Annotated in this window: 29 protein-coding genes; 19 read left to right on the top strand and 10 right to left on the bottom strand. The window is 40.3% G+C overall.

Annotated elements, in window-relative coordinates; genetic code table 11:
• Nucleotides 1–106 precede the first annotated feature (106 nt).
• From V7K73_RS28155 to V7K73_RS28190, 8 genes are all read left to right on the top strand, one after another.
• Nucleotides 107–1,381, top strand: a complete 1,275-nt coding sequence (locus tag V7K73_RS28155; RefSeq protein WP_334885189.1) for a radical SAM family RiPP maturation amino acid epimerase — start codon at nt 107–109, stop codon at nt 1,379–1,381.
• A 138-nt stretch (nt 1,382–1,519) separates the two neighbouring features.
• Entirely contained in the window at nt 1,520–2,539 is a 1,020-nt protein-coding gene (locus V7K73_RS28160; protein WP_334885138.1) for an aldo/keto reductase, read from the top strand.
• On the top strand, nt 2,536–3,606 hold the full coding sequence (locus V7K73_RS28165) for a hypothetical protein (protein ID WP_334885140.1): 1,071 nt from the start codon (nt 2,536–2,538) through the stop codon (nt 3,604–3,606). Before V7K73_RS28160 ends, V7K73_RS28165 begins: the two co-directional genes overlap by 4 nt.
• Before the next feature lie 628 nt (nt 3,607–4,234).
• Nucleotides 4,235–4,576, top strand: coding sequence for an NHLP leader peptide family RiPP precursor (locus tag V7K73_RS28170; protein ID WP_334885142.1), 342 nt, complete (start codon nt 4,235–4,237; stop codon nt 4,574–4,576).
• Nucleotides 4,577–4,689: 113 nt separating this feature from the next.
• The gene (locus V7K73_RS28175) at nt 4,690–5,058 is read left to right on the top strand and encodes an NHLP leader peptide family RiPP precursor (protein WP_334885144.1); all 369 of its coding nucleotides are present in this window, start codon (nt 4,690–4,692) and stop codon (nt 5,056–5,058) included.
• 268 nt (nt 5,059–5,326) lie between these two features.
• On the top strand, nt 5,327–5,695 hold the full coding sequence (locus V7K73_RS28180; protein WP_334885144.1) for an NHLP leader peptide family RiPP precursor: 369 nt from the start codon (nt 5,327–5,329) through the stop codon (nt 5,693–5,695).
• Between the two features lie 384 nt (nt 5,696–6,079).
• Nucleotides 6,080–6,424 (top strand): NHLP leader peptide family RiPP precursor, encoded by a 345-nt coding sequence (locus V7K73_RS28185; protein ID WP_334885146.1) that lies wholly within the window; start codon nt 6,080–6,082, stop codon nt 6,422–6,424.
• Between the two features lie 392 nt (nt 6,425–6,816).
• Nucleotides 6,817–10,002 carry a type 2 lanthipeptide synthetase LanM family protein gene (locus V7K73_RS28190; protein ID WP_334885148.1) on the top strand — a complete coding sequence of 1,062 codons (3,186 nt, stop codon included), beginning with the start codon at nt 6,817–6,819 and terminating at the stop codon, nt 10,000–10,002.
• Between the two features lie 378 nt (nt 10,003–10,380).
• On the opposite strand, the gene aroA is transcribed toward V7K73_RS28190, so the two are convergent.
• Nucleotides 10,381–11,661 (bottom strand): 3-phosphoshikimate 1-carboxyvinyltransferase, encoded by a 1,281-nt coding sequence (gene aroA / locus V7K73_RS28195; protein WP_334885150.1) that lies wholly within the window; start codon nt 11,659–11,661, stop codon nt 10,381–10,383.
• 504 nt (nt 11,662–12,165) lie between these two features.
• Between aroA and V7K73_RS28200 the strand changes: the two genes are divergently transcribed.
• The 7 genes from V7K73_RS28200 to V7K73_RS28230 all read left to right on the top strand — a co-directional run bounded on the left by V7K73_RS28200 (nt 12,166) and on the right by V7K73_RS28230 (nt 23,086).
• Nucleotides 12,166–12,840, top strand: coding sequence for a carbonic anhydrase (locus V7K73_RS28200; protein ID WP_334885152.1), 675 nt, complete (start codon nt 12,166–12,168; stop codon nt 12,838–12,840).
• Nucleotides 12,841–13,132: 292 nt separating this feature from the next.
• Nucleotides 13,133–13,438 carry a hypothetical protein gene (locus V7K73_RS28205; RefSeq protein ID WP_334885154.1) on the top strand — a complete coding sequence of 102 codons (306 nt, stop codon included), beginning with the start codon at nt 13,133–13,135 and terminating at the stop codon, nt 13,436–13,438.
• 622 nt (nt 13,439–14,060) lie between these two features.
• Nucleotides 14,061–15,953, top strand: a complete 1,893-nt coding sequence (locus tag V7K73_RS28210; RefSeq protein ID WP_334885156.1) for a lipoxygenase family protein — start codon at nt 14,061–14,063, stop codon at nt 15,951–15,953.
• A gap of 208 nt (nt 15,954–16,161) precedes the next feature.
• Nucleotides 16,162–17,526, top strand: a complete 1,365-nt coding sequence (locus V7K73_RS28215) for a cytochrome P450 (RefSeq protein ID WP_334885158.1) — start codon at nt 16,162–16,164, stop codon at nt 17,524–17,526.
• A 362-nt stretch (nt 17,527–17,888) separates the two neighbouring features.
• Nucleotides 17,889–18,449 (top strand): hypothetical protein, encoded by a 561-nt coding sequence (locus V7K73_RS28220; protein WP_334885160.1) that lies wholly within the window; start codon nt 17,889–17,891, stop codon nt 18,447–18,449.
• A gap of 95 nt (nt 18,450–18,544) precedes the next feature.
• Nucleotides 18,545–20,221: an alpha/beta hydrolase gene (locus tag V7K73_RS28225; protein WP_334885162.1), complete on the top strand. Its 1,677-nt coding sequence runs from the start codon at nt 18,545–18,547 to the stop codon at nt 20,219–20,221.
• A 642-nt stretch (nt 20,222–20,863) separates the two neighbouring features.
• Entirely contained in the window at nt 20,864–23,086 is a 2,223-nt protein-coding gene (locus tag V7K73_RS28230) for an FdhF/YdeP family oxidoreductase (RefSeq protein ID WP_334885164.1), read from the top strand.
• Nucleotides 23,087–23,351: 265 nt separating this feature from the next.
• Here V7K73_RS28230 and V7K73_RS28235 read toward each other — a convergent pair whose 3' ends face one another.
• Complete coding sequence (locus V7K73_RS28235; protein ID WP_334885165.1) at nt 23,352–23,792, bottom strand: orange carotenoid protein N-terminal domain-containing protein; 441 nt, start codon at nt 23,790–23,792, stop codon at nt 23,352–23,354.
• A 351-nt stretch (nt 23,793–24,143) separates the two neighbouring features.
• Between V7K73_RS28235 and V7K73_RS28240 the strand changes: the two genes are divergently transcribed.
• Nucleotides 24,144–24,812: a Uma2 family endonuclease gene (locus V7K73_RS28240; RefSeq protein WP_334885167.1), complete on the top strand. Its 669-nt coding sequence runs from the start codon at nt 24,144–24,146 to the stop codon at nt 24,810–24,812.
• A gap of 90 nt (nt 24,813–24,902) precedes the next feature.
• On the opposite strand, the gene V7K73_RS28245 is transcribed toward V7K73_RS28240, so the two are convergent.
• Complete coding sequence (locus tag V7K73_RS28245) at nt 24,903–26,084, bottom strand: serine hydrolase domain-containing protein (protein ID WP_334885169.1); 1,182 nt, start codon at nt 26,082–26,084, stop codon at nt 24,903–24,905.
• Between the two features lie 279 nt (nt 26,085–26,363).
• On the opposite strand from V7K73_RS28245, the gene fdhD reads away from it, so the two are divergent.
• Together fdhD and V7K73_RS28255 are read left to right on the top strand one after the other, a co-directional pair.
• Nucleotides 26,364–27,203 carry a formate dehydrogenase accessory sulfurtransferase FdhD gene (fdhD, locus tag V7K73_RS28250; RefSeq protein ID WP_334885171.1) on the top strand — a complete coding sequence of 280 codons (840 nt, stop codon included), beginning with the start codon at nt 26,364–26,366 and terminating at the stop codon, nt 27,201–27,203.
• Between the two features lie 577 nt (nt 27,204–27,780).
• Nucleotides 27,781–28,650 carry a hypothetical protein gene (locus V7K73_RS28255; RefSeq protein ID WP_334885173.1) on the top strand — a complete coding sequence of 290 codons (870 nt, stop codon included), beginning with the start codon at nt 27,781–27,783 and terminating at the stop codon, nt 28,648–28,650.
• Between the two features lie 81 nt (nt 28,651–28,731).
• On the opposite strand, the gene V7K73_RS28260 is transcribed toward V7K73_RS28255, so the two are convergent.
• Complete coding sequence (locus V7K73_RS28260) at nt 28,732–29,763, bottom strand: VOC family protein (RefSeq protein WP_334885175.1); 1,032 nt, start codon at nt 29,761–29,763, stop codon at nt 28,732–28,734.
• 435 nt (nt 29,764–30,198) lie between these two features.
• Nucleotides 30,199–30,819 carry an rRNA large subunit pseudouridine synthase E gene (locus tag V7K73_RS28265; RefSeq protein WP_334885177.1) on the bottom strand — a complete coding sequence of 207 codons (621 nt, stop codon included), beginning with the start codon at nt 30,817–30,819 and terminating at the stop codon, nt 30,199–30,201.
• A gap of 323 nt (nt 30,820–31,142) precedes the next feature.
• On the opposite strand from V7K73_RS28265, the gene hisC reads away from it, so the two are divergent.
• Nucleotides 31,143–32,231 carry a histidinol-phosphate transaminase gene (gene hisC / locus V7K73_RS28270; RefSeq protein ID WP_334885179.1) on the top strand — a complete coding sequence of 363 codons (1,089 nt, stop codon included), beginning with the start codon at nt 31,143–31,145 and terminating at the stop codon, nt 32,229–32,231.
• A 207-nt stretch (nt 32,232–32,438) separates the two neighbouring features.
• Here hisC and V7K73_RS28275 read toward each other — a convergent pair whose 3' ends face one another.
• From V7K73_RS28275 to aqpZ, 5 genes are all read right to left on the bottom strand, one after another.
• Nucleotides 32,439–37,862, bottom strand: coding sequence for a trifunctional serine/threonine-protein kinase/ATP-binding protein/sensor histidine kinase (locus V7K73_RS28275; protein WP_334885181.1), 5,424 nt, complete (start codon nt 37,860–37,862; stop codon nt 32,439–32,441).
• Nucleotides 37,863–38,189: 327 nt separating this feature from the next.
• Nucleotides 38,190–38,444: a DUF7219 family protein gene (locus V7K73_RS28280; RefSeq protein WP_334885183.1), complete on the bottom strand. Its 255-nt coding sequence runs from the start codon at nt 38,442–38,444 to the stop codon at nt 38,190–38,192.
• 191 nt (nt 38,445–38,635) lie between these two features.
• Nucleotides 38,636–39,826 carry an RNA-guided endonuclease InsQ/TnpB family protein gene (locus tag V7K73_RS28285; protein ID WP_334885185.1) on the bottom strand — a complete coding sequence of 397 codons (1,191 nt, stop codon included), beginning with the start codon at nt 39,824–39,826 and terminating at the stop codon, nt 38,636–38,638.
• Between the two features lie 175 nt (nt 39,827–40,001).
• Nucleotides 40,002–42,527, bottom strand: a complete 2,526-nt coding sequence (locus tag V7K73_RS28290; protein ID WP_334885191.1) for a sigma 54-interacting transcriptional regulator — start codon at nt 42,525–42,527, stop codon at nt 40,002–40,004.
• A gap of 154 nt (nt 42,528–42,681) precedes the next feature.
• Nucleotides 42,682–43,380: an aquaporin Z gene (gene aqpZ, locus V7K73_RS28295; RefSeq protein WP_334885187.1), complete on the bottom strand. Its 699-nt coding sequence runs from the start codon at nt 43,378–43,380 to the stop codon at nt 42,682–42,684.
• Nucleotides 43,381–43,563 lie beyond the last annotated feature (183 nt).

A 43,563-nucleotide genomic window follows, 5' to 3' on the forward strand; every position in this document is an offset into this window, starting at 1 on the left:
TCACTCAGTCCTTCAAAACGTCCAGCCATAAACTGATACACTCTTCTCAGATGGAAAGTAGATTATCACATTTTCATATTAGTGGGATAGGTTCAAGCAACTTGCTATAGACCCCTATGGTGCTTGTGTGCGCTACGGTTTGAAGGTAAACCCAGAAGACATCAGACCCAAATGGGACAAAAATTTTGCTAGCAGTTCTGAAGAACAAATTGCAGAAGAGTTTCCACTGTTGAAGCTGTTTGACCAGTTCTACGAGCAGTATCTGGAGAGAGCAGTAGATGTTGGAATACCTATTTCTTCTTCTGCTAATTCCCATTTTTGGGCTTGGCGAGAACGCCAAATTGCACGTGTTGGCAGTCAAGTTAAAGCTTACGTGCATCGTGAAATTAGCCATTTTACTAATGCTTTTGAACTGAGCAAAGGTTGTTCAGTTGGCTGCCGATTTTGCGGCGTTGCAGCACCCCGCCTGAATGACATCTTTATCTATAATCCAGGCAATGCTAAGTTATGGCGTGAAGTCCTTGAGAACATGACAAGTATCTTAGGCTCTGCATTCCAGGGAAGCTTTTGCTATTGGGCAACCGATCCTTTTGATAACCCAGATTATGAAAAGTTTTGTGGTGATTATTATGCCATTACAAAAGTTTTCCCTCAAACCACAACGGCTCAAGCTCTAAAAAACCCAGAACGGACTCGTGCCTTCTTAGAATTCTCAAGAAAGAAAAACTGCTTGTTCAATCGCTTTTCGATTCTGTCTTTAAAAATGTTAGAGCAAATTCATCAGGAATTTAGCCCTGAGGAGTTAATAAGTATAAAACTCGTTTTATTGAATGACGAAGCAGAAGATATTAAAGCCCATGCAGGACGGCAGCGAGAACGCAATCTCCAGCAAGGTATAGCAGACAAAGAGCTTCCTGACCAAGGAACAATCGCTTGCGTCTCAGGATTTTTATTCAATATGGTTGAGCGCAGTGTTAAGCTCATTAGTCCTTGTAATGCAAATGAACGTTGGCCACTAGGTTACATTATTTACGATCAAGGAACTTTTACTAATGGGGATGAACTTAATACTTTGATCCAGCGCATGATTAGAGATCACATGCCACTGACAGTACGACCTTACGATTTAATGCGCTTCCGTGAAGATTTGAAATACGAAAATCTTTCAGATGGTTTCCAGCTTTCTAATAAAGTTAAAACCTTCAAGTTTGTCAACGATCCTTATTGGAGGGATCTGGGCAAGATGATTCACGAAGGTAATAAAACAGCAGAACAGATAACTCAATTCTTGGCTGCACAAGGAGTGTTATCGGAGCAAACATCTTACTATCTCAATGTTTTGTTTGAACGAGGACTGTTAGACTCTGAGCCTAAACCATAGAAAACAAACGTGATTGGGAGTGGTTTGTATCCTGATTATGAGGGGTTGAGAAAGTTCGTAGTAAATCCTCAAGTTAAAGAGCGCTTAAGCGTTGACTACGAACCCCATAAAATAAATGATACAGATTGAGGGATTTGGATGAGTCACTTTAATCTAGCAGTTAAATCCGAAGATAGTCTATCTAGCAAGAAAGATTTTTATATGCCAGAACTATCTCTACCATTTTATCGTCCATTAGGGCGAACGAACTTAACAGTCAGTTGCTTAGGACTAGGTGGTGGAGGAAAAATTTCAAGTGAAGATACGCTCTATGCTTTCGAGCAAGGAATTAATTTCTTTTTTTATTCCAGCGATCTCCACCATTTCATATATCGTCATATGGCAGATGGGCTACATCAACTTTGTGGACGTGGTTCCTCAAATCGAGAAAAAGTAGTTCTTGCAACTGTCACCTACATTAAGAATCCAGAAGTTATATTCGGTATTCTCTTAGATCAATTTGGAGAATTGGGAATTGATTATATTGATGTGTTGTTCTGGGGTTGGATTGGTGATAGTGACGGTCTAGCCCTGAAAAATTGCTTGGATATATCGCCAACGTTGCGCGGTTCAAATACAGTGTACCAAAAATTTGTGGAACAAGTATTCGGTGCATCTGAGCGTCTAAAAAAGATGGGTGCTGTTCGTTATGTTGGCGCATCATTTCATAATCTCAACCATGCCCAAGAGTGGCTCCACAGTCCTCTTTTAGATGTGGTAATGGTTAGACATAACCCTGCTCATCGTTTAGCACAGGAAAAAGTTTTTGGAGATTTAGATCCACAAGATCCACAGCGTCAAGGAATTCTCACCTTCAAATCAACGAACTCTGAGCTAGGTGCTCTCTGGAATCCTCCTCCGACTTTGCCTCAGTCATGTTGGCAACCTTCAATACCAGATTTTTACCGCTATTCTTTATCGCAGAATTGTGTAGATGTATGCTTAACTGGATTAGAGAGACGAGAACAAATTGATGCCGCGATCGCCGCAGTACAAAAAGGAAAACTTTCTCCCGCAGAAATTGACTATTTAAATATATACGGCGATCTGATCCGTCAAAAAATAAATATTAATGAGATATCTCCTGAGCGGTTACTTCAAAAAGCTCAAACATTATGAATCACACTCTGGAAAATTATCTTGAGGTTGTTGCACCTCACCTTTCGCATAAGCTAGTTTCTTCCCAAGCTTTGTCTTATATTCAAACAATAACAAAGATTCTCCCACCTTTGCCAGAAGTTTTATTGGAGTGCCGCTTGGCTGATAATAATCCCAACGTGGACTTTTCAGTTCTAGCTAAGGCATCAGATGGCAGTCGGGATATTTTAGCAGGGTTAAGTTCTACTAATGCGCTGCCAAATGTAATTTTTACAAACCCTGTGTGGAGTCGTATCCGAGATTTTTGTCTTTATTGGCATCAGCCAAACTCTCTCTTAGCTAATAATATAGACCACATTTGGTTAGAATTTGATGTTGACGATCAACCGCAAAATATACCGATACCTAGCTTTTTCTTCCATTTTCAATATCATTCTAAATTTAGCCGAAAAAAATTTAACTCATTTGCTGAACAAAAACAGACGATAGCAACTGGTTTAAGTCTGTTGTTAGAACATTCTCTTACACCTCAAATCAAGCAAAATTTAGCTATTTGCTGCGATTCGTTACCTCCTGAATCTCAGGTGCTTTACATTGGTGCTATGCTCTCCCGACCATTAAATGCTGTGAGGCTTAATATTATTGATATTCCTGAAGATAAACTGGAAAACTACCTTACAAAAATTGGTTGGACATACCCGATTAAAAAACTTCAAGAACTTATCAAAGTCATTAGCAGTTTTGTAGATATTATAATTCTAAATTTTGATGTAGGAAATACTATTTTACCTAAGGTAGGGATAGAATGTGAATTACTGAAAAAAAGCCCACGGCTTGAACCTAGATGGCAATTATTTTTAGATTATCTGGTTAAAACAGGTTTATGTACACCTGACAAAAGAGATGCTTTTCTGAGTTGGCATGGACACTCTTATCAAGAGTCTAATGCAGAAGTATGGCCAAGCAATGTGAGCAGAGTATCAAGTATCCTTTTTAGAAGGTTGAATCATATTAAAATAGTTTATTATCCCAATAGTTATCCAGAGGCAAAAGGATATTTATCATTCAGTCATAAATGGATTGATTAATGTTAAAAGTAAGATTGACTGCTGATAATATATTCTATATCAATACGATTCGGATAATATGGTTTGTTTAGGTTTAAACAAACTAGAGATATTGCAGTGCAATGTATCTAGACGCACAGATTTTTTGCTAATTACCCTTAACCAAACCGGATTATATTCTATATAACTTAATAAGGTTCACTTAAAGCTTTCATTTATCCCCCCCTAGCCCTGTTAAAAAAGGGAGCTAGGGGGCATTTTCAACGAGTGAAAACAATACGGTTTGGTTAAGTCCAAAAAATAAAAATCTGTAGGTTGGGGAGCCAAGGATTTCTACTTATATCGATTATCTGTAAGATTGCATAGAACAAGGGGCTTAATCTCCTTATTTTACGAAGCTTGTTTTTGTGCAGTTTCACAAATAATTGGTATTAGACTGATTTGTGTCATTATTATCTTTGTCAAGCAAACTTGATAATACTATTTATACACAAATTTTTAAATTAAATTTATAAAAATATATTCTCTTTATATTTTATAACTAAAAAAACATCATTATTTCCGAAAAATTGTAGATTAATAATTTTATTGATCAATACTAATATAAAAGTGTCACTAATTGGTTGACTAAAAACAACCTAAATCAAATATGACAAAAAATTCGCAAGCTTTTAACCCCCAAGAGTTTGAAAAGCGGATTATTGACAAAGCTCAAACAGATGCTACTTATAAACAGCGGTTGTTGAGTAATGCTAAAGCAGTTTTTGAAGAAGAATTAGGTCAAAAATTGCCAGCAGATTTAGAAGTTCAGGCTCTACAACAGAGTATGAAAAAGCTCTATCTGTTGCTACCAATGCAGGTTGATGAACTAGCTCGCAATCAAGTCCTCTCTGAGGAAGAACTAGAGGCAGTTGCAGGGGGGGGTGCCCTTGGCACTCTCCTGAGGTTAGGTGCACTTGTAGGTTTTGGCATAACAGGTGTTAGTACCTGATGATTATTCAGACAAATGCACAGTCAATGCTGGCATAAGTAAGACATGTTTATCATCAGCTAAAACTGATAGTTTCATTTTCGGCGATTATATCTATATAGGAGACGAAAATCATGACCACGAATTCACAATCATTTAACCCCGAAGATTTGAAAAAGCGGATTATTGACAAAGCTCAAGCAGATCCTAGTTATAAACAGCGCTTGTTGAGTAATGCTAAAGCAGTTTTTGAAGAAGAATTAGGTCAAAAATTGCCAGCAGATTTGGAAATTCAGGCTCTACAACAGAGTATGAAAAAAATCTATCTGTTGCTACCAATAGAGCTTGATGAACTAGTTCGCAGTCAAGTGCTTTCTGAGGAACAATTAGAAGCAATTGCAGGAGGAGGAACGATATCAACTCTCCTCAGAGATTCCGGCTTTCAAAAAGGTGCCGCTGCTGGTTCAATCATCACAGTCGTTGGTAGTCTTGGTACTACGTGAGTGCTGCATTAGTAGGGCATGTTCATAACTTATCTAACACCCATTGATACGAGTTCAGATTGAATACTTTCTTGGGAGTCAAATTGAATCTCGTATCACATACTTTTCAAGGTTCTACATCTTGTTAGTCGTTACTAAGTTTTTCAGTTACTGAGGATTATTCAGAGAAATCTACAGTAACTGAAAAGCATAAAAAAGACATCTTCATCATCAGCTAACACTGATAGTTTCATTTTCGGCAATTACATCTATATAGGAGACGAAAATCATGACCACGAATTCACAATCATTTAACCCCGAAGATTTGAAAAAGCGGATTATTGACAAAGCTCAAGCAGATCCTAGTTATAAACAGCGCTTGTTGAGTAATGCTAAAGCAGTTTTTGAAGAAGAATTAGGTCAAAAATTGCCAGCAGATTTGGAAATTCAGGCTCTACAACAGAGTATGAAAAAAATCTATCTGTTGCTACCAATAGAGCTTGATGAACTAGTTCGCAGTCAAGTGCTTTCTGAGGAACAATTAGAAGCAATTGCAGGAGGAGGAACGATATCAACTCTCCTCAGAGATTCCGGCTTTCAAAAAGGTGCCGCTGCTGGTTCAATCATCACAGTCGTTGGTAGTCTTGGTACTACGTGAGTGCTGCATTAGTAGGGCATGTTCATAACTTATCTAACACCCATTGATACGAGTTCAGATTGAATACTTTCTTGGGAGTCAAATTGAATCTCGTATCACATATTTTTCAAGGTTCTACATCTTGTTAGTCGTTACTAGGTTAAAGCCTAGTAACGACTAAAAGTCATGTTTTTCATCGAAAAATCGTGTGTAGGCAGAGCCTCAACAGCGTAAATCTGACGTTTACAAGCGTGGGTTACTGACACTTATCTCTTATCCCCTTCTGAACAACTTGCATTCAATTAAGTAGGTGTGTGGCAAAATTTATCGTTGAGATAAGGTACGCTTTAGCTAACACTTATAGTTTCATTTTCGGCGATTATATCTATATAGGAGACGAAAATCATGACCACGAATTCACAATCATTTAACCCAGAAGAACTGAAAAAGCAGATTATTGACAAAGCTCAAGCAGATGCTACTTATAAACAGCGCTTGTTGAGTAATGCTAAAGCAGTTTTTGAAGAAAAAATCGGTGAGAAATTGGCAGCAGATTTGGAAATTCAGGCTCTACAACAGAGTATGAAAAAAATCTATCTGTTGCTACCAATAGAGCTTGATGAACTAGTTCGCAGTCAAGTCCTTTCTGAGGAACAATTAGAGGCAGTTGCAGGAGGAGAATTAATTCCCAATAATTCAACCTTTCCAAAAAGTGCCCCTGTCCCTAGTGGTATCACTCTTTATATCTGAATAAATTGCATTCATACCATTTCTATTTTGAACATCCGCCTATGGGACTTACCCAAAACTGCGCTGTAGGGGAAATTCATAAATTGCCCCTACGTGAATAAAGCGCAGCCTCACATAGAATTGGTATCACTTAAGTGAGTGGCAAAATTTATCGTTGGGATAAGGCACGCTTTGGTGGAGACACTTGAGCTGGAGGGAAGAGAGTTTTGACCCAGTTCATCTTTATTTACATAGTTGGGTTTTATTGTGCTTACCTATTTAGGTCAACATACACATTGATTCACTCCTAAAGTATCTTTTCAATTGGGAGTGTATGTATTGAATTGATTATGAATGATAGCAAAATAATTATTTTTTATAAAGATTGCTCGAATAATTTGAAATAGTAAATTATGGAATTTTCTCATGAACAACTGGTTAGAATCGTGGAAAGAGCCAGTACACTTCTTGAGCGTTTTAGCTCTCAATTTGTAGTAAATCATACATCAGAATTTGATAGTTCGATCAATTATAGAATTGAAAAATGGTGTAACTCCTGTGCCAAAGGAAACTATCAGCAGTTTGAAAAACGTCTCGCTTGGGATGGACTGACATGGGAAACCGTATGTTCTGCTCTGTCTGATGCAAACTTAGTTGACAAACTCAATTTACCTGCTTGGACAGATGTCTTGAATGAAAGTGTTAAAGCTGCTGCTATTGCTTCTAAAGAGCAGACAGAATATGGCTGTCTTTCTCTAAAAGAACCAATTGTTTTCGAGGAACTTTTCTTGCCTTTTGTCTATGTTGCTAGACAGAAATTAATCGCTCGGACAGGCAATAATTACCATCTTATTTCAGAACTAGCTCAAGCCAAGTTAGAGCGAGGTTTGCTCTTTTCACTAGCTCGTTTGAGTGAAAATCCTACAGAGTTAAAATTTTCTAGCTTCCGAGCAGCAAGAGAATCTCTATTTGCCTACGTTTTTAGGCAATCTCAAAACGTTGTCAGTCGGGTTAACTATGAGGCATTTATTAATACGATGCTGAATGAGGGTGGACTTATAGATTTCTATGAAGAATATCCTGTATTAGCTCGTTTAGTTGCGACTAGAACAAGTTTTTGGGTTAATGTGGTTGAGGAATTTATGTGGCGATTAGCCGCAGATTATGATGAAATTCAGCAAACATTTCAACAAGAAGCATTGGGTCAAGTTGTTGATATAAAATATCGTTGTTCTGATTTTCATAATAATCATCGTACTGTCATCATAGTCACCTTTGCATCTGGTTTAAAACTTGTCTATAAACCAAAAGATTTGGCTATAGATGAAGCATTATTTAATTTATTATCTTGGTTTAATCAACAAAATTTGTTTTTATCTTTTAAGTGCTTAAAGGTACTAAATCGTTCGACTTATGGATGGACTGAGTTTGTGCAGTCTTCACCTTGTGAAGATAAGCAAGCTATTGGGCGCTATTATCAACGAACTGGAATGTTATTAAGTGTAGTACATTTTTTGGGAACCACTGATTGTCATTATGAAAACTTGATTGCTTGTGGAGAATATCCAGTTATAGTAGATTTGGAAACTATTATGCAATCCCAATTCCTGGTAGAAGCAGATTCAAGTGAGCCTATAAACGCATTATTTTTAGCTTATCAATTACTTAATAAAGATTCTATATTGTCTACAAATTTCGTACCTCAGTGGTCTGGAGGAGTAGATGGAAAAGATATCTACGATCTCAGTGCCTTAGGAAACAGTCATGAACAAGAAATTAATGCTAGCCAGCCTAAATTCGTCAATATTAACACCGATAACATGTACATTAAGCAGGAGCGTATAAAGCTAAAAACTGCACAGAATCTTCCATTACTGAATAACTCTTTAATTGCACCTGATGATTATGTAGAGGATTTGATAGCAGGCTTCCAGCAAATGTATCATTTTTTGTTGAGTCACCAGGAAGCCCTTTTAGCTTCTAATAGTCTTTTATCACAATTTATTCATCGACGAACCCGGTTTATTTTTCGTGCAACTGAAATTTATTCCAATCTGCAAGCGAATGCCCTCCAACCTGAATATTTAAAGGATGGAGTTGAGTACAGTATTCAGCTTGAGGCTTTAAGCAGAAGTTTCCTTGTGACAGAAACTAAGCCATTATTTTGGTCATTACTGCATGAAGAACTACGCTCTATAGCTCAGATGGATGTTCCTTATTTTACAACATTCTCAGATAGTCATCAGTTATTTACTGGATTATCGAATATACCCCTTCTAAACTCACTTAAAAATAGCTACTTAGATGTTGTCAATCGATTACAACAACTTAGTGAAAAAGACTTAGTACGGCAGATTGAGATAATTCGGAGTTCCTTTTACGCCAAAACAATTAACAAATCAGATGGGATAGTGTCTGATATTGTTGAGCAGACTGGTCTAAGTCTGGAGGGGATTCCACTATTAAGTCAGGAACAATGTTTACAGCAGGCAATTGCGATCGCTACAGAAATTCAACTCCAAGCTATTCGTGCTGATGATGGAAGTGTTGCTTGGATTGGACTAAGCTATCTACCAAAAGCAGAGCGATTTCAGCTAAGTTCGTTGGGATATGGTTTATATGATGGTAGCTGTGGGATAGCTTTGTTTCTGGCAGCATTATGGTCAGTTACAAAAGATAATCAGTTTCGCAATTTGGCTCTAGAAGCTTTACTGCCACTGCGCCACGATCTTCAGTCTTTAGATCCAGATAATCGGCAAAGATTTACCAAGCTCATAAGCGCTGATATGGAATTAGGCTCAATTCTCTATGCCCTTGTCCGAATCAGTCAACTGTTAGAGGAACCAACTCTTTTGGAAAGTGCAAAACAGGGAGCTTGTTTCATCACATTAGACAAGAGCAAAAATACTCAAGAGTTGGATATGCTCTCAGAATTAGCAGGTGTGATTCTGGGGCTACTTGCGTTAAATATAGCTTGTGGAGATATCACTTATTTAGAGCAAGCCATTACCTACGGCTATTATATACTGAGCCATGAAATCACAAGTCACGTTGGACTTAAAAGGCCAACTACAGGAAAAAAACTTTGGATAAACTTTGCTCACGGAATAGATAGAATTGCTTATGCTCTGTTAAAGCTTTACGAGACAACTTTGGATGTTAATTTTCTCGTGGGTGTGAAAGAATTGATCGCCTATGAGGGCAGTCATGGTTTTTCTGGCAATGGTTTAGCTTACTTGAGCAGTTTTGCTGTGCTTGATACCGATGAAATTCGCCAACAGATTGAGAATACTCTCAATACAATACAGCAAGTCAGCTTTGACCGAGTTGATCGCCTTTGCTGTGGTAATTTTGGTATTATTGACATTCTAATCGAGGCATCTTATCAGCTTTCTCGACCAAGCTTGTTAACATCTGCACAACAACGAGCAGCATGGGTTGTAAACAGAGCAGAAGAAAATGGGTCATTTTGCCTATTTTCTACATCTGACAAGCATATCTACAATCCAAGTTTCTTCACTGGAACATCTGGAATTGGCTATGGGTTATTAAGACTGAGCTATCCAGATTTATTCCCCTCTATTTTACTATTCTGTTAAATTAAATATCAAACCTCACCCTACCTCCGGCTGACCCCGACAATAATAAGGAGAGGGATTGAGGGTGAGGTTTGCTCTTATATTTAATTACGCCTACCTACTTACTAGTACAGTACGGCGTAAATCAAGCGAGAGCATCCCAATTTTGGCTTAAATTTTTTCCCTCACCCCCAGCCCCTCTCCCACAAATGGGAGAGGGGAGACATAATTCTGGTTTTCCGAATCCCATATAAAGGGATTCGGGGTTAGGGGATGAGGGCTATCAAGGTTTTTGCACCTGACGGGATGCTCGCAATCAAGCTACCATTTTAAAACTTGCAAAAGCCTTGATATACAAAAAATTTTGACTTTTGACTTTTGGCTTGCGGTACTAGTCTTTTATTGTTCTAACATTTGGAAGAATCGGGTAAAGTAATCTGGAAAGGTTTTCGCTGTACAGCCAGGATCTTTAATTACAATCCCTGGAACCTTCAAGCCTGTGACAGCAAAAGCCATTGCCATGCGATGATCGTGATAAGTTTCAATTGCCGCCGGGGTAATGGGGCCAGGCTCAATTTTCAGTCTATCTGGAAATTCTTCAACCTTAACTCCTAAGCGACGCAACTCTGTTACCACAGCTTTAATCCTATCGGTTTCCTTATATCGAATATGTTCCACGTTCCGAATAGTAATCGGTGAACTGGCAAAAGGCGCGATCGCTCCTAATGTTTGCACCAAATCCGATATATCATTCATATCAATGTCGATGCCTTGCAATTGAAGAGGCCCAATCACTTCGGTGTAATCATCCGAATCTTTAATTTGGCAACCCATCTGTTCTAAAACATTCAGCCACAGAATATCACCCTGACAAGATTGTTTGGTCAAATGTTTGACGCGCACCCGTCCACCCGTAACGGCGGCGGCGGCAAAAAAGTAAGAAGCATTTGACGCATCGGGTTCCACTGTGTAATGCCGAGCTTGGTAACGTTGACCCGCTTTAATCTGAAATTGATTATCGCCGATTTGAATCACCTCTACACCAAAATCTGCCATTAAACGACAGGTCATTTTGACGTAAGATTGAGAAACTAATGTCCCCTCAACTTCAATGTGGGTATCTTGTTGAGCATAAGGCGCAATCATCAGCAATGCCGAAAGTTGCTGACTTGTTTGGTTAGCTTTCAACCGAAAATTCCCGCCAGCGAATCCCCGGCTGTAGACGGTATAGGGCATAAACCCGGAGTTTCCTTCAAAGTTAATGGTTGCTCCACCCGTTTGCAGCACCGTCAATAAGTCACCCATTGGCCGTTCTCGCATTCTGGGAACCCCATCTAGGCGATATTCGCCGTTACCCAATGCCACCAGCGCCGAGATAAACCGGGCTGCTGTACCTGCCAAACCCACAAATAAATCTGCCTGTTTAGCTGGAATGTCGCCTCCTCTTCCCGCGACTTGGATTTGTGCCAAATCAGGATTTAGCCTAATGGGAATACCCAATTGCTCTACGCATTTGGCAAAATATTCGCTATCTTCACTAAATAAAGCATTTTCTAAAACGGAGTCGCCTTGGGCTAAAGCAGCAACAAGTAACGCCCGATTGGTAAGACTTTTAGAACCGGGAATTTCTACCGTGGCATCCACTGGCCGATTTAGAGCAGGAATTGCAATGGTATCCACGTTAAACCTCTACGTAGGCAGTTAGCTACAACTTTATATATTGCCATATTCTGACCAAAAGGGGCAAAAGTGGTAAAAGCTATAAGACTTTTTCTCAAAAAATTTCAAGGACTATGTATTGTCTCTGATGCCAAATGGATTACACATTAAATAACTTTAATAAAGTTACTTTTGTCTGCTACTTACCGCTAACAAAATTCTGTGAGCCTAGCTTTCGCACTGGAGGCGAAAGCGGCAAAGATATAGCTACTGATGTAGGCAAAATATCTTTGATACAGCAAAGCAGCGCTCGTACACGGGGGTTTCACCACCATCGGTTGCCTGTGTTGATCGGATTAGCGAGTTTTCGAGTGTCTCTTCAAAGGGACAGGGCATTTTATTTCTTGGATCTTCCTAGAAGTAAGCCTTTATTATTCCATCTTAATCCCAGAAGGATGTGTACGTAAAATCACTGGATGATAGAGAAAATTTAAAGCTAAATATTTTAACGGGAAAAATTGAACTATGTCTATTACACGTATAATTGAAGGTCTAAATGAGTTTCATGACAACTATTTTCTTACACATCGTGAGTTGTTTGAACAACTATCTCAGGCTCAAAACCCGGAAGTATTATTCATTACTTGTTCTGACTCGCGCATCGATCCATGTTTAATTACTCAAAGTCAACCAGGAGAATTATTTGTTATCCGTAATATTGGTAATATAATTCCTGCCTATGGAACCTTGAATAACAGCGAAGGAGCGGGCATAGAATATGCTGTCCAAGCTTTAAATATTAAAGTTATTGTCATCTGTGGGCATTCAAACTGTGGAGCAATGAAAGGGCTATTACAAATAGGTAGCCTTGCAGGGCAAATGCCTTTAGTTTACGACTGGTTAAAGCATTACGGTGAAGCTACTCGCCGCCTTGTCTTTGACAACTATAAGGATTATCCCAGCGATCAACTATTAAAAATTGCAATTGAGCAAAATGTATTAACTCAGATAGAAAACCTAGAAACATACCCAATAATCCGCTCGAAAGTACATAGTAATAAACTTAGCCTTCATGCCTGGATTTATGAAATAGAAACTGGTGAAGTCTTTGCTTATGATGCAAGTGTAAGTAAGTTTAAAATTTTACAAAATCGCCCCTTTCCTGTACCTAATCTACTGACCAGATTACCATCAGAATGATGAATTTAGCTAAATTTAATCAATATTTCAACAAGCGTGGTTCTTGTTGCGGTGGGGTGTCACGTAGCTGTCTTTGTTTTGGATTAGCCGAGATTTTTTTAAAAAAGTAGCAATTGTTGCTGATACAAGCAGGCGATCGCGCTAAAATTTGGAACTTAAGCCAGATTCAACTCCAATAACTCTTTAATAATTCGTAATTCATAATTTATGATATGAAGCAACTAAGTTGAGTTATGGAGATAAAAATTATGATTTTTTCTAAAACTGACATTCAATTACATCCCAAGGACAAATGCCGAACGTAAACAAATTTCAAAGACTAGTAGAACTTGCAAACGATCATGGAATTATTTGCCAGCCTACACCAGAAGAATGCTTGATTGCATCCTTGCCTGGAGACGATGATTTTTTATTAGCTTTTACTTGGTCTGGTACAGTTGAGGGAGAGCCGCCAGAGCATGAATTAATTGCAATTAGTGTGCAGGATATTGTTAAAGAAGTTACCGTTGCAGCTTGGCAAATTCCTTTTTATTTATTTGGAAACGTTTTAAGACAGGCTCAGATGCTTGTCGCTGCCCACAAAGATTTTGTTAGCTAACAGACAAGGTATAGCTAAAAACTGCTATCCCTGTCAACTGTCTGTGGCAGGGATTTTTATAGTTAAAAATATTCTCTCTTGAAAGTAAAAAATAAACAATTAATCTTTTCTTTTATTAATTTTTTAACTACTTTAATTTTATTAACTGTTTTAACTTGAGGTTAAAATAAAATGGCGATCGCAGTCTTAGATTTGGCGATTTCAGTCCCCACTACAAACTGAGCATCATGTGACATGACTCCAAGGCTAAAGCCTTGGAGCAACTAAAGAATCGAACCACTCCAGACACAGAGGAATGAGGAGGAAAGAGTTTTTTCGTAAGTTTTTTATTTGTCAGTCCCTAACAACGCGTTGGCTGAAGACTTTAGTCGTTATTCGAGAAGTTTAGTACTTACTAGGAACTAATTTCAATATTTTTTACATTACTTAACTTACTTTGATTTGTTCTTGCCTACTTACTTACAATCCTCAGTGAGTAGAGTTCAGGAATTGATAAATTACATAAAATTTCTTTAGAAAAATCACAACTCTGATAAACTTGATTGCCATAATAAGTTTAGGGAATTCAAACCTTTTTATCGAAAACTGTTAAATTCCTGCGTACTAAACATAAGTAGAGTCAATGACTGCTTCATCACCAGATAATTCAATCAGTTCATCAAGTACTCATACTTTAGATATAGCTAGGCAAGAGTATCAATATAACTACGTCCATATTCCATCTATTGCGATGGTGGATCAGCTTTCTATTGCCGAAGAGTTCACCACTAACTGGTATTTTTTATTAGCCCAGCAGTTACGAGTTCTTTTTGTCAATACCTTGATTGTCAACAGAGGCAATCAAGATTCTAAATCGATTCGTGATGATGTCCAAAGGTTTATTTTAGAAGCCTTGCTTAAGGGAGCATTACCAGCCAGAATCAGCATTTTGGCAAGAATCCTGCAAATTATCCCTGAGCTTTTGCTCAAAGGCATATCTAAGGATGTTAGAGAACTCGACAAGCTTTTTTATTTTATCCTGAAAGAAAACGGACTTGTGATCCTCAGAGATGCTCTAAATAGGATAATTAACCTTCTATATGAAGGACAGCCTACAGGACATGCAACCAGTCTCAAGGACTACGAAAATTTGTTTGCGGTGATTGGTGTGCCAGCGATCGCCAAAACTTACCAGGAAGATGAAGTATTTGCCTACATGCGAGTAGCTGGTTACAATCCGGTGATGATCGAGCGAGTAACTAGTCTAGGCGATCGCTTAAGAGTCACAGAGGAACATTACCAAGCAGTGATGGGAAGTGATGATTCATTAGCAGCAGCAGGACTTGAAGGAAGGCTCTACTTAGCAGACTATAAAATTTTATCCGGCGCGATCAACGGTACATATCCACATGAGCAAAAATATGTCTACGCTCCCCTAGCACTGTTTGCCTTACCCAAAGGCTCAGATCCCACCCGGCTATTACGTCCGGTAGCTATTCAATGCGGGCAAACCCCAGGTCCAGATTATCCAATCGTTACCCCTAACTCTGGTAAATACGCTTGGCTTTTTGCCAAAACAGTTGTCCAAATAGCAGATGCCAACATGCACGAAGCTGTTACTCACCTAGCAAGAACTCACCTGTTTGTTGGTGTTTTTGCGATCGCAACTGCTCGACAACTCCCACTCACCCATCCCCTCAGAATTCTGCTGCGCCCGCATTTTGACAGCACTTTAGCAATTAACGATGCCGCCCAACGCATTCTCATTGCTCCTGGCGGTGGCGTAGATAGATTGCTCTCACCATCAATCGATAACTCTCGCGTTTTAGCAGTGCTGGGGTTGCAAAGCTATGGTTTTAATAGTGCCATCTTACCTAAGCAATTCCAACAGCGTGGTGTGGATGATCCCAATTTATTGCCTGTTTATCCTTACCGGGATGATGCATTATTAGTCTGGGATGTAATTCATCAATGGGTTTGCGACTACCTGAACCTTTACTACCCTAGTGATGAAAACATTCAAAAAGATATAGCCCTGCAAAGATGGGCAGCTGAAATCTCAGCTTACGATGGTGGTCGTATCCCCGATTTTGGCGAAGATGGGGGCATCAAAACGCTAAATTACCTGATCGATGCCACTACACTGATTATTTTCACTGCCAGCGCCCAACATGCAGCCGTTAACTTTCCGCAAAAAGATTTGATGGGCTACGCCGCAGCAATTCCAATGGCAGGTTATTTACCAGCCTCAACTCTCAAAAGAGAAGTTACCGAGCAAGACTACCTCAATTTGCTCCCCCCTTTAGATCAGGCACAACGGCAATATAACCTACTCAGCTTATTGGGGTCTGTATACTACAACAAGCTAGGCGAGTATCAGCAAGGATACTTCACAGACGAGAAAGTAAAACCATTGTTAGAGGCATTCCAAAGTCATCTTCAGCAGGTAGAAGATACTATCAAGCAGCGTAATTTGCACCGCCCACCCTATGAGTATCTGCTTCCTTCTAAAATTCCTCAAAGCATCAATATCTGAATTGGGAACTAAGGGAAAAATCAATTTAAAATTTAAAATTTAAAATTGTTGGCGCAGCCTCTAGGAAAAAATAAAAAGACTCAAGGAGATGAGGGAGAAGAATTAATGACAAATGACAAATGGGGAGCATCCCAATTTTCCTTAAATCTTTTCCCTCACCCCCAGCCCCTCTCCCTTCATATGGGAGAGGGCTCCCAACAAATGACAAATGACAGTAAATATTATGACACTTAAAGATAAAGTTCTCAAAGGTCATGCTCGCCAGCTTTGGCTTACACCTATACTAGCCAAAGTAGGTTATGACACTGCGATCGGCAAATTTCTGCGTTTGATTTTCTATTATACGGATGCCTTAATCATACTCAAAGCATGGCGGGACTTTCTCTACATTCGTAAGGACAATATTGGAGACAAGTATTTTGCAGTAGACCAAGCAATTATGCATTCCTCTCACTCCCAAGTGAGGGAACTAATGCAAACCCAACCACAACTGCGGGAAAATGATTTAGGCATCATCAGAATATTAGCTCCTAGCTACCTGCTCGATAATCCTCTCAGCTTGGGAACAAACGGTAACGAACACACAGGACTACGTACTGTGATCTTACAAGCCTTACCAGAACCATCTCAAAAGATAGACTTTTTAGGGAATCTAGTTGAGCAAAGCTTGTTAGAAGCTACTAAACAAGGCAAATTACATATTGGCAACGATTTGCCAAAAATCATCCTATCGATTTTGCATCAACTGGTTTTTCAGATATCTTTATCTGAGGAAGAAATCACAGCATCTGATAGTTACATTAAAGGTTTGGTTCTTGCATCTTTGCCTAATTTTATCAGCAAGTATCTGCTAGCAATATTAACAGCGCCAAAAATTCGGCATCGTCAATATTTAACCAAGCGATATAAACAATCGGTTTTATGGGCATCTTACCTTGAAACAGGCGCTCAGTATCAGTTGAACGAACACCAAATCGTTAATACCCTTTTCGATATGATTCATATTGCTGGTACTGCCGGTACGAGTGCGCTTTTGGGATCTGTTATTGGCGTTCTCTGCTTGGATAATACCCTCAGAAATGATGTAATCTCAGAAGTGAATGCAGTCTGGAATGGCAAGAAAAATTTAGATCCAGACGCTTTAGAACATTTAACACTTCTCAATCAAGTGATTCTAGAAACGGCTCGTCTCTATCCACCTGTACGATTTGTTAGCCAACTTACCACTGAAGCGGGTGAAGTCGAGATTGGAGAACAAAAATGTCCATTCCAAAAAGGTACTCGCTTGCTAGGCTCTATTTTTACGGCTAATCGGGATGCCAATAGATACCAAAATCCAGATGATTTTGACCTAACACGGAATTTTTCAGATATTTTATCTTGGAACGGCGAAGGGCATGAACGAGCTTGTCCTGGTAAATCCTTATCAATTGGTTTTATCAAAATTTTCTGTCTACATCTATTTCATAACTATCAATGGGACTCAATTACAGAAGTCAAGTGGAGTTTTGAAAAAGTGGCTGCTGTTACTCCTAATAATTTAGTACTACAAGGTTTTGCTCAACGAATGTGAATGATGAATTTAGCAGTCGGTAGCTTTAAGTTAGAGGGAAGCATCCCCTCAGGTGCAAAAACTTTGTGTTTGCCCTCATCCCCTAACCCCGAATCCCATATGAAGGGAGAAGGGGAACTAGGGTTAAGCTGTTCCACATTTAACTTGCATATATTGGGCGCTCGTGTCGCCCACCCCACAAGAAATGTACAATTTGAAATTATGCAAAATAGATGTGGTTTAGCTTAGTCTTCCCTCTCCCATCTTTGGGAGAGGGGCTAGGGGTGAGGGAAAAGATTTAAGCACTCATTGGGATGCTCCCAGTGAGAGGATGTTTAAGAAGTATTTTTTGGGTGTGTATTAATTAGGAATTACAAATTAGTATGACTGAATTAATTGAGAAAAAGCAACTCAATAATATTGCAACCTGGATGATTCCAATCAAACAAACAAACTTACCTTCTGTCCTTCAGGGTGTGTTTTTTATGGATGGCAATCCACTGCCAGATACTTGCATTACTATGTACAATTTGGAATGGGACACACAGAATAGAGCTTTAGTTTTGCCGCTCTTTGCCCCGTTACAGTGGACTTTTCATGACTCGATTGCGGGTTGGATATTACTACGTTTAATTCAATGGTTTAAAGTAACTTACAAAATTCAGTTTGAAGATGAAACTTTGCAAGAAGCTCAAATCACACCTGTTTTTCTGGGAATACCAATTTTAAGATCGATTGTAAGTTGTACAATGTCTCAAGACAAAAATTCTCTCAATGGAGATATTTGGCACAGAAAGAACGTTTGGTTTGGCGGGCTTTCTAGGGCTGGTGAGTATACCCTCCGTAAGGTTGTTGATAAAGATGGCCGTTATACTCCTGCTTTTAATGATATGCTTACCAGGGTTAAAAATGAGTGTTTAGCGATCGCACCCCACTCAAATTGACACGGCTTGTTTTTTTGGGTAGCACGTTTGCGCGTTTGTGTGTCAATGCTCTCTTAGAATATAGTAAACCTAAATTGTAAAAGGAAAGAAACCTGATGAACTCTCAGGCTAATCAGAATCTGCCAGACAATCAACCATATAAAATTTACGAATTTAAAAAAAGTAATCAGGAAACAATTTCTGGTTATTTAGTAGTTAGTACTGCAAAACTGAACGTTGAGACAGAAGAAAATAATTCCAATAGAGATTTATCATCAGTTGCTAATAAAAACTTTTTTAATATCAATGATGAACAAGCTGAACCTTCAGCCCAAGAGATGATTGAGAAAATTGCTAAAAGTTTACAATTAAGCCCCGAACCAGAAATTATTATAAATATTCATGGATATAGTTCTACACCATCAGATACAGAGATAGGCTGCAAAAAGATTTATGAATATGTTAATACGCATATTCAGCAACCAAATAAGTATATTTTTATCGGATATAGATGGCCATCGGAAAATCCCATAAAAAAGGATGAGTCTGGTGACTTTAGGCAAAAGCTAATCAACGCATTTTCTTCTCTACCAACTTTACTAGCTATCAATTTAGTTTTGGGACTAACAATTAGTATATGGTCTGCCATAGTTTTATTGTTCTTAAATATTTTGAATAATACCGCCGTTCACTTGTTCACAGCGATGTTAATTTTATCTGGCATTGTATCTTCACTTATTTTTACATTAATTATTCTCAGGCTCTCTACTTATTTTCGTGATATTTATAGAGCGAGTAATTATGGGGTTACAGATTTAGTTGAATTGATTAGACAGCTTGATTATACTGTAAAATTGCCCCCAAATCAACGGATTAAATTATCTTTTATTAGTCATAGTATGGGTTGTTTTGTAGTTACAGATGTAATTCGTATTCTCTCTGATGTTTTTGACATTAAATCTATTAATAAAAAACCAGATTCTGATATTGGCAATGTATTTAAATTAGGCAGACTTGTGCTAGTTGCACCTGATATTCCTGTAGAAAGTATCTTACCAGGACGTGCTAATTTTCTTCGTTCTTCTTTACGTCGCTGCGAAGAAGCTTATATATTTTGTAATGAGGGAGACTTAGCGTTACGATTTACCTCTACTGCTGCAAATTATTTTAGTTTCCCAGCGCGAACTCGGATTAGTGGCTACAGGCTTGGTAATATAACAGTTAAGCATTTTAACAATAAAAATGATTTAGTAGGTCACACACCCAAATATGGAGTTGTTAATTTACATAAACAAGACTCTGACAAAGGTTACAGTCTTGATAACCCTTATAAATATTTAGAAATTCGTTCTTCTAATAGAGAACATAGAAGACTTGAAGAAATAACTCAAATGTCAGAAGATTTGGTACAACCCGCAGATTTATTTACATATTTTGACTGCACAGATTATAAAGATGACCGGATGAATCAAATAGGACTTGTTAGTTCTGCCATCCAAAAGCCAGCGATAAATTTTGGGAATTATATTTTCCTAACCTTGGCATTTATTCGCAAGTCTATTAACAATAGAGATCCTCAAGGTGTTGATACCCACACGGGCTATTTTCAAGGTGGTTTTAGTCAGAAAGCTATCTACGAATTAGCTTTTTTAGGATTTCAAGGATTTTTGCAATCTTTGTCAATTGAAGGAGAGGAGTCCGAACAAATTAACGTTTTTTCTCAAAGATGCCACGAAAAGCAAATTCAAGTGATTATTGCGCCGCAAATTTATCAACAAAAGACTCAACTTTAGACAACCTGGCGACTATAAGTCGCGGCTATACAGACAAAACCCACCTCCGTGGGTTTGAAACCCTTGATTTTCTCTTACTCCACGGTGGTGGACGTTGCTTGTGTAGTAGCGAATTTTATTCACCCAATACTTTTCAAACATCCTCAGGACTTACTCTTTCAAGGCAGTGAAAGCCCTGATTTCCCGTAGGGGCAATTCATGAATTGCCCCTACATTTCGTACCTAATGCGTAAGTCCTAATCCTCTTACGCTACTCGCCACACTTTCGCTACCTAGTCCATCAGCGGTGGGATATCGCCTGATAAAGTCGCGCTGTGGATTGGGGATACCGTCGAAACGGTATTAGGGATTTCCAAGAAATAAATTATCGAAATAAACGAACCACAGAGACAAGGCAGCGCGGTCTTGGGGGTTTCCCCCATGAGCGACTGCCGCGCAGAGAACACACAGAGAGAAGAAATATAGAGAATTTTTGCGTCAGTTTTGGGATATTTTTTTATTTGGAAGTCCCTTAACTTACTATTGCCATCCAGAAATAGTCAGTGCTGAGTGTCCCAACTTTTAAAAAATCATGCTACTTAAATGCTACTTAAACGGTAGTGTAGAGAATGACCATATCAGCTTATAGGGAGGGGGCGTGTCATGTTGCCAAAACCCAAGAAATATTGGACACCCCAGCACTGGGCAAGTTGGAAGCCTTTCGGGATTGGCGAACAGTATCCTAATAATTATTGGGAGGTATTTCGGGCGATTTGGCTGTCTCGTGACAAACTACCTTACGCATGGAATATTCTTGATAAAGGTGTCTGCGATGGTTGCGCTCTCGGAACAACCGGGATGAAAGATTGGACTTTAGATGGGATTCATCTGTGCAATGTCCGGTTGCGGCTGTTGCAGATGAATACTATGCCAGCTTTTGACCCTGTGCTATTGGAAGATGTTTCACAGTTACAAAAGCAAAAAAGTGGACAATTACGTGACTTGGGAAGACTTCCATACCCGATGCTCCGTCAACGAGGCGAAAAAGGCTTTCGCCGTGTGAGTTGGGATGAAGCTTTAGGAGTAATTAGCGATCGCATTCGCACTACCACACCAGACCGCCTCAGTTTCTATGTTACCAGTCGCGGTACTGTCAACGAAACTTATTATGCTACCCAAAAAGCTGTGCGGGCAATGGGAAGCAATAATATTGATAATGCTGCCCGCATTTGCCATTCCCCCAGTACAGCAGGACTAAAAGCTGCTCTCGGTGCAGGCGCTACCACCTGTTCTTATAAAGACTGGATTGGAACTGATTTATTAGTCTTCATTGGCTCTAATGTTGCCAATAATCAGCCTGTAACCGTTAAATATCTTCATTATGCCAAAAAAGCTGGCACAAAAATTGTAGTTATTAATACTTACCGCGAACCAGGAATGGAGCGCTACTGGGTACCATCAATTGTAGAAAGTGCCGTTTTCGGTACAAAGTTTGCCGAAGACTTCTTCTTAATCAACATGGGCGGGGATATAGCATTTTTGAATGGCACTATTAAACATATAATTGCTAACAACTGGGTAGACGAGTCATTTATAAATTTCTACACAGATGGCTTTGCCGAACTCAAAGCATCGTTAGAAAACCAATCTTGGGAAGAATTAGAGCGGCTTTCTGGAACATCTCGTAAAGAAATGTACGCTTTTGCCAAAATGGTCAATGAAGCGAATAAAGCCGTATTTGTTTGGAGTATGGGCATTACTCAGCATGAATGCGGTGAAGATAATGTGCGAAGTATCATTAACTTAGCTCTCACCAAGGGTTTTGTTGGTCGGGAAGGCTGCGGTTTAATGCCAATTCGCGGCCACTCTGGGGTGCAGGGTGGCGCAGAGATGGGATGTTACGCGACAGTACTTCCTGGTGGTAAACCCATTACCTCAGAAAATGCTGCCCAATTGAGCCAACATTGGGGCTTTGAAGTGCCAGCAAGTAAAGGTTTAATTGCTCCAGAAATGATTAACGCTGCACATCAAGGAGAAATAGAAGTATTGGTTTCTGTGGGCGGGAATTTTTTAGAAGTACTACCAGAACCAGATTATGTGGAAGCGGCGCTGAAGAAAATACCTCTGCGGGTACATATAGATATTGTTCTCTCTAGCCAAATGTTGGTGGAACCTGCTGATACTGTGGTGCTTTTACCTGCGACGACTCGCTACGAAATACCGGGGGGAGTCACAGAAACTAACACCGAACGCCGGGTAATTTTCAGTCCAGAGATTCCGGGGCCGCGCATTGGAGAAGCGCGTCCTGAGTGGGAAGTATTTTTAGAATTAGCAAGGCGGGTAAAGCCAGATTTGGCAGATAAGCTGGCTTTTGTTGACACAGCTGCTATCCGTGAAGAAATTGCTCAAGTTGTCCCCCAATATGCAGGTATTCAACACTTACAACAGGCTGGCGATCAGTTTCAGTATGGCGGCTCACATTTATGCTTTGGCTGGAATTTTCCTACAGCAGATGGTAAAGCCCACTTTGGGGTATTATTACCACGCGAAAGAGAATTACCAGAGGGTTATTTTTTATTAGCAACGCGCCGAGGCAAACAATTTAATAGTATGGTGCAGGAACGCAAGGATGCAATTACTGGGGCGATGCGAGAGGCGGTGCTAATGAATGCTGCTGATGCAACACAGTTGGGTTTAAAAGATAGCGATCGCGTCATTCTTAAGAATGATTTAGGCGAGTTGTTCTGTCAAGTTTATATTGCGCCAATTCAGTCACGAAACTTGCAAGTACATTGGCCAGAAGGGAATGTGCTACTAGATAAAACTAAGCGATCGCTCGAAGGTGTTCCTGATTATAATGCGATCGTGCGGTTGGAAAAAATCTGAATCAAGCCTCATTTTTCCAGTTTATTTCAACCATATCTATCGTAGGGACAAAGCATTGCTGTGTCCTTACAGGTTGATCTATTTACTTTTAGTTATCCTCAATTCTAGGGGAGCATCCCGTCAGGTGCAAAAACTTTGTGTTTGCCCTCATCCACTGATAGCCCTCATCCCCTAACCCCTTCTCCCATCTTTGGGAGAAAGGGAACTAGAATTATGTCTCCCCTCTCCCATATTTGGGAGAGGGGCTGGGGGTGAGGGAAAAGATTTAACTACCGAACCCTTGCACCACACTCAACATAAAATTAACGCGTTGCTCAAACTCTAGCTTTTTGACCAATGCGACAAATTCATCCGTTTCACCAGGAAGTTGATAATCGGAAGGTACTTGAATTACGGTTCCATTGTCCATTCCTTGTGCCAGCAGTAGCCAAACGTCTAATTTGGTATTGGGACTTAGACTATTATAGGTTTGGCTTGCACCATTAATAATGTCCCGTTGTGCTTGCAGTTGTTCTTCTTGAGACAAATCTTGGATTTGGTCGAACACTGCTTTAGCTATAGCTTCTACGCTTTCAGGAGGTGCTGGGTTTAGCTGCTCTTTAAGATCGAGGTAACCGAACCAAAGTAGGGCTAGCTGAGTATCTACATCAAAGCCTTTAAAAGTTTCTAAAGCTGGTTTTGTTGCTTCATCAGCTGTGTAAGTCATAAAAAACTCCAACTAAGTTAAGGATATTTTGATTTTTTCGGTTACTTACTGAGAAAATTTACTTTCAGTACTTCATACAACTTAACGAATAAATGTAAATAGATAACCCCACTTAGGGTAGGTATAACACTCACTACATAAGACAGATATAGATAACTCAAGTTGCTAGTTACAAAAATGCCTGTTTGGATGTATGGAAAGCAAAGATAAATGTTAAGACTTTAAGTAGCGTCTGTGACAGTCAGCGATCGCTTGAAGGGGTTCTTGATTATAATGCGATCGCGCCTCTGGAAAAACAAACTTAGATTACGGTAAGTTTATATCACCCATATCACCCCAAAACTTCCAGCCATGTCCGCCGCCAAAGATTTTGAATTCCCAAATGATGTAATATTTCCTCTAGGGGATTTATATAGTGACGAACCACCATTAGAAAGCGAATTACATCTACGCCAAATAATTCTGCTATTGCAATCTTTGGAATTGTGGTGGCGAAACAGCAATGACTTTTACGCTGCGGGTAATCTAACAATTTACTACAGCCAACGCCAGAAGAGGTCAGAAGAATTTCGGGGTCCAGATTTTTTTGTAGTGCTGGGATGTCAACGCAAAGTTCGCAAAAGTTGGGTTGTTTGGGAAGAAGATGGGAAATATCCCAACATAATTGTAGAGCTTCTCTCGAATTCTACAGCCGCAACTGACAAGGGTTTGAAAAAACAAATTTTTCAAGATATCTTTCGCACACCAGAATATTTTTGGTTCGATCCCAATAATTTAGAATTTGCTGGCTTTATCTTGATTGGCGGTACTTATGAACCGATAGAACCTAATCCTCAAGGATGGTTGTGGAGTCAGCAGTTAAATTTGTACTTGGGTGTTTATGAACATAAATTGCGCTATTTCACTGCGGAAGGGAATCTAGTTCCTACACCGGAAGAAGTCGCTGAACAAGAACGACAACGTGCTGAACGCCTAGCAGCCAAATTGCGAGAACTCAACATTGACCCAGATATGATTTAAAGTATGTAGATTAGCTCTAAAAATCATGGAATCAGACTAGTAGGGTGAACATGATAATGTCAGCCCTAAAAGCATAATTACAAAATACTATCAATGATTCTCGACAATATCTAGACCTGTCCTAGCTACTGATTTAATATCAACATCCTGATTGTTTAGCAGCACTATTATAGTGGTATCTTGATTAGGGAGATATGCAAGCAATGTTGTAAAGCCATAAGCTATACCACTATGTCCAATTGCTTTTGCTAAAGGAGATGAAAACCGTTCTACGCCCAACCCATAGCTATAACCTTCACCATTATCTTTAAATTTCAACATTTCTTTGATCGTCTTCGGGGAGAGTAAGGTTTTTTTGGCAAATAAGGCTTTAGCGAACTTGGCTAAATCTTGTGCTGTTGAAACTAATGCACCATCTCCTAAACCATTACCATCATTGACTTTGGCGTAGCTATCTAGCTTACCATTTTTATTGCGATCGCCATAACCTGTAGCAACTTCTCCAATTGTCGGTTCGCGCAATTCCGTAAAGGTATGTTTTAATCCTAATGGTTTAAAAATCTGACTGCGGGTTGCTTGTGCAAGAGTTCCCCTAGTGATATTTTCAACAATCAGTTCCAAAAGAATGTAGTTGCAATCAGTATAAATAAATTTTTCTCCGGGATTTGCCCGCGGTTGCTCTCGGTACATATACTTAATAGCTTCTCTGGCTGTCCAAGGCTGTGAGCGGCTTCTTTTCGCAGTAGCTTTAATAAACTCTTTTGTATCTAAGTATTCAGCAACACCACTGGTATGGTTGAGTAGTTGACGAACTGTAATTTTGTCGCTGTTGATAATATGAGGACTGATATCTCTTGGTAAGTAGGTAGCGATCGCTCGATCTAATTGTATCTTTCCTTGCTCGACTAATTTCAGCACAACCACCGCCACAAAAGTTTTACTCATACTGGCAATAGAAAAGCCATCTGTGGGTTTCATCCGGGTTTTGGTTGACAAATTATTGACACCAGATGCTCCCAGCCAAGAACCTTTAGGCGTAATAATATACATTACTGCCCCAGGGGCTTTCTGTTCTATAACTATCTCATTTAAAAATTTCTGTAGTTGAGAACTTTTTCCTACAGTCGAGGTAGACATGACTTGTTTGGCAAGAGATTTTTCAATTACTCTCTGACTAATATTATTAGCCACTAGGTATCCTGTAAAACCAAGGGAAATCACAAAGACTATTGCAAATAAAATTTTTCTGAAAGCCAAAAGTTTTAGGTTCATTTTACTTCCTAAAGAGAAACCGCATAAAGTAGTTGGTGAGCATCAACAGTAAACCAAATAATTACTAATTCGTAATTCGTAATTAAGAGGTTACAGTAACCAATACTGATAGCGACGCGCCAAGCAAGTCCACGGACTCTGTAAGAGTTGCAAGCTACGCTTTTAACGTCTCGTAGAGAGCGTCTTGTAACTACGAATTACTTTGACATCTGATATACAAATAGCATTACTTTGTTCCCAGATTAGTATCAAAATTTAGATTCATCAACTCTCATAAATATGAAAATGCCAACTAAAAGCAAGACCAAAGCCAGTGTCTGGGTAGTGGAAAATGGTAAAATGCGATCGCGTTTAGACCAACTCACCACCGAAGAACCTTTAGAAATTCGCCTTGTCCCTCTCCAGAAGACAGTAGCTGTAACTATGCGAACACCAGGAGCAGATTTTGAACTAGCAGCTGGTTTCCTCTACAGTGAAGGAGTCGTTAGCCACAGAGAAGATATCCGACGGATTAGTTACTGTGTGGATGAATTGGTAGATGGTGAGCAGCGCCATAACATCGTAAATGTAGAACTGCGGGATGGTTTGATTCCAGACTTACAGCCTTTGGAGCGTCATTTCTACACTAGTAGCGCCTGTGGGGTGTGTGGTAAAGCTAGCCTTGAAGCTTTGCGTCTGCGGGGATGTCCAGTGATTCCTGCTGGCCCAACAGTAACACCTGAGATCATCTATAGCCTACCTGATAAGCTCCGGGCGGCTCAAGGTATCTTTACTGCTACAGGGGGTTTACACGCTGCGGCTACCTTCAATGCTCAAGGACAACTGATAAACTTGCGCGAAGATGTAGGACGACACAATGCTTTGGATAAATTAATTGGTACAGCTTTGCTCTGTGACGAATTGCCTTTAAATGATTGTATTGTTTTAGTGAGCGGACGCTCTAGTTTTGAGATTTTGCAAAAATCTGCAACTGCTGGAGTTCCCATTGTCTGTTCTGTTTCCGCTCCCAGTAGTTTGGCGGTGTCTGTCGCCAAGGAATTCGGAATTACCTTAATTGGATTCCTGCGCGGAGAACGGTTTAATATTTACACTGGTTTACAAAGAATAAACGCTGCTTAGGAGGGAGCATCCCGTCAGGTGCAAAAACTTTGTGTTTGCCCTCATCCCTTAACCCCGAATCCCTTCATATGGGATTCGAGGAACTAGAATTATGTCTCCCCTCTCCTTCAGATGGGAGAGGGGCTGGGGGTGAGGGAAAAGATTTAAGCCAAAATTGGGATGCTCCCGCTTAGGAACACGGATTTAACAAAGTCAGGACTTACGCAAAAACTCTCTCAAACTCTTATTCCTCTGTGTCGCGCCAGTTGCTTCTCCGAAGGGGAGACGCGCAAGGGACAAGTCGGGGGACCCGCAAGGGCGCACTGGCTTCTCTGCGTCAATACGGTTCGTTTTTTGGTCATTTTGCGTAAGTCCTAAAAGTTTAAGGGTTTAATTCCCGTAAATTAAGAAACCAAAAAAACAATCATTGTAATAATTCTTTACAGTGTATCTAAAAAAGCGCGTATCTTGGCTTAACCCCATAACCACAATTAAAGAAAATAATGTTGCAATTTTCTGCATTGACAACATGGTTATTTTTTATGCAAGAATAACAACATAAACAGTAGAAACACTTAAATGCAAGGGGGTTACTGATATGTCTCTAAATATCAACGACGTATTTGATGCCAATTTTTATCGGGCTGCCAATTCCGACTTAGCTGGTTTAAACGATACTCAAGCTTTATCCCAGTTCCAGGCTTATGGTTTAAACCAAGGTCGTTCCTTCTCACCACTTGTGGATTTGAGTTTCTATCGGGCTAGCAATTCTGACCTAAAAAATCTTAACAATAGCCAATTGTTAGATCATCTCGAGAATCATGGTGTAGCTGAGGGACGCACTTTCTCTCCATTTGTTGACCTCACCTATTATCGAGATTCCAACAGTGACCTCAAAAGCTTTAACAACGAGCAACTATTTAATCATCTGGAAAACAACGGTATTTCTGAGGGACGTGATTTTGATCCACTTTTCAGTTTAGGGCAATATAAGTCGCTTAACTCTGACCTGGCAAACCTAAATAACTCTCAACTGTTGAACGATTTGGAAATCAATGGGATAAACGAAGGGCGTCAGTTCTCACCCTATTTTGACTTCAACTACTATCGCGCTAACAACAAAGACTTGGCTAATTTGAACAACAGTCAGTTGTTGCAGCATTTTGAAATCAATGGGATAAATGAAGGGCGTAAGTCTTCACCCTTCTTTGACGTTGGTAACTATAAAGCGAATAATCCCGACTTGGCTTCTTTAAAAGGCATCACTTTACTCGAACACCTTGATTTACACGAATTTGAAGGACGTCAGACTGCTAGTGAAAATGCCGAAAACACATTAAACACTGCTTCCCAACTTCCGAGCGGTTCAACTTATAGTAAAGGATCGAATGTCCCCTCATCCAATCTTAATAACTACTCCAAATCCCCTGTAAGTACTGATAATACATATAAGGTAATTATTCCTTGATGGTACAGAGCAACTAAATTAAAGAAGAGAAAATTGCGCTCGCCAGAATTACAGATTAAAAATATGGCGTTGCCGAATTATTTAATTACTTTCTAGCAAAGTCCAGAAGTAGCCATCTGGCGCAACGAAAGAAAAACTCGTCTCGCCAAACTCATTACTAATGATATCTGTAACTTTTTGTACAGTACTTGCTTTGATGCGATCGCAATACTCCTGTATTCCCTTTACCCGGTAGGTATATAAAGACATACCCAAGCTACCTGGTTGGGCAGCTTCAAAGCGCGATTCTAAATTTATCTCTTCTGGGAATCGAATAATATAAAGTCTACCACTGCGGGCGGCCATCAGATCAGACTTAGAAGAACGGGGATCGTCAAACGTCGTGACAATAAACTTTTCACCAGGATTAAGGTCAAAAATATCTTTACCTGCTGGTGAAGATTCATAGCTAGTTTCGACATCATCACGCACACGCAGCAAACCTAAAACTTCTTCATAAAACTTCAGCGTTTCTTTGCTGTCATCTTGAACAATGATTCCTAGATGGGTAAACTGACTAGTCTTGAGAGCCGCATTATGGTTAACTTGTCCGTAATGCGGTAATGTATAGCCAAAGCGTTGAAATAAAACCTGTCGAGCTAATGGTTGTAGTAGTAGCATTTCTCGCACACCAGCTGCTGGCTCAATAAAAGGACGGCTTTTCCTCTCTTTGTTGTAGATGACTTCCCAATAAGGGTTAGTATACCTAATAGGCAAACCTGCCCCTTTTGCATCCTCTATATGATTTAAGATACTTAAAACATCTGCCGTTAAGCTTGTCGCCCAGCGATTGCCTTTAATTTTCATTGAAGCTGTTCCCAAACCTTCATGGCTGGGGTTTTGCCAAACCATCAGCCGGATCAAACCATGATCTGAATTTTGGTGGTAGAGGCGAATTGAGCGTAAAGATGAATTCACCCCATATAATTGATTAGCTACATCTGCGGTTAATTCACCCATTTCACCAATGCGATAGCCAAATTGCTCCCAATACTGAATTGCAGAAATTGGCTCTGGAATCCCAATACAGACTTCATAGATACCTGTAATTGCGGTTTGTTGTTCTTGAGTCATAGCAATTTTAGATTTTAGATTTTAGATTGGTTCAAAATAAATAAAGCTTGTCATATCATGTCCAGCTAATTAAGTAGGTAGGCAAGATAAAACCAAAGTATGTAACGAAAAGTAAAATCTCTGTATTTGGCTCGTAGTTGCGCTTTAGCGCTAAAGCGCAACTACGAGCCAGTGATGATTATTTGCGCCCGCTTACTTAGTTACAGTTACCACATCTATGCAAAAATCCTCTTTCCCCCTGCGGTCTTAATGATAAATCTTTAAGCGGACACGATGTCACTAGCTCATAGCAGAAAGTCGATTTCTGTTAGGAACGTGGATTAAATAAAATGCAAAACTTCATCCTCTATCTAACTTCCCTCTCCTTTATAAGGAGAGGGATTGAGGGTGAGGTAACCCAGGGACATAAATTGTATATTATTTAATTCTTATTCCTTAGAGAGGATTCGCCTTTGGAAGAAAACTTTTCGATTTACTGAAATTATGCAGAAATTGAAGTTCAGATGTGGTGAGATCGCGCCATTGACCCAATTGTAGGTCATCTAATTGTAAGTGGGCTATGCTAACCCTAACCAGCCGCAAAGTCGGAAACCCTACAGCCGCAGTCATGCGCCGTACTTGGCGGTTTTTTCCCTCAGTCAAAGTCATTTCTAGCCAAGCTGTCGGTATATTTTTGCGAAATCTAATCGGCGGATTGCGTTCAGCTAGCTGTGGTTCTTCTGGTAACAGCCTAACTTCTGCTGGTTGAGTGCGGTAATCTTGAATTTCCACACCTGTTTGCAACCTTTTTATCGCATCTGCATCTGGAATTCGCTCTACCTGTACCCAGTAAGTACGTTTATGACCAAAACGCGGATGCGCGAGACGATGTTGCAATTGTCCATCGTTCGTTAACAGCAGCAACCCTTCACTATCCCAGTCTAAGCGTCCCACAGGATACACATCAGATACATCAATATAATCTTTCAGAGTGCTATGTGTAGGAGCATCTTTTGTAAACTGGCTAAGAACGCCATAGGGTTTGTAAAAAATAATATATCGGTAATGATTTGTCATTTGTCATTTGTCAATACTTCTGGGTTAAGCCTAAAATCAGGTAGATTAACAATTATTCCCTAACAGATAATAGCTTTTCTGCGAAACACTACGCATAGCTGGCCGGAGCATCCCGTCAGGTGCAAAAAACTTGATAGCCCTCATCCCCTAACCCCTTCTCCCAAAGATGGGAGAAGGGGAACTAGAAATTATGTGTCTCCCCTCTCCCGGAATCGGGAGAGGGGCTGGGGGTGAGGGAAAAGATTTAATTATCTAGAGTGAATCTAAAATTTAAAATCTAAAATCCAAAATTGAATCTGTTTTTTCCATATCTCATGCTCTATATGACCAACTACTTTCGCTCTAATGTTGATGCAATGGCTAGCTACATTCCTGGTGAGCAGCCCCAACGCGGTACACAGATAATTAAACTCAACAGTAACGAAAACCCTTATCCTCCTTCGCCGGCGGCGCTAGCTGTGCTGCAAAATATAGATGGCGAGTGGTTGCGAAGGTATCCAGAACCTTTCGGGGGGGAGTTCCGGGAAGCTGCAAGTAAAGTTTTAGGTGTTCCTAGCGATTGGATAATTGTCGGAAATGGCAGTGACGAATTGTTGAGTGTGGTGATTCGAGCCTGTGCAGAACCTGGGAAGAAGGTAGTTTATCCGATGCCAACTTATGTGTTATATCGCACATTAACAGAAATGCAAGGTGCGGAAATTGCCGAGATTCCTTACAGCGATGACTACAGTTTACCTTTGGAAGAACTGGTTGCTGCCAATGGATGTGTGACATTTATTGCATCGCCTAATAGTCCATCGGGGCATGTGGTAGCAACAAATGATCTGCGAAAATTAGCCAGCCAGTTATCTGGAATTTTAGTGGTTGACGAAGCATACATAGATTTTACCGAAGAGAATGCATTGGCTTTGGTAAAGGATTACGAAAACGTCATCGTAATTCGCACACTTTCTAAAGGGTACTCGTTGGCTGGATTGCGGTTGGGATTTGGGGTGGCAAATCCCAAGCTGTTGCAGGGATTGTTTAAGGTGAAAGATAGCTATAACATTGATGCGATCGCTTGTGCAATTGGTACGGCTGCTATTACCGATCAAGCTTATAAAAATGCTTGTGTGGCAAAGATTAAAGCATCGCGGAATCAGTTAGCAACAGACTTAAAACACTTAGGTTTTCACCTTTGGGATTCCCAAGCTAACTTTTTGCTGGTACAGCCAAGAGAAGCAAACGCAGAATATCTCTATCAAAAACTTAAGGAACGGGGAATTTTAATCCGCTACTTCAAGCAGCCTGGATTAGATGATAAATTACGCATTACTGTTGGTACTGATGAACAAAATCAGGCTTTAGTAGAAGCACTAATTTATTTGTTAGAGACTGGGGGCAGGGGGCAGAAAAATTGTAGGTTGGGTTAAGCAAAGCGCAACCCAACAAAGCCCCCGAAATGTTGGGTTTTGTTCCTCAACCCAACCTACACCTGACAATTCAGGTTATGTGGAAAAGTCCACGAAAACCTAACCCCCTTCCCGACACGAAAAGGGGGAAAATTCAAAGTCTCTCTCCTTTTGGAGAGAGATTTAGAGAGAGGTTTTCCAGATACCGTGAAAAGTCAGAATGCTCCCCTACCTTGCCTGAAGGGGGATAGAGACAATAAATTCAGCCCCTTGTCCTAAAACCGATACACACTCCAACTGCCCTCGATGCTTATTAGTCACAATCTGGTAACTAATAGATAGCCCTAAACCAGTGCCTTTACCAACAGGTTTGGTAGTAAAAAAGGGTGTGAAGAGTTGCCGCCGCACATTTTCGCTGATACCAGAGCCGTTGTCAGCAATGCGGATGACGGCAAAATCGCCTTCAACAGTAGTACGAATTGTAATTATACTTGGCTGACGTGCGATATCGGCATAAGTTCGATGTTTGTTAAATTCTTCTAAAGAGTCGATCGCATTTGCGATCAGGTTCATAAATACCTGATTCAGTTGGCCAGGATAACATTCTACGGGTGGCAGGTTGCCGTACTCCTGTATTACCTGAATTCCCGGATGATCTGGTTGGGGTTTGAGCCGATTTTGCAAAATCATCAGGGTACTATCAATGCCCTCATGGATATCAACGGCTTTGACTTCAGCTTCGTCTAGGCGGGAAAAGTTTCGTAAAGATAATACAATCTGGCGAATGCGATCGGTTCCGACTTTCATTGAAGCCAATAGCTTAGGTAAGTCTTCCATCAAAAAATCTAAGTCAACCGCATCTATTTCATCCTGAACTTTAGGCGATAAATTCTGGTTTTGCTGCTGATAAAGTTGTACTACGCTCATCAAGTCTTTGACATAATTATTAACGTAAGTAAGGTTACCGTAGATAAAGCTGACTGGGTTATTGATTTCGTGAGCAACGCCTGCCACCAACTGCCCCAAGCTAGACATTTTTTCGCTTTGCACCATCTTAGACTGGGTGAGCTTCAATTCATCAAGTGTGTGTTCTAACTCTTTTGCTTTTTCACGCGCTTGTGTTTCTGAAATCTCTAACTCCTGGGAGTAGATGTGCAAATTTGTGTAGAGCCGAGCATTTTCTATAGATATGGAAACTTGCGAAGTTAATAAGTTTAGTACCTCTAATCGCTCTGCGGTAAAGACTCCGGTGGTGAGGTTATTTTCCAGGTAAAGAACTCCAGTTAGCTTACCCTGATGAGCGAAAGGCAAACACAAAATTGATTTGGGTTGATTGGCAATAATATATTTGTCACTCACAAAACGCTCTGTGTGGCTAGCATCGTCTAAAACCAAATTTTCTTTTGTTCTTTCAACATAGTTAATTAGCAAAACTGGTAGTTTATGCTTTACTTGAAACAGACTCGACGATCGCACTGTCACTTCATCTCGATCAATGCTTCCTTCGGCTTCAATCACCCACTGGTTCTCGCGTTTTACAAGTAAATAACCCATTTGGGCCCCAGCATTCTCGATCGCAATCGTCATCATCTTCTCCAGCAGAGGATTTAACTCCATCTCGCTTGAGAGTGCTTGGGATGCTTTAATGGCTGTGCTGATATCTAGAGTTTGGGTTTTAACTTCAGAAATATCCTGAATCTGCTTTGTAGCTATACGCCGCTCGACTGTATCTCTAAAAATTTGGGAATATTGTTCGTCTAGTTGTCGAACTTTACCCGTAGCTTCCCACTTTAAATAGCAATAGCGGGCTTCTTTTAAATAAATTTTGGCAAAGTTTTTCCTATCCTTGGCTAAGTAAAATCGAAATGCGAGTTCGTTTGCCAAGGCTTCATTTTGTAAATAACCGTTTTCAGCAGCAGAAGCGATCGCTTTGTCATACAGTTCCATTGCCTGATAATCTTGTTTACCAATTCGAGCAATTTCACCTTGAATCAGCAGGAACTTGTGTTGATAATTGCTTGGGCAGTGCATTGCCCATTGCTGGAATTTTTCTAAGTTGGCATTTAGTTTATGCAAATAAATAACTTGAGTTGCGATATCTACCTCCGCATAAGCCCCTGCTAAGGCAATACTTTGGTGAAAATAGAAAACAGGATTAATAAAAATCCCTCGCGCTCCCCCAACAAATTTTTCGGCATTCTCTCCATATTCAACAGCTTTGGTATATTCTCCATACCAGTTACAGAGCGCAAGTTTATAGATGTAAACTACAAATGCACTCAACATATCCGAAGATGCCAGTGCAAACTCTAATACTTGCCGTTCATCTGCCCAAATTCCCACAAGTTCGTCAATCTTTTTTGCTGGCTTAGTCAGATTAGCGATCGCTTCCATAGCCAGCAGATGGTAGTTCAACATATTTTTGTCAATCTTGCGGAGGCTAGGAATAAAATCTTCGGCTATTTCTGCGGTTTTTTCTAAAGATTCATTTCCAAATAAACATTGCCATAAAAAATTAACTGAACAATAACCAGACCATTGATAAGAACCTGTTTCTAAACCACTATTAAATCCCTTCAATAAATAAGGTTTACTCTGGCTAATATGGTCTTTGTAGTGACAAACTAAACCGCCCCACATATTCAAAATATTTGCTTCTAATTCCTTCGTTCTTAAAACTTCGTGCAAATGCAAAGATAGCTCACCAAACTCATAACCCGAATCTACCTCACCATATTGAAACACCAAATTAAAAGCATAAAGCATATAGCCAAATACCGAAATTGGTGAGTTGCCATACTGAACTGAAAGTTGAGTTATATTCATCGATGTGATATGCAACGCTTTAGATCCTAAAAAGTAGGCAATAGGCCAAACTTCTTTTAAAATGCGTTGAGCCATTAACTTCTCTTCGTCTTGCATTGGCGGTAATTCTGCAAGACTAAAAGTTGAGCGATCGCCAATCACTTTTTTGGTTTGATTAAGTTTTTCCAACAGATAGGCATCATCGGGATAAGCTGTAAACTCTAAGCCTAAAAGTTCCAAGGTGTTTAACCCAATTTTATATGCAGAGTTTAAATCATTCTCCATCCGATAACACATAATTCGATATTCATTCACCCGACACATATCAAGAGTAGTTTTAACCTGGCTGAAAGTCTGCTCAAAAATCAGCAAAGCTTCCTCATATTTTCCATTTAAAAATTCTGCTTCTCCAACTTGTAAATATAAATTTAAGGTAAGTAAATAATTATCTTGCCAGCTATTTTCCGGTAGATAACTCATCCCTGTTTCTAGCAACTTGAGTGCAGTGACAAACGCCGAAGATGATTTTGCCCTCTGACCTGCTTTCAGATTTAATTCTGCCAATTCATATCTTTCTGCTGGTTCCACAATCAATGAGCCGCCAGCATTGAGATGATTGACAATATCAAAAAGATGTTCTTCTAACTGGGCTTTTTCAGTATTATGTAATAGTAATTTTCCAACCTTCAGGTGTACTTGTTGTTGCTGGTCGGTTGGAATTAAAGAATAGGCAGCTTGCTGAACGCGATCGTGCAAAAACTTATAGTCAACTTGTACCGCAGTATTGCAGTATATTGCCAATTCTGACTGATTCAACAACTGAGGAATTTTGTAAGTATCGCTCAAAGGAAGAATTAATCCTGCGTGCAAAGCTGGCCATAAATCAACTGCTGTTGCCGATGCAGATTTTTCGTTTACTACAGCTAGAATTTCTAAATTAAAACGGTTCCCAACACAAGCAGCTAATTGTAAAACTTGCTGCGTTGGTTCTGAGAGTCTTTGAATTTTATTCACCATTAAATCGACTACATTATCGGTAATGGCTTGTTCCTGTATTTTGTTAAGATCCCACTCCCATAAACCCGAACGATAATCAAATGTCAAAAGATTATCTTGATGTAGTACTTTTAGTAACTGAGTCAAGAAAAAGGGATTACCTTGGGTTTTTTGAAACAGCAAATCGGCTAAAGGTTCTGCTTGAGATGATTCGCAATTGAAGGTATCAGTAACTAGTTGATTAATATGAGGTGTTGCTAATGGCTTCAAAAACAACTCTTCAACAATAGCCCCAGATGCTCGAATTGCCTCTAACATTAATATCAGTGGATGAGTGGGACTAACTTCGTTATCTCGGTAAGCCCCAATCATTAATAGATACCGGCTTTCTGGGTCAGTCATCAAATTTTCGACCAACTTCACAGAGGCAGCATCTGCCCATTGCAGGTCATCTAAAAATAGTACTAAGGGATGTTCCGCAGCAGTAAAGGCATGGATAAATTTCTTAAACACTCGATTAAAACGGTTTTGAGACTCAGCAACGCCCAACTGCGGTACAGGCGCTTGCTGCCCAATAATCAGTTCTACTTCCGGGATGACATCAATAATAACTTGACCATTAGCTCCCAATGCTTGTAGTAATTTATTTTTCCAAACCTCAACTCTGGCTTGGCTTTCAGTTAACAGTTGTCGCATCAATTCTCGAAATGCTTGAATCAAAGAAGCATAAGGAATATCTCGCTTAAGTTGGTCAAATTTGCCACCGATAAAGTAACCTCGTTGCCGGACAATCGGTTTGTGAACTTCGTTAACTAGTGAGGATTTGCCGATACCAGAATATCCTCCTACCAACACAACTTCGCTCGAACCAAGGCTAACTTTTTCAAAGGCAGCCATTAAAGCTGCCACTTCTACTTCTCGACCGTAAAGTTTTTGAGCTATTTGGAATTGATGCGAAAAATCTTGCTGGCCTAAGTTAAAAAGGTCAATGCTGCCTTTTGTTTGCAGTTGTATCGCTGCTTGCTCTAGGTCAGCCTTTAACCCGTAAGCACTCTGATAGCGGTCTTCAGCAGTTTTACTCAGAAGTTTCATAGCGATCGCAGAGATTGCCGATGGTACATTAGGATTAATCTCGTGCGGAGCTACTGGAATTTTCGCAATGTGACAATGCACCAATTCCATTGGGTCTTGAGCATTTTGGAAGGGGAGCCGACCCGTGAGCATTTCGTAGAAAATGACACCTAATGAGTAAAAATCTGTACGATAATCTAAAGTTCGGTTGATGCGTCCGATTTGCTCTGGCGACATATAAGCCAGCGTTCCTTCTAGGAGGTTGAGGCTACTGATTTCTGGGCTTTCTTTTGACAGCAGCGAAGCGATGCTGAAGTCAATCAATTTTATTTTTTCGGTATTGGGGTTATAAAGAATGTTTTCCGGCTGAACATCTTTATGAATAATCTGATGATTATGTAACTCTCCTAAAGTTTCAGTAATTTGACCGGCGATGTTGAGAAATTTCGTAAGTTCAAAGCCTGTATTAGATATCTGAGCTTTTAAAGATTCTCCACCAAAGTCTTCTAAAACCAGTGCTAGACCATTACTGTAGCCGTTATCGTAACTGATTAATTCATAAGCTCTGATGACACCTGCAATGTTCAACTTTTGGATAATTTCGTATTCGTGCTTAATCTGAGCAATTTCTTTGACAGTCGGATACTCTGCTTTGAGCAGTTTGATGACAACTGAATGCCCGTTTGCCTTGGAGTATGCTCGATAAATTACTGTGGCAGTAGCTTCATAAATTAAACTTGTAATAGTATAATCCGGGATACGAGCAATTAATTTAAGCATTATTACTTGGCCAAATGTTGTTTTATAATAGATTTTGGTGGTTAGTATAATAATTCCCGAAATTCAAGTTAAATTAACTCTTCAAATCCTAGAAATCTCCGAAAAAGAATGTAGAGATGCTAAATTTCGCGTCTCTACACAAGGCTTTGGGTCTTAACCAAGCAGTATTGCATTCGGTTCTAAGTAGATAGACGTAATTAAACATAAGAAAAAACCTCACCCTCAATCCCTCTCCTTAGTAAGGAGAGGGAAGCCGGAGGCAGGGTGAGGTTTTAGCCGGAGGCAGGGTGAGGTTTTATATCTAATTTGACCCACTTACTTATTAAATTAAATTTCTTTATTTACGCCAATAGCCAGTTCCTTTTTGCTATGTTTCAATTTTTTCCAAAGCGCCCTAACTTGCTCGTAAGCTTCTTCTGGAGACAGCTTTCCAGCAGTTTCTAGGCAAGTAATGTAACTAATTTTTTGGGCAAATTCTTGGAGGTTGGCATTAAACGCTAAGGTTTCTGGCTGGAATTTACCATAATATCTGCTACGAGGATAAAGAAAGCTATTTTTATCGTGGGAGCTAGGCTGTGTCATTAGTTTGTTGTCTGTAATTTTTTATTAGGAGTTTTAGACTTGATGTATTCTACGTGTAATTACACAGTAGAAAAATCAAATTACAGAAGAAGTTAATATTGTAGTTAAAAATATATTTATATGGCTATTACAAGAAGATAGAAATAACTAATTGACACTCCCCGCCCTAAAGGGAACGGGGATTCTTGAATCTAAGACATGACTTGCTCAATCAGGCTTACGCCAGATTGAGTAGAGGACTCATCTCCTAAAGCGTTGCTTGCGTCTAGCGCAAAGGTTCCGGTATGCCCTACCGTACCCAATCCCCGACTAAGGATATTTCTCGCTGCGTTTTCGTCTCTATCCATGACACATCCACATTTACAAACGTGGGTTCTAGTAGATAGAGTTTTTTTCACAATTTCACCGCAGCTAGAGCATTCTTGACTCGTGTATTGCGGGTTAACCGCAACCGTGACACGTTTAAATACTTTTGCAAAGTACTCAATCCAGACACGCAACTGATACCAAGATGCGTCATTAATAGACTTAGCTAAACAATGATTTTTCGCCATATTTTTAATCCTCAAATCTTCATAAGCTACCAGGTCGTTAGACTGAATTACGCACCGTGCTAATTTCACAGCATGGTCTTTACGTTGCCTACTTATTTTGAGGTGGCGTTTCCCTAAAAAAGTCTTAGCTTTGCCCCTATTCTTTGAACCTTTTACCCTTCTGGAAACACGACGCCCGGAACGTTTAAGAACCTTCTCCCCAATACGAAGAAACTTAGGATTCTCAATCATTATCCCGTTAGAGTCGGTATAATATTCTTTCAATCCCACATCTAACCCAACGGTATTACCAGTAGGTTCTATGTCTTGAGAACGATCTACGTCAATACAAAATTGCACATACACACCATCCGCACGTTTTACCAACCTTACCCGTTTAATTTGGTTGATTTGGTAGAAATGCAAGTCACGAGTGCCTTTAAGCTTTAGCCTTCCAATACCTTTTTTATCACTAAAGGTTATGGATTTACGGTTATCTGCAAGCTTCCATCCTGATGTTTTGTACTCAACAGAACGACAGTCTTTTTGGAATGGGGGATATCCCTTTAAACCTGAAATACCTTTCTTGCAGTTGTCATAAAACCGAGAGATAGAAGACCACGCTCGTTCAGCAGAAGCTTGACGAGCCATAGAATTGAGTTCATTAGCAAAAGGAAAATTAGCCGCAAGTACAGCACAGTATTTCTGCAAATCGTTTTTACCCGTGCCTTTAACGTCCATCCATAGCCTAATGCAACTATTGCGGATAAACTTGCCAGTACGAATTGCGTCGTCTACTGCTGCAAACTGGGCTGACTTCCCATAAGCTTTGAACTCAAAAACAAGCATTAGTTATACCTCCTACCTTATACTACCATGCTTGGCGTAAGATGCCTAGAAAAAATCTTGACGGTGGTTAAAGAAAGCCTTGATTTATCGTAGGGGCAATTCATGAATTGCCTCTACATTTCGTACTTGATGCGTAATATCATGTCCGCATAAATAGTTATGCTAAACCACAAGCTCAAAACACGATAATCGCCCACATACTAACTGCTAACGCGATCGCTGCTAGGTGTTGCGGTATGAGCGATCGCACTGGTTGTTTGGCTATCTTTTGCGTTAACAACATAGTCATTAACACTGAGAAAATTATCGTTGCACCTTGCAAAAAGGCAATCACGGCGGGGTGAGCAACCAATATTGGCAATTGTTCACCACTAAAACCAAGGGTAGCAAAGGTCACGGGTAAAATCCGCCCGCCTTCGCCTAAGCCTAAACGCAGATAATGAGCCAAGTTTCCCCCTAACACTAATGGTAGGTAGCCATAAGCAAGTTCTACAAACGATCGAGACTTACGGTTAAAGTTGAACAGTTGCAGCAAGCCATAAGCCCCAAAGGTAAAAATCAGTGGGATAATTAACACTAGCAGCGATAATCCTAAGTGCTGCCAAAACTGATTTAAATTCAGTTGTAACCCCAACCAAGATTGCAATTCTGGCAAGCGATGCAGATATATTCCACCCAATAGCAAAAATAATAATGCTACTTCATAGGTGCGGGGTACATGAGTTGTCCACAGTTCAATTCCAGGGGGACGCAAGTTGAACTCAACGGAACGATGGGGACAGGCTTTTAGGCAAGTCATGCACAGTACGCAATCTCTGTTATCTTCTAACTGCGCTGGGTGGGAATATAAAGGACATCCATTAGTTTCCATGCCTTCGCCCTTTTGCGGCCCACCTTTATAGCACTGATATGTGGTGCAACTGGCAGAACAAATACCTTGCTGTGCGCGAAGTTCCGTCATTGAGAGTTTGGCAAATAAACCATTCATCCCGCCGATGGGACAAAGATAACGACACCAAAATCGCCGCTCAAAAAGAGCAGAGAAAATCATCGCCCCAGCCGTAATTAACAGTAGCAAACAAGCGCTGAGATAGGCGGTATTTTCTAAATGCCAGAGTTCTTCCCATAAAAAAATTAGGGTGAACAAACCAAACATGAACCATCCGCCCCATTTTTCAGCTTCCTCTCTGGGCCAGCGTTTGAGTTTTCGAGGCCACAGCCAGAGGGATAACTTTTGGGTAATTTCCCCGTAAATCATGAAGGGACAAACAGAACACCACACACGGCCTAAAAAGGGAAAGAGAAAGAGGAAGAAAGGCCACCACCAAGCCCAAAATAGATTTAATACGAAATTGCGATCGCGGGTTTGTGGCCCAATAAATAATACTGCAACTATAATTGCAAAAGCCGTTGCAGTAAAACCATAGTTAATGCGATCGGGCCACCACGGACTCCGTAAAAACTGCCGCAAACGAGGATAAGCATTTAACAGATTCACCCGAAATCGTTTTTTCTTCGTTTCGGCTGGCCAGAAAATTTCTTCTGTTAATTCATTAGCACCCTCTGCTTGCACGATCGCTCTTTCTACCAGATTTTTCAATTCCTTGAGGTTACCAGGAAAATCATAAGATTGGAGGCGACGCAAAGCTTCTGGGGTAATATGCGGTTTCGGAACGCCTCTAGCTCGAATATAGAGACTAGTATAATATTCAACCTGTGCCTGAACATCAGCTTTCCGCACCCGTAGCGGTGGTACTTTAATAATGTGACCGATACAGCGTTCAATTGTCGGCTGAGTTTTTTCGGAAACAATCAAAATTCTGGCTTTACTGGGGCGAGATTCAGGTGCTGCTTCTCCCGAACGACTGACGGGGGTATATGTGCCAGTTTTGAGCAACTGCGTCACCGAAGGTAACAATTCTTCAGGTAATTCTTGGATGTTGTTGAGAACTAAAGTACCTTCTCCCAACCATTCCAACAATCCTGGTTTACCGCCAGCGCGACCGAATAAATCTGCACCGCTAGTTTGCAGAATACCACAATTTACTTTAATAATGGGTTCTCGCCGTTTTGGAGAACCAAAGTGGAGCAGGGCTGCTATATTGTCTTTTTCTAACCCTGGTTCTCCAAAAATATCAACAGATTTACGGTCAGCCGCCGATAAACGAATTTGTTCGCGCAGTCTTACAGCATAACGACTTGTACCGACAATTCCGCGTTGCGCTTTGGTAACTAAATATGGTCGCAAAGCTACAGAACGTTCTTGTTCATAGCCAAGCGCAGATGTTACCTGAGCTAATTCTTGAGCCAATTGACGCGAAAAAGCCTGAGCAATTTCCGGGTATTGGGTGGCTAATTCACGAAATTTAGCACCAGGTACAACCCAGAAGTGACATTCAGTTACCGTAGTAATTGTGAATGGAGTTAATTCATCCAACAGTAATTCTTTGAGTTCAATCACTGCACCGGGGAGGAATCCACAAGCTAAGGCTGGGTTGGTTTCATTGGTGCTATTGCTTTCGAGTTGACCTTCTACAAGAATATAAAGGGCTTCTGGAGGAGTGCCTTCGCTAACTAAGTCAGTTTCGGCACTTACTACTTGTTCTTCAATTACTTGAGCGATCGCATTTAACACCAATGGCGAGAGAATTCCTAAACTCGTCCGTTCTTTTAGCCATGTAATCGTTTCTGGAGATGTCATATTAATTTCTCCGTGTAGGCTGCTGTATAAGAAGATTATCCCTTGAAAGCCACCTGAAAATATCTCAGTCTGGCGATACATGACATGTACCACATCTATGCAAAAATCGGAAAACCCTCTTTCCCCCAATTCATCCCACTGTTCTGCAACGCGATTAAATGTCTGGTTCTTGCAGCCATCGGGCAACCATACCCGCCAAAACTCCACCTAAAATTGGAAACACAATAAAAATCCAAAGGTCAGCCAATGCCCAATCTTGAGTAAAGATAGCTGTGGCTAGCGATCGCACCGGATTTACGCTGGCATTTGTCACCGGAATCAGGATAAGATGCGCCAAAGTAAGCCCTAAACCTATGGGGATGGGTGCAGACTGCTTAAAAGTAGGAGTTGATGTTACGCTCAATATCAGCAGCACAAAGCCACAGGTAACAATCAATTCGGCTAATGCACAAGCCCACCAGCTATAGTTACCAGGGGAGTGAATTCCCACCCCATTAGAACCAAAGTCGGCTGTTGTAAACCCAGGCTTGCCCATGCAAATCAAAAATAGGATAGTACTTCCCCAAATTCCGCCGAGAACCTGACTTCCTATATATGGCAAAACGTCTCGCAAAGAAAACTGCTTGGCTACCCAAAAACCAATTGTGACTGCGGGGTTGATATGACATCCGCTAATAGAACCAAAAGTATAGGCAGCAGTCAACAAACTTAAGCCAAAAGCGATCGCCACCCCACTAACTCCAACCCAAGGTACTGTACCAGAAATAACCGCAGTACCCACGCCCATCAGAACCAACCAAGCTGTACCTAGAGCTTCCGCCAAACATCGTTTTGCTAACGAGTAACGATTCATGAGATAATGCCATAAGAAATACCTGATACGTTTGGGAACTCCGTCTCTTTAGAGCGGAGCGGAAAAACGAACGAGCGGTTTTAACCAGTTTGCCGCTATAATGGTTGTTATCTAGCGGCAAATTTATGCTGTTGAATCAAACTAATCGGCTCAACTTGAGTCAAGCGGAATCTGACATCCTTA

Source organism: Nostoc sp. (assembly GCF_036916975.1).
Taxonomy (GTDB): Bacteria; Cyanobacteriota; Cyanobacteriia; order Cyanobacteriales; family Nostocaceae; genus Nostoc.

Bases quoted from the DNA above. Each gene is read 5' to 3' on its own strand.
- V7K73_RS28175 (WP_334885144.1), top strand. From the start codon at position 4,690: ATGACCACGAATTCACAATCATTTAACCCCGAAGATTTGAAAAAGCGG.
- V7K73_RS28205 (WP_334885154.1), top strand. From the start codon at position 13,133: ATGCCGAACGTAAACAAATTTCAAAGACTAGTAGAACTTGCAAACGAT.
- V7K73_RS28240 (WP_334885167.1), top strand. From the start codon at position 24,144: ATGTCCGCCGCCAAAGATTTTGAATTCCCAAATGATGTAATATTTCCT.
- V7K73_RS28165 (WP_334885140.1), top strand. From the start codon at position 2,536: ATGAATCACACTCTGGAAAATTATCTTGAGGTTGTTGCACCTCACCTT.
- fdhD (WP_334885171.1), top strand. From the start codon at position 26,364: ATGAAAATGCCAACTAAAAGCAAGACCAAAGCCAGTGTCTGGGTAGTG.
- V7K73_RS28245 (WP_334885169.1), bottom strand. From the start codon at position 26,084: ATGAACCTAAAACTTTTGGCTTTCAGAAAAATTTTATTTGCAATAGTC.
- V7K73_RS28160 (WP_334885138.1), top strand. From the start codon at position 1,520: ATGAGTCACTTTAATCTAGCAGTTAAATCCGAAGATAGTCTATCTAGC.
- V7K73_RS28235 (WP_334885165.1), bottom strand. From the start codon at position 23,792: ATGACTTACACAGCTGATGAAGCAACAAAACCAGCTTTAGAAACTTTT.
- V7K73_RS28260 (WP_334885175.1), bottom strand. From the start codon at position 29,763: ATGACTCAAGAACAACAAACCGCAATTACAGGTATCTATGAAGTCTGT.
- V7K73_RS28185 (WP_334885146.1), top strand. From the start codon at position 6,080: ATGACCACGAATTCACAATCATTTAACCCAGAAGAACTGAAAAAGCAG.
- V7K73_RS28225 (WP_334885162.1), top strand. From the start codon at position 18,545: ATGAACTCTCAGGCTAATCAGAATCTGCCAGACAATCAACCATATAAA.
- V7K73_RS28265 (WP_334885177.1), bottom strand. From the start codon at position 30,819: ATGACAAATCATTACCGATATATTATTTTTTACAAACCCTATGGCGTT.
- V7K73_RS28170 (WP_334885142.1), top strand. From the start codon at position 4,235: ATGACAAAAAATTCGCAAGCTTTTAACCCCCAAGAGTTTGAAAAGCGG.
- V7K73_RS28280 (WP_334885183.1), bottom strand. From the start codon at position 38,444: ATGACACAGCCTAGCTCCCACGATAAAAATAGCTTTCTTTATCCTCGT.
- V7K73_RS28200 (WP_334885152.1), top strand. From the start codon at position 12,166: ATGTCTATTACACGTATAATTGAAGGTCTAAATGAGTTTCATGACAAC.
- V7K73_RS28285 (WP_334885185.1), bottom strand. From the start codon at position 39,826: ATGCTTGTTTTTGAGTTCAAAGCTTATGGGAAGTCAGCCCAGTTTGCA.
- V7K73_RS28255 (WP_334885173.1), top strand. From the start codon at position 27,781: ATGTCTCTAAATATCAACGACGTATTTGATGCCAATTTTTATCGGGCT.
- V7K73_RS28290 (WP_334885191.1), bottom strand. From the start codon at position 42,527: ATGACATCTCCAGAAACGATTACATGGCTAAAAGAACGGACGAGTTTA.
- hisC (WP_334885179.1), top strand. From the start codon at position 31,143: ATGACCAACTACTTTCGCTCTAATGTTGATGCAATGGCTAGCTACATT.
- V7K73_RS28210 (WP_334885156.1), top strand. From the start codon at position 14,061: ATGACTGCTTCATCACCAGATAATTCAATCAGTTCATCAAGTACTCAT.
- V7K73_RS28215 (WP_334885158.1), top strand. From the start codon at position 16,162: ATGACAGTAAATATTATGACACTTAAAGATAAAGTTCTCAAAGGTCAT.
- V7K73_RS28275 (WP_334885181.1), bottom strand. From the start codon at position 37,862: ATGCTTAAATTAATTGCTCGTATCCCGGATTATACTATTACAAGTTTA.
- aqpZ (WP_334885187.1), bottom strand. From the start codon at position 43,380: ATGAATCGTTACTCGTTAGCAAAACGATGTTTGGCGGAAGCTCTAGGT.
- V7K73_RS28230 (WP_334885164.1), top strand. From the start codon at position 20,864: ATGTTGCCAAAACCCAAGAAATATTGGACACCCCAGCACTGGGCAAGT.
- V7K73_RS28180 (WP_334885144.1), top strand. From the start codon at position 5,327: ATGACCACGAATTCACAATCATTTAACCCCGAAGATTTGAAAAAGCGG.
- V7K73_RS28190 (WP_334885148.1), top strand. From the start codon at position 6,817: ATGGAATTTTCTCATGAACAACTGGTTAGAATCGTGGAAAGAGCCAGT.
- V7K73_RS28220 (WP_334885160.1), top strand. From the start codon at position 17,889: ATGACTGAATTAATTGAGAAAAAGCAACTCAATAATATTGCAACCTGG.